Here is a 56,277-nt window from a genome sequence, read left to right as displayed (position 1 = left end):
GCCGTGAAGGCGCTCGAAGCCGTGCGCGAGGCCGGCGGCGAAGTCGTGCTGGTGTTCACCATGGTGGACCGCGACGAAGGCGCAGCCGAGACCTTTGCCAAGGCCGGCGTGGCGTTTCGCTCGCTTTACAAGGCCGGCGAATTTCTGAAGGGTTGATCCTTCATCGGCTCCGTTCGCGCACAATGCGCGCAAGGATGCAGTGAAAGGTCACCTTTTGCTTCGCTTCATCGCCCTCGCTGCTTTGCTCCTCATTGTCACGCTTGCGCCCGACATGGCGCATGCAGCCGAGGGCGGCCTCGATGGCACCAGGCTGTCGCTGCTGTGGGCATTACCGTTTGCCGGCATCCTGCTGTGCATCGCCACCGGACCGGTGCTCTATCATCACCTGTGGGAGCACCATTACGGCAAGTTCGCCGCGTTCTGGGCCACGTTGGTGATCGTGCCGCTGTTCTTCGTGACTGATGCAACGACCGTGGTGCACACGCTCTCCCACACCGTGCTGCTCGAATATCTGCCGTTCATTCTGCTACTGCTGGCGCTGTTCACCGTGGCCGGCGGAATCTATGTCGAGGGCAACCTGCATGACAGCGTGTTCACCAATACGGCGCTGCTGGGCTTCGGCACGCTGATCGCCAGCGTCGTCGGCACCACCGGCGCGTCGATGATCCTGATCCGGCCGCTGATCCGCGCCAATGACGATCGTCGCACTAACGTCCACGTGGTAGTGTTCTTCATCTTCCTCGTCTCGAATATCGGCGGCTCGCTCTCACCACTCGGCGACCCCCCACTCTTCCTAGGCTTCCTCCGCGGCGTCGATTTCTTCTGGACCACGGTGCACATTTTTCCGGAAACGCTGTTCGCGGCCGGCATCGTGCTGGCGATCTTCATGGTGCTCGATGTCTGGCTGCATCATCGCGAAGGCAACTTTCCCAGGAAGAAAGACCCGACGCCGGATTCGCCGTTGCATTTGCACGGCAAGATCAACCTGCTGCTACTGGTCGTGATCATCGGCGCTATCCTGATGAGCGCGAGCTGGAAGCCCGGCATCACTTTCACCGTGCTCGGCACGCCGCTCGCATTGCAGGATTTGCTGCGCGACGTGATCTTCGTGCTGGTGACATTTGCGTCGCTGTGGCTGACAAAAACCGAGCACCGCAAGGCGAACGATTTCAAATGGGGGCCGATCGAGGAAGTCGCGCTGTTGTTCGCCGGCATTTTCATTTGCATCGTGCCTGTCATGGCCATGCTGCAGGCTGGCGCCAATGGCCCTTTTGCGCCGCTGGTGGCGTTGGTCAGCCATGCCGACGGTACGCCGAACAATGCCGCCTATTTCTGGCTCACCGGCATCCTGTCGTCGTTCCTCGACAATGCGCCAACCTATCTGGTGTTCTTCGAACTCACCGGCGGTGACGCCAAGACATTGATGGCATCGGGCGCGGCGACGCTGGCGGCGATTTCAGCAGGTGCAGTGTTCATGGGCGCCAACACCTATATCGGCAACGCCCCAAATTTCATGGTCTATGCCATCGCCCGCGACGCGGGCATAAAAATGCCAAGCTTCTTCGGTTACATCCTGTGGTCGGGTGCGGTGCTGATCCCGGTCTTCCTGGTGATGACATGGGTGTTTTTCATCTAGCGCGCCGCGCTGGTTACCATTCATTTACCATGACGCCCTAACATGACACCGCACCGGAGCGTTTTCGCTCGGGCACTGACATGCGGTCGCGGAGCTGGCGTTGCGTCACAATCGAACATCCTCGCGTGTCGTGCGTCCCCTGGTGCTGCTGACGGCGATGAGCCTCGTCGGACTGACCCCGCAGACGGCATCTGCGCAGAATTTCTTCGACTTCCTGTTCGGCGGCAACCAGCCGCAGAAACAGCAGCAGCGCCGCGGCGCGCCCGCGCCGGAGAGCAATTTCTTCTCCGATCCGTTCGGCCTCAACACGCCGGCCGAAGCGCCGCCACAGCAGCGCAGCGCATCTATCGGGGGCTCCGGTCCCGCCTTCTGCGTGCGCACCTGCGACGGCAAATATTTTCCGCTCGGTCGCGGCATGAGCCCAGCTCAGATGTGCCAGGCATTCTGCCCCGCAGCGACCACCAAGGTCCTGTTCGGCAGCAGCATCGAAAGCGCCTCGTCGAGCACCGGTGAGCGTTACAACGATCTGGAAAATGCCTTCGCCTATCGCAAGGCGTTGAAAGCCGACTGCACCTGCAACGGCCGCGATCCCTCCGGCCTCGCGCCGGTCGATCTCACGCTGGACACTTCTTTGCGTCCCGGCGATGTCATCGCCACCACCAACGGCCTCGTCGCTTTCTCGGGCGTCCGTACCGGCAACACCCAGACCGCGGAATTCACGCCGGTGGCGAATTATCCCGGCCTGACCTCGGATGTCCGTGCCCGGCTCGGCGAGATGAAGGTGGCACCGGTCTCTGCAGAAATGATCACCGACGAAGCGCCCATGTCCGAAGCCGCGCGTGATGCAGCGCCGGCTGCTGCCACGACCGTCGTGCCGAAGAGCGCGCCAACTGCCCGCGCCAAGCGCGCCGAGCTTCAATAGATCATCGCCCGACGATGACGCCGATCACGTTCGGCGCCGAGAGATACTTCTCCTCGATCTCGGCACGCGCCGCCGCGCGATTCTCCGGCGTCAGCAATCCGCGCTTCTCGGCGAGGATCATCCAGCAATAGCCCCACCAGTCGGTCAGCATGCCGTGGTCATCGACAAGGTCGTAGCCCTGCTCGGCCGCAAATATCCGCGCATGCGCCTCGTCGAGCTGGTCGAGCCAGGCGTGATCTTCCAGCGAGAACAGGTCATCGCTGATGTCGTCCGTCGTATAGCCCCAGACCGAGAGGCAAACAGTGTTGAACTCGCGATCGATCTGATCGTCATCGATCGGATGCCGGCGCGCCATCAAATGCAGCCGCGACAGCGACCGCGCAAAGTCGGCTATGCGGGTGAGAGCAAACTGATCGAAGGCAATGGTGGACATCTAGTCCTCGCGAGCTTGAACAGACCATAGATATTGTAGGCGAAGGCAACGAATCACCTCGGAATATCAATAGCTTACTAATTTGTTCTTAATTTGTTCCAGTTTTTATAAATCCGGTTCTCGCGTGCCTGCCCAAATCCCGGGCAGTTCCATGGCAAAAGCTCGCCACCCCCCCCCGGGTTCCGGGAGCAGCCAAATGCGCGTATGATTTTGGTCAGTGACACAGCTCAGGATGGCCGGTTTGTCAGATCTATCAGTTCCAGCAAAATTCCAGCCCGAGAATACGGCTGTCGATGAACTGGCGCTTGCCGACATCAAGAGCGCTATTCTCGTCAAGTTGAGGCTGGCAATCGGCAAGGAAGCCGCATTCGCCACCAAGCACGACTGGTACAAGGCTGCCGCCCTGACGCTGCGCGACCGCATGGTGCATCGCTGGCTGAGCTCGGACAAAGAGAGCTACGACGCCGGCCGCAAGCGGGTCTATTACCTCTCGCTGGAATTCCTGATCGGCCGCCTGTTCACCGATGCGCTGAACAATATGGGCCTGCTGCCGCTGTTCGAAGCCGCGCTCGGCGATCTTGGTGTCGGCCTCGACGAACTCCGCAAATGCGAGCCCGATGCAGCGCTCGGCAATGGCGGCCTCGGCCGCCTCGCCGCTTGCTTCATGGAGAGCATGGCAACGCTCGGCATTCCAGCTTTTGGCTACGGCATCCGCTACAACTTCGGCCTGTTCCGTCAGGTCATCTCGCACGGCGTGCAGCAGGAATATCCCGACGAGTGGCTCGGCTTTGGCAATCCGTGGGAACTACCGCGGCGGGAAGTCACGTATAACGTCTATTTCGGTGGCAGCATCGAGACCGTCGAGGACGGCAAGGGCCGCAAGCAGGTGATCTGGCACCCCGGCGAGACCGTCGAGGCCGTTGCCTATGACACGCCCATCGTCGGCTGGCGCGGCCAACATGTGAACGCGCTGCGGCTGTGGTCGGCGCGCGCGCCGGATCCGCTGCGGCTCGACGTCTTCAACACCGGCGACTATGTCAGCGCCAGCGCCGAGCAGGCGCGCGCCGAAGCGATCTGCAAATTCCTATATCCGAACGACGAGAGCGCCGCCGGCCGCGAATTGCGTCTGCGCCAGGAATACTTCTTCGTCTCCGCCTCGCTGCAGGATCTGGTCAAGCGTCACCTCCATTCCGATGGCAATCTGCGTGGCCTCGCCAACAAGGCGGCCGTGCAGATGAACGACACGCATCCGAGCCTGGCCATTGCCGAGCTGATGCGCATCCTGGTCGATCAGCACAATATGCGCTGGGATGCCGCCTGGCAGATCACCAACGCGACCTTGTCCTACACCAACCACACGCTGCTGCCCGAAGCGCTGGAGACCTGGCCGGTCGAACTGTTCCAGCGGCTGCTACCGCGGCATCTCGAAATCATCTATCGCATCAACGAAGCGCATCTCGACCGCGCCGATGCGACGCGCCCCGGCGACACCGCCTATCGCGCTTCGGTCTCGATCATCGACGAGACCTCCGGCCGCCGCGTGCGCATGGGCAATCTAGCTTTCATCGGCTCGCACCGCATCAACGGCGTCTCGGCGATGCATTCGGAGCTGATGAAGGAGACCGTGTTCCACGATCTCAACCAGCTCTATCCCGGTCGCATCACCAACAAGACCAACGGCATTACTTTCCGCCGCTGGCTGATGCTGGCCAATCCGAAGCTCACCGACCTGTTGCGCGCCACCTGCGGCGAAGCCGTGCTCGACGATCCCACCCGGCTGATCAAGCTCGAGGCTTTTGCCGGCGACGCCGCGTTCCAGCAGGAATTCCGCAAGGTCAAGCATCACAACAAACTCGCGCTCGCGCGTGTGATTGGCGAGAAACTCGGCGTGCAGGCCGATCCGTCGGCGCTGTTCGACGTGCAGATCAAGCGCATCCACGAATACAAGCGACAATTGCTCAACCTCATTGAAACAGTCGCGCTGTATCAGGCGATCAAGGACGAGCCGGGCAAGGACTGGGTGCCGCGCGTCAAGATTTTCGCCGGCAAGGCGGCAGCGAGCTATCGTTATGCCAAGCTGATCATTCGCCTGATCAACGATGTGGCCGAAGTCGTGAACAACGATACCACGATCGGCGGCAAGCTGAAGGTTGCGTTCCTGCCTGACTACAATGTCAGCCTGGCGGAAGTCATCATTCCCGCGGCCGATCTGTCCGAACAGATCTCCACCGCCGGCATGGAAGCCTCCGGCACCGGCAACATGAAGCTCTCGCTGAACGGCGCGCTGACCATCGGCACGCTGGACGGCGCCAATATCGAAATCCGCGACAATGTCGGCCCGGAGAACATCGCAATCTTCGGTATGACCGCCGCCGAAGTCGTCGAGCGCCGTGCCAAGGGCCTTGACGCCTCCGATGTGATCAACAAGTCGCCCAATCTCGGCCGCGCGATCCAGGCCATCGAGACCGGCGCGTTCTCGCCGGATGATCCCGGCCGCTACGCCTCGGTCGGCCACGCGCTGCGCCACCTCGATCACTATGTAGTCTCGGCCGACTTCGACTCTTATTACGAAGCCCAGCGCGGCATCGACACGCGGTGGAGGGCCGGCTCAGCCTGGAGCCGGGCCGCGATTCTCAACACCGCGCGGATGGGCTGGTTCTCGTCGGACCGCACCATCCGCGAATATGCCGATGATATCTGGGGCGTGCCGATTGCTGGCGATCTGCCGGGCACACCGAGTCTGCAGGCGCGAAAGGCAACGTAAGCGCGACGGTGCTCACGCGCGATACGCAACGAGCACCGCGCCGCAGGCGATCAGAGCCACGCCAAGCCAGTTCGGCAGCGACAATTTCTCGCCGAGAAACAGCACGGCGAACACCGCCACGAACACGACGCTGAGCTTGTCGATAGGCGCTACCTGCGCGGCATTGCCAAGCTTGAGCGCGCGGAAATAGCAGATCCACGATGCTCCGGTCGCGAAACCAGACAGCACCAGAAACACCCACGTCTTCGCTGATACATTGGACGGCGACTGCCAGTTGCCGGTGACATAGACCATCATGCCCGCGGCCAGCAGGATAACGATGGTGCGGATGAAAGTGGCAAAATCGGAATTGACGTTCTCGATGCCGATCTTGGCGAAGATCGCCGTGAGCGCCGCAAAGGCCGCGGACAGCAGCGCCCAGAACGGCCAGGAGAGCATGACGTTTTTCATTTGAAGTGTCCTTGCCTGTCAGCCGTCATTGCGAGGAGCCCTTGCGACGAAGCAATCCAGTCTTCGCGTTCTAGCTGGTCGTGCATCGCATGCCGACTAACGGTTTCGTCATGGCCGGGCTTGTCCCGGCCATCCACGTCTTTTTGTGTGGCCAAGACGTGGATGCCCGGCACATCTCGCTTCGCGCTGGCTCGGCATGATGGCTGATAGGATCCGCGTGACATGAAAAAGGCGGCCTTGCGGCCGCCCTTTCGCACTCAATCTTAAAGCAGCAACTTACTCCGCGGCCAGCTTCACATCCGGCGCAGCGGCGCGGACATCCGCGTCAACCTGGGCTTCGAACTTGGCGAAGTTCTTCTGGAACATGCCGACCAGTTTTCGCGCAGTCGCGTCGAATTCGGCCTTGTCCTTCCAGGTGTTTACCGGATTGAGGATTTCCGACGGCACGCCATCCAGCGCGGTCGGGACTGCGAAACCGAAATACTTGTCGGTGCGGAATTCCACGTTGCGCAGCGAGCCGTTCAGCGCCGCAGTCAGCAGCGCGCGGGTCACCTTGATCGGCATGCGCGAACCGACGCCATACTTGCCACCGGTCCAGCCGGTATTGACCAGCCAGCAGTCGACATTGTGCTTGGCGATCAGGTCACGCAGCATGTTGCCATAGACCGAGGGATCGAGCGGCAGGAAGGGCGAGCCGAAGCAGGTCGAGAATTCCGGCTCCGGATCGTTGCCGAGGCCGCGCTCGGTGCCGGCGACCTTGGCGGTGTAGCCGGACAAGAAGTGATACATCGCCTGCGCTGGAGTCAGCTTGGCGATCGGCGGCAGCACGCCGAACGCGTCGGCGGCGAGCATCACCACATTCTTCGGCTGCGGCGCGCGGCCGGTGCGCGAGGCATTCGGGATGAAGTCGAGCGGATAGGCGGAACGGGTGTTCTCGGTCTTCGAGCCATCGTCGAAATCCGGCAGGCGAGTATTGGCGTCGAGCACGACGTTTTCCAGCACCGCACCGAAGCGCTTGCTCGCCGCATAGATCGCGGGCTCGGCTTCTTCCGAGAGTTTGATGGTCTTGGCGTAGCAGCCGCCTTCGAAATTGAAGATACCGTCCTTGCCCCAGCCATGCTCGTCGTCGCCGATCAGCGTGCGCTTCGGATCGGCCGAGAGCGTGGTCTTGCCGGTGCCAGACAGGCCGAAGAAGATCGCGCTGTCGCCGTCGGGGCCGACATTGGCCGAGCAATGCATCGGCAGCACGCCCTTGGCGGGCAGATAGTAATTCAGCGTGGTGAAGACCGACTTCTTCATTTCGCCGGCATAATAAGACCCGCCGATCAGGACGATCTTGCGGGCGAAATCGATGGCCACGACGTTTTCCGAGCGGCAGCCGTGACGTTTGGGATCGGCCTTGAAGCTCGGCAGGTCGATGATGGTGAGTTCAGGCACGAAGTCCTTCAACGCAGCGGCTTCCGGACGGATCAGCAGCGTGCGGATGAACAGGGAGTGCCATGCGAGTTCGGTGAACACGCGGGTCTTGATCTGGAAACTCGGATCGGCGCCGCCATAAAGGTCCTGCGCGAACAGGGTCATGCCTTCGGCGTGCTTCTTGAAATCGATATAGAGCGCTTCGAACTGCTCCGGCGTGATCGCCTGATTGCCAGCCCACCACATTTGTTCGGTGGAAGCGTCCTTGACGGTGAACTTGTCCTTCGGGCTGCGGCCGGTGAATTCACCCGTGTCAGCACAGAGCGCGCCATCGGACGACAATTCGGCTTCGCCGTTACGTAGCGAATATTCGTAAAGCTGCGGCGCGCCGAGATTCCAGTTCACCGCTTTGAGATTTTTCAGTCCGAATTTGTCGGCGCCATAGGCACCGTTGCGTACGCCCGTCTCTTGCACGGAATATTCCTCCTTGAGTCCGCATATCCGACCTGTGCAACTGTCTTCAATCGCACGTCAGCAGCGGTAGCCGTCATTATAACCACCGAGGCCGTAACCCGGCGATCTAATAGTGACGAAGATGTGAAATGCCAAGCTGCTGTCCGCATATTTGGTTTATTCCAGCACGGCACTTGATACCGCTCAATTCTTCAAAGCGCGGGCCTGCTCTGCGAGTTCCTTCAGGACTTGCCGCAATGCACCCGGAGTGACAATCCGCCGCGGAAAGTCCAGCCGGATCACCGTCGCGCCGTTCTGCAGGTCCATGCCATCCGGATCGCATCCGGTGCACCGCCAATCGCCTGCGTCCGCGTGGAGAAGCTTCGTTGCATAGAGATTGAGCGCGTCGAGATGATCGGCGTTCATATGAGCAACAGCGCCCTCCTCGGCCTCGAGCATGCCTTCGGCATCGGTGAGATCGGTCAGAAATTGCTCCGGCTTCAGGTCGTTGATACGGCCAAAGCCGGCCACTAGATGGGCACTCTTCGGCTTGATCCGGAAGAACGAAAAATCCTTAAAATCCACAAAGACTTGCGCGGATGGATGGACGCTGAGATAGCGCCGGCGCAGCAGCGATTTTTCGCTGTCGCTGGCCTCCTGCGCGATACCTCCGAGCATGAAGCGTGAGCCCTCCAGGGGGTCCCCCGGCGCTCGCTCGTCCAGCATCAGCGAGACACGGGCATCGGCCAGAATATTGCGGGTATGAAGCGCCAGCCTGGAAATCAGGAGAATCGGCGACCCGTCCGGGTGGCTGGCGACATTGGCCAGCGCACAATAAGGATCGCCGGAACCGACGGTCAGGGTAGCCAGCGCCCCCTGCCGACTGCGCCGCAACAGCGACCGGGTGACGCGCGAGGGGTCAAAATCAGGGGTCGGCTGCATGGTTAAATCCCGTATTTCATTGCAAAAAAGTGGCTATTTCTTCTTCCCCGGGAGGTCTATACATCTACGGAACCCACGCGTCATTCAAGCGTTCAGGGAACTCGGCCACACTTCAGCCCAGCTTGCATTGCTCGTTGACTGTGTTCTTAAGGCCACCTCATACGGCGGATTGTTGAATTCTGCCGGATAGCCCATCCCGCTTCGGAAAGCAGGCTCATGCCAACTATCGCACTGGTCGACGACGACCGTAACATTCTCACATCCGTATCGATCGCGCTGGAAGCCGAGGGCTACCGCATCATGACCTATACGGATGGTGCTTCCGCACTCGATGGCTTCCGCACGAGCCAGCCGGACCTCGCAATCCTCGATATCAAGATGCCCCGCATGGACGGCATGGAGACACTGCGCCGTCTGCGCCAGAAGTCCGATCTGCCGGTGATCTTCCTGACGTCGAAGGACGAGGAGATCGACGAGCTGTTCGGCCTGAAAATGGGCGCCGACGATTTCATCCGCAAACCGTTTTCGCAGCGTCTGCTGGTCGAGCGTGTCAAGGCCGTGCTGCGCCGCGCCGCGCCGAAGGACCCGACTGCCGCTCCGAAGGAGACTGATGCCAAGGCGCTCGATCGCGGTTTGCTGCGGATGGATCCGGAACGTCACACCTGCACCTGGAAGAACGAGCCGGTCACGCTGACCGTCACCGAATTCCTGATCCTGCAGGCGCTGGCGACGCGCCCGGGTGTGGTGAAGAGCCGCAACGCGCTGATGGATGCGGCCTATGACGATCAGGTCTATGTCGACGATCGCACCATCGACAGCCACATCAAGCGGCTGCGCAAGAAGTTCAAGGTCGTCGACGACGACTTCGAAATGATCGAGACGCTGTACGGCGTCGGTTATCGCTTCAAGGAAACCTGATCTGTAGAAGGTTCCCGCGGCACGGTTGGGGCCTGACGGCTCAGCCGTGCTGCGCTAGAATGCGCATCCGCACACGCAAAAATGCGCGCCGCGTGGCGCATCGCAGATATCGACAACAACCGGGCAGTTTTGGCATTGCTGGATCGTACGCAGCCTGATGAAAGCCTGGACGCCGACGGCACGTCGCCGAATGCGACAGGCGGCGACGCCGATCGCACCCGTCGCGGCTGGCAGCGCCCGCTCGACTGGCTGCGCCGTGCCCGGCAGTTCTTCGTTGCGCTGACCTTTTCGAGCCTGACGCGCCGCATCGTCTCGCTCAACCTCGCCGGCCTCTGCGCGCTGGTCGCCAGCATTCTCTATCTCTCGCAGTTTCGCGCCGGCCTGATCGACGCGCGCGCGCAGAGCCTGCTGGTACAGGCCGAAATCATCGCCAGCGCCATTGCCGCTTCGGCCACGGTCGAAACCAATACGATCACGATCGACCCCGACCGCTTGCTCGATCTCAAGCCCGGCGAAACCTACGGCGTGCCGGACGAACTCTCCGGCCTCGATTTCCCGATCAATCCTGAACGCGTCGCGCCGGTGCTGCGGCGGCTGATTTCGCCGACCAAGACGCGTGCGCGCATTTACGACCGCGACGGCGTGCTCATCCTCGACAGCCGCAGCCTTTATGGCCGCGGCGATGTGCTTCGTTTCGAACTGCCCCCGCCGACGACCGAAAAGCCCGGCTTTGCCGAACGCACAATGATCGCGGTCCGAACCTGGCTCAATCGCGGCGACCTTCCGCTGTATCGCGAACTTGGTCCGGAAAACGGCAACGGCTATCAGGAAGTGCAACAGTCGCTCGACGGTCTGAAGAGCAGCATGGTGCGCATCAACGAACGGGGCGAAGTCATCGTCTCGGTCGCCGTACCAGTGCAGCGCTTCCGCGCCGTCCATGGTTCGCTGATGCTGTCGACCCAGGGCGACGACATCGATCAGATGGTGACCGCCGAACGTCTGGCGATTCTGAAAGTCTTTGCGGTCGCGGCCGTGGTGATGATCGTGCTGTCGCTGCTGCTGGCATCGACCATCGCAGGTCCGGTGCGACGTCTTGCCGACAGCGCCGAGCGCGTTCGCCGCCGCATCCGCACCCGTGTCGAGATCCCGGATTTCACACGCCGCCGCGACGAGATCGGCCATCTCTCCGGAGCGCTGCGCGACATGACCGATGCGCTTTATAACCGCATCGAGGCGATCGAGATGTTCGCGGCCGACGTCTCCCACGAGCTCAAGAATCCTTTGACCTCGCTGCGCTCCGCCGTGGAAACACTCCCGCTGGCAAAGAACGACAACAGCCGCGGCCGCCTGCTCGCCGTGATCGAACACGACGTGCGCCGGCTTGACCGGTTGATCTCGGATATTTCCGACGCCAGCCGTCTCGACGCCGAACTGCAGCGCAACGACACTGCGCCCGTCGATGTCCGACGGTTGCTGACCACACTGACCTCGGTCGCCAACGAAACCAAGCTCGGTCATGACGTCGGCGTTGAAGTCCGCTTCGAAGGCGCTGCCAGTGATGCGTTTTCGGTGCCCGGCCACGACTCCCGCCTCGGTCAGGTCATCACCAATCTCGTCACCAATGCGCAGTCATTCTCGACGCCCGGTGGCAAGGTGCGGATCGTCTGCCGTCGCCTGAAAGGCAAGATCGAGATCGTGGTCGATGACGACGGCCCCGGCATCGGACTGGATGCACTCGAACGGATCTTCGAACGCTTTTACACCGACCGCCCACATCAGGGCTTTGGTCAGAATTCCGGTCTGGGCCTGTCGATTTCCAAGCAGATCGTCGAAGCTCATAGCGGTACGATCTGGGCGGAGAACCGCATCGGCCCGGCCAATGCCGACGGCGAGATCCCGGTGCTCGGTGCACGCTTCGTGGTACGGTTGCCGGCCACATGAGCGCGGATGGCAAAAGCATCCATGCCTCCGCCGTACTGGTCGATGACCGCGCCGTCCTGATCCGGGGGCCGTCCGGCTCCGGGAAATCGCGGCTGGTCTTCGACCTGATCCTCGCCGCTCAGAGCGGACAGCTTCCCGAGGCCATGCTGGTCGGCGACGACCGGGTACATCTGGATGTCAGAGATGGAAAACTGTGGGTACGGCCGGCGCCCGAACTGGTCGGGCTGCTTGAGATCAGAGGGCTCGGAATCCGGCGGCTGGACTGCGCCACCGGTGCCATTGTCGGGCTGGTGGTCGATCTCGACGCCACCGACGCCGCGCGCCTGCCAGAGCCGGAAGCGCTCAGAATCACACTGGAGGGCGTCGAATTGCCCCGAATCCCGGTCAGCGCGGGTTTTTCACCACTACCATTGGTCGTAGCCGCACTTACGACAATCGATGGTTTAGCCGCAGTGCGACCTTTGGACGATTGCTCGAAGGGAATTGGTAACCATATTAGTCCCACTATCGCCACCGAATAGACCCGCGCTACTTCCCGCCGCAACCGTGCAATTTAAGGGAGATTCGCGAAGAGCCCTCTTGCATAGGGGCTCTGGATGGTCAAAGTGGCCCTTTCGTGCGGTGCACCAAAAGCACCCACGAGGAGTTTCCGATGATTGGTCTAGTACTTGTGACCCATGGGCGCCTTGCCGACGAGTTTAAGGCGGCGCTTGAGCACGTAATGGGTCCGCAAAAACAAATTGAAGCCGTGACGATCGGCGCCGAAGACGATTCCGATTTGTGTCGCAGCGACATTATCGAAGCGGTCAATCGCGTCGACAGTGGCGATGGCGTTGCCATCCTCACTGATATGTTCGGCGGCACGCCATCGAATCTGGCGATCTCCTGCATGAGCCGGCCGAAGGTCGAGGTTCTTGCCGGTATCAATCTGCCCATGCTGGTGAAGCTCGCAAAGGTGCGCGAAGAGCGCACGCTGCCCGATGCGATCGCCATGGCGCAGGAAGCCGGCCGCAAATACGTCACCATCGCCAGCCGCGTTCTCGCCGGCAAATGAGCGACAGCCCAGACGATACGACGGTGTCCGGCAGCGTCTCCCGCGAGATTCCGATTACCAACAAGCGTGGCCTTCATGCGCGCGCCTCTGCCAAATTCGTGCAGATGGTCGAACGCTTCAATGCCGACGTCACGGTGACGCGCAACGGCGAGACCGTTGGCGGTACATCCATCATGGGCCTGATGATGTTGTCCGCCGGACCCGGGACCAGCATCATGGTCACTGCCAAAGGCGCCGAAGCTCAAGCGGCGCTGGATGCGATCACCGAGCTTGTGACCAACAAGTTCGGCGAAGAGTAGCGGTTCGCCGAAAGCTGCTTCGTCAGCGAACGGCTATTTCATTGCTCCAGGCGCCACCACATAGACATTCCACCGCGTGGTCGTGCCGACATTGCCCTTGAAGAAGCGTCGCGTCGACATCACGATGCGTTCGGCATTCGGGAGATTGTCCTTCATCCACGCTTCGCAGCGATCGAATTTCCAGTCACCGACCATGCAGATTCCGATGAAGCCGTTACGCTTCGCTTCGGCCATCGACGTCACGCCTGACGGCCACGGCTCGTAAGGCGTCAGCGGCAGCGGATGATCGGGGCTGTAGAACGTCATCTGCTCGGCGACATCGACGAAGCCCACGACCTCGCTCCAGCGCGTGTGGAAGCGCTTGTGCCAGACTTCGGTGAGTTCGCGCGCGAGTTGCGAGTAGGAGATGTGAGCGAAATTGCCGTTGGCATCGCGCGGCAGTGACGCGATGGCGATCTGCGGTGCGGCGGCGAGCGTGACCAGCGACAGCACCAGCCAGATCGCGGCGAGCCGTACCAGCGCGACCCGCGGCATCTTCAGCGCCGGGATCGCAATGACCGCCAGCGGCACCAGGAAGAACAGCGAGATGCCCCAATCGGTCTTGATGTAGATGTCGAACAACAACGCACCGATGGGCGGGCCGACGGCGACAATGGCCTGGATCAGCCAGATATTCAGGGCTTGGTCCCTGCGGACACCGGGATTGGTGGTCAGTGACCACGGCCGCTTGACGAATGCGCGGGGGTCGCGCGCCACCGACGCCCACCAGCGCGGGCTCCAAGCCAGCACCGCAGCGGCCAGACCCAGCGGCAACAGCAGCAGCGCGACGTTATGGCCGATATAGCCCCATGCCAGCTGCAAACTCTCCCAGCGTGACGAGATCGCATAGGTATTGCCGGCGTAACGAAACGGCGCGTATTCCACCTGCCGCACCCAGTCGAGATGCGGAATCATCGCCGCCGCCATCGTCGCGATGGCGATCCATGGTGCCGGCGAGCGCAGGAACAGCATCCGCTGCGGATGGATCAGCGCGGCCAGACCGATGGCGCCGATCATCGTCACCACCCAGTATTTGGTCATCAGCGCCAGCGCAGCGGCGAGGCCAAGCAATACACCGGAGCGAATCGAGCGCTTCTCGAAAGCGTGCAAATAGGCCAGCACCACCAGCGGTAAAGTTACCAGCTGCAGCAGGTCCGGATTGTATTTGAAGCCCTTGAAATTGAAGATCGGATAGATCGCGACCATCAGCAGCACGAAAAAGGCACGGCGGCGATCGACCACGCGCAGCGCGATCGCCCAGCAAAGGATCATGCCGATGCCGACCGTGACCATGGCGAGCAGATAGGTCGCCCAGTCCACCGGCGGGAAAAATTTGAACCAGACGCCCGAGATCCAGCCCGACAGCGGCGGATGCTTGCCGTAGCCCATCAGGAACTTCTGCCCCCAGGCATAGCCCTCGGAGACGTCGAAATGGATGTCCTGCGCCGCCTTTACCTGGGTCAGGATCGCGGTCCACAGCACCACATGGGCGATCGTGAAGCCGAGCACCAGCAGGACGCTCAATTGCGGATCACACGCCCAGGCAACGAGCCGCGCAGCGCCGCGGCGGCCGATCGACAGCAAGCCCCGGCGTTTGGCGGGGGTAGAGGAAGCGATTGTACTCATGGGCCCCTGCCTAGCGTGTTTCGGGCCGGAGTAAAATCAGGATGCCGTGACGGAAACAGGGCCGGGAATCAGGCCGAAACCCGCATTAAGGTTGCCGCATCGGGGCCTGAATGCTATCCCGCGCGCATGACAACCTCCCCGATTTCGAACGTTCGCAACTTCTCCATCGTCGCCCATATCGACCATGGCAAATCGACGCTGGCCGATCGCCTGATCCAGATCACCGGCGGGTTGCAGGCGCGCGAGATGAAGGAGCAGGTGCTCGATTCGATGGATATCGAGCGCGAGCGCGGCATCACCATCAAGGCGCAGACCGTCCGCCTGCATTACAAGGCCAAGGACGGCAAGGATTACATCTTCAACCTGATGGACACGCCCGGCCACGTCGACTTCGCCTACGAGGTCTCGCGGTCGCTGGCGGCCTGCGAAGGCGCACTGCTGGTGGTCGACGCCTCGCAGGGCGTGGAAGCGCAGACGCTCGCCAACGTCTATCACGCACTCGACGCCAATCTCGAAATTGTGCCGATCCTCAACAAGGTCGATCTGCCCGCGGCAGAACCCGAGCAGGTGAAGAAGCAGATCGAGGACGTCATCGGCATCGACGCCTCGGACGCGTTGATGATCTCGGCAAAAACAGGTCTGGGCGTGCCTGACGTGCTGGAAGCCATCGTGCACCGGCTGCCCCCACCGAAGGGCGACCGCGACGCCACGCTGAAGGCGCTGCTGGTCGATAGCTGGTACGACGTCTATCTCGGCGTCGTCGTCCTCATCCGCGTCGTCGACGGCGTCATGAAGAAGGGCCAGCGCGTCCGCATGATGGGCACCAACGCCGCCTATGATGTCGAGCGCGTCGGCTACTTCACGCCGAAGATGGTCAATGTGGACGAACTCGGTCCCGGCGAGATCGGCTTCATTACGGCCGCCATCAAGGAAGTCGCGGACACCCGCGTCGGCGACACCATCACTGACGACCGCAAGCCGGTCACCGAGATGCTGCCGGGCTTCAAGCCCGCGATCCCCGTGGTGTTCTGCGGGTTGTTCCCGGTCGATGCCGACGACTTCGAAACGTTGCGCGCCGCCATGGGCAAGCTGCGGCTGAACGACGCGTCGTTCTCGTTCGAAATGGAAACCTCGGCTGCACTGGGCTTCGGCTTCCGCTGCGGCTTCCTCGGCCTGCTGCATCTGGAAATCATCCAGGAGCGCCTGAGCCGCGAATTCGATCTCAACCTGATCGCGACCGCACCGTCAGTGATCTACAAGATGCATCTCACCGACGGTGAGGAGATCGAGATCCACAATCCGATCGACATGCCGGACGTGGTGAAGATCGCCGAGATCCAGGAGCCGTGGATCGAAGCCACGATCCTGACGCCCGACGAATATCTCGGCAGCGTGCTGAAGCTCTGCCAGGAACGCCGCGGCAATCAGAAAGAACTCACTTACGTCGGCGCCCGCGCGATGGTGAAATACGAGCTGCCGCTCAACGAAGTGGTGTTCGATTTCTACGATCGCCTGAAATCGATCTCGAAGGGCTACGCCTCGTTCGACTATCATCTGACCGACTACAAGGCCGCCGATCTCGTCAAGATGCAGATCCTGGTCAATGCCGAGCCGGTCGATGCGCTGTCGATGCTCGTGCATCGCACCCGCGCCGAAGGCCGCGGCCGCGCCATGGTCGAGAAGATGAAAGAGCTGATTCCGCCGCACATGTTCGTCATTCCGATCCAGGCGGCGATCGGCGGCAAGGTGATTGCCCGCGAAACCGTCCGCGCGCTACGCAAGGACGTGACCGCGAAGTGCTATGGCGGCGATATCAGCCGCAAGCGCAAACTTCTGGAGAAGCAGAAGGAAGGCAAGAAGAAGATGCGGCAGTTCGGCAAGGTCGACATCCCTCAGGAAGCATTTATTGCGGCGCTGAAGGTCGATAGCTGAGATACAACTGCCAGCCGTTCTGACCAGAGGTACCGCATATGACTGCGATACGGGATGCGAACAGAACGGCGAAGCGACCTCTCCAAGGCTTTTCAGATCCAGCTGTCAAAGCAGCATTCGATCAGCATCCGCCGGCGATCAAGGCCCGGCTTATGGCCCTCCGGCAACTGATCTTCGAGACTGCCGCGGAAATCGATGGCGTCGGTCCGCTCGAAGAGACACTGAAGTGGAATCAGCCGAGTTATCTCACGGCGGCAACCGGAAGCGGCAGCACCATACGGATCGACCGGATCAAGGACACCAACCGGTACGCGATCTACTTCAACTGCAATACCAATCTGGTTGAAACGTTTCGCTCGCTGTATTCCGAAGGCCTGAACTACGGCGGTAACCGAAGCATCATCCTCAGCCTCGACGACGCCCCTCCCGAAGTCGCTCTGCGCCATTGCGTCGGACTGGCACTCACCTATCACCGAAGCAAACGCAAGCCGCGCTCATAGGCACCGCGAGAAGCATTGAGCGGATTCTGCCACGACGCTTGCCGTTTCGCGGCTTTTCGGCGCTTCCGCTTGCAGCTGGAAATGAACGGATCCGCCAATTGCGACGCCCCATTCCCGATGAGTGGAAATTGCATTCCGGAGACCAGTCCCAACAATCTCGCACGCCGCTATGACACGGCGCGCGGATGGTTCGTCGATGCATTGTCCATTGCTGCGGCCGCACTGGCCGTATTCCACTACAATCCGGACGGTGTGATCGCCACGATCGTCGTCTTCATCGGGGCCTACGCCGTCGCGCATTATCTCGGGGACGTGATCTGGCTAACCAGCCTGACCTGGCTCTTGTGGCTCACGATGCTGATCTATGCCTGCACCTTCTTCTATACTTTCAGCCACCTCCCGCTGCTCACCGCTTTGCTCCTGACCATGTTCCTTCCAGGAATTGCGCAAGCCTATGTGATTTGGGATTTGTGGCCCGCGACAAGCCATCCGCTACCCCTGTTCTGTGTGGCCTGGCTCATCCTGCTGGCGATCTGCATTTTTGAACCAACGACGTTCAGCCGGCTGAGCTCCTTCGTCAAAGCAAGACGCCGCCGGAACTAGCCGCCGGTCTAATTTTCCGCCCGCCGCAATGCGGCAGGTTTCTGCGACCAAACATCCCCACGACCGCTATTGCCTCCCCGCTCGCCTCCCCTCATGCTGCCCCCCACGACGCCGAAAACGGCGCGTATAAAAATTTGGGGAGGATTGAATGATCGCGCACCGCACGGTTGCGGCTACGACGTTTGCTGTTTCGCTGCTTTTCGGCGCTTCCGCACTGGCCCAGCAGGCCAATACGCTTCCGCTCAAGATCGGCGTGCTCGCCGACTTCGCCTCGGTCTATGCCGACATCGGCGGCCAGGGCAATGTCGAGGCCGCCAAGATCGCCATCGAGGAATTCGGCGGCAAGATGTTCGACAAGCCAATCGAGCTGGTCACCGCAGATGCGCTGAACAAGGCCGACGTCGCCGCCACCATCTCGCGCAAATGGTATGAGGCCGAGAATGTCGACATGATCATCGACATGCCGACATCGGCCACTGCGCTGGCCGGCATGGAAATGTCCAAGCAGTTCGAAAAGATCATGATCGTCACCGACGCCGCGTCGTCGGACATCACCGGCAAGTCGTGCTCGCCCTATACCGCGCACTGGACCTACGACACCTATGGCAACGCTCACACCGTCGGCAGCGCCATCGTCAAGCAGGGCGGCGATTCCTGGTACTTCATCACGGCGGACTATCTGTTCGGCCATTCCATCGAACGTGACACCGGCGACGTGGTGCGCGCCGCGGGCGGCAAGGTGGTCGGCAGCTCCAAGCATCCGCTCAACACGGCGGACTTCTCGTCCTTCCTGCTACAGGCACAATCGTCCAAGGCCAAGATCATCGGCATGGCCAATGGCGGCGGCGATACCATCAACACCATCAAGCAGGCGTCCGAATTCGGAATCGTCGCCGGCGGCCAGAAGCTCGCGGGCATCGTGATGTTCATCTCCGACATCCACTCGCTCGGCCTGAAGATGGCGCAGGGTCTGATCATCACCGAGGCCTATTACTGGGACTTCAACGATCGCACCCGCGCCTTCGGCAAGAAGTTCTTCGACAAGATGAAGCGCATGCCCACCATGAACCAGGCCGCGACCTATAGCGCCACGCTGCATTATCTCAAATCGGTGCAGGCGGCAGGCACACGTGCCACCAAGCCGGTGCTGGCGAAGATGCGCGAGATGCCGGTGCGCGACGCCTTCACCGATAACGGCGTCCTGCGCGAGGATGGCCGCATGGTGCACAGCATGTTCCTGCTCGAGGTCAAGAAGCCGGAAGAATCCAAGGCGCCATGGGATTACTACAAGGTGCTCGCGGAGGTCCCCGGCGATCAGGTGTTCCGTCCGATGAAGGACGGCGGCTGCCAGTATGTGAAGAAGGACTGAGGGTCTTTCGCGTCAGCAACAACGACCGTCGCCCGGCCTGGCGCGCAATTGCAAGCCTGACCGGGCGGCACGTTAGTTTTCATCGCATTTAAACGATGGCACTCGTTGCCGGCTTCGCCGCTGGGGTCCTTAGCCAAAACAGCGCCAGGAACGCGAGCGACGTCAGCCCGCCTGTGAGCGCCAGCGCGACGCGCGGGCCACCGTGATCCAGCACAAGGCCGAACAGCAGCGGCGCTGCACCCTGCAGGATGCGCGCCGGCGCGGCCAGCCAGCCGGTTCGCATGCCGTATCCGACGGCGCCAAACATCGCCAGCGGAAGCGTTCCGCGCGCGATCGTGAACAGGCCATTGCCGGCACCGTGCAGAAGAGCGAATGGCAGCGCGACGGGCGCTCCGAACAGGATCAGCAATCCGGCGCCAACCGGATGCAGGCCCGCGGCCAGGCGTGCGGATATCATCGCCGACGCATGTCGTAGCAGACCGAATTCTCCGATCCGGGCCGCGACTTGCGCAGGCCCCATCAGGGCTCCGGCGAGCACGGCCTGCGCCGGGGTGGCCCCGAGCGCTTCCAGCAGGCGCGGCATGTGCGCGGCAAAGGCGGTGGTGACAAACCAGGTCGCACCGAAGACGCCCGCCAGAACGATCATCGCCCATGGAATGCCTGATGTGGGGACGGCAGGCTCATCCAGATGCGCATGCGGCGGCGCCTTCGGAACGAGAAAGCGGTTGAGCGGCAGACCGATGACGACGTGCAACGCGGCCCATGCGAAGCAGGCGCCGCGCCAGCCGAAGGCATCGATCATCGCGGCACTGAGCGGCCAGCCGATGGTGCTCGCAAAACCGGCGAACAGGGTGATGCCGGTGATCGCACTGCGGGCCTGTCGTCCCCACAATCCCGCAACCGTCGCAAACGCAGCCTCATACAGGCCGAAACCCATGCCGGCGCCGATGACCAGCCAGGCCAGGGCCAGCGTGATCGGTCCCGTTGCAACCGCAAGCAAGGCCAGCCCCGCCGCAAACATCAGATTGGTGGCGACAAGCACGTCCCGGCCACCGCTGCGGTCGATCATGCGGCCGGCGAGCGGCCCGAGCAAACCCGACACCAGCAGCGCCACGGAGAACATGGCGAAGAACCACGTCCTGGACAGATGCAGGTCGTCGCAAATGGGAGCCGCGAACACGGCCGGAACATAGTAGCTGGAAGCCCATGCCAGTGTCTGCGTCGTACCGAGCGCGGATACGACTTGCCAACGAACGACTGCCACCTCAGGTCACAGCTCCCCGCTCGTACCAGTCCCGTGTCGCCTTCACGATGTGAACCACAGAGAGCATCACCGGCACCTCGATCAGAACGCCGACGACCGTTGCCAGTGCCGCGCCCGATTGAAAACCGAACAGTGCGATCGCCGCCGCCACGGCGAGCTCGAAGAAATTCGATGCGCCGATCAGGGCGGAAGGACCGGCCACGCACCAGGCGACGCCGAGGCGGCGGTTGAGCCAGTAGGCGAGACCGGCATTGAAATAGACCTGGATCAGGATCGGGACGGCGAGCAGTGCAATGACCATCGGCTGCCGTGTGATCTGCTCGCCTTGCAGGCCGAACAACAGCACCAGGGTCAGCAGGAGCGCGACGAGCGATACCGGGCCGAGTAGCGACAGCGCCTGCGATAGCGCCGCCTCGCCTCCCCTCGCCAGCAATGCGCGCCGCCAGAACTGCGCGATCGCCACAGGCACGATGATGTAGAGCAGGACGGACAACAGCAACGTGCCCCAAGGCACGATGATGGATGACAGTCCGAGCAGAAGGCCGACGATCGGAGCGAAGGCAACCACCATGATGGTGTCATTGAGCGCGACCTGTCCAAGTGTGAAGTTCGGCTCGCCATCGACCAGATTCGACCAGACAAACACCATCGCCGTACAAGGCGCCGCGGCAAGCAGAATCAGACCGGCCGTATAGCTATCGATCTGGTCCGCGGGCAGATAAGGCCTGAACAGATGGCCAATGAACAGCCAGGCAAGCAGCGCCATCGAGAACGGCTTCACCAGCCAGTTGATTCCGACGGTCGCGGCAATGCCGCGCCAGTGTGCGCCAACGTGACCGAGCGCTCCGAGGTCCACCTTGAGCAGCATGGGAATGATCATCAGCCAGACGAGAACAGCCACCGGCAGATTGACCTGTGCAATCTCCGCCGAGCCCAGCGCATGGAAAACGGCCGGCATCCATCGCCCCAGCAGAATCCCGACGACAATGCAGAGACCGACCCAGATCGTGAGATAGCGCTCGAACAAGCCCATGGCTGGAGCGGAAACCGGCCTGCCGATGGCCTCACTGGTCATGACGTTGTCCTGCGATCCGCTGGCCGCTCGCATCCACGACCCGGTCGCCATCCTCTTTCGAGAACGCTCCAAGCTGTGGAGTGGGCATGATGTCCAGAACCGCTTCAGATGGCCGGCAGAGCCTCACACCGAGCGCCGAGACCACGATCGGGCGGTTCATCAGAACCGGATGGGCTTCGATGGCGTCGAGCAACTGTTCGTCGGTCAGACTGGCGTCGGAGAGGCCCAGCTCGGCATAGGGCGTTCCCTTCTCGCGCAGGATTTCGCGCACCGATATGCCGGCGCGCGCGAGCAACTGAACGAGCAGAACCCGCGACGGCGGTGTCTTCAGATACTCGATGATATGCGGCTCGATGCCGGCATTGCGGATCATGGCCAGCGTGTTGCGCGAGGTGCCGCAATCCGGGTTGTGATAGATGATGACGTCGACGCTATCAGGCACGTGACAGCTCCTTGCCATCCAACGTGCATGCGGACGCCGTGGCCGGCATACAGATGTCGGGATGACCCGCGCAGCAATCCCGCATCAGGAACTGGATGAGGCCCGACAGGGCGTCGTAGTCAGCCGTGTAGACAATCGAGCGGGCCTCCCGCTTCGCGCTGGCAAGGCCAGCCTGGGTCAGCTCCTTCAGATGGAAGGACACGTTCGAGGCCGACACGCCTGCAGCCTCCGCGACGGCGCCGGCCGGCATCCCGGCGGGACCGGCCTGCACGAGCAGGCGCACGATGCGAAGCCGTGTCTCCTGGGACAGGGCTGCGAAAGCCGACAGGGCTTGACGTTCTTCCATATTTCAATAATCCTAAAAATATCGAATCATGGAGTAACATCGATGCTGGACCTTGCCAAGCCGGAAATTCCGCCTTCGCCGCAGATCGCCGCCGACGACATCAGCATCGGGGCGCTCCTCGCCGCCTGCGACGCGGCACCGGCATTGCCCTTGGTGTTCACCTATAGCGGTCACAGCATTCAGGCGGGCTACCACATCACCGAAGTCAAGGCGGGCGCCTTTTCCGCACTTGATTGCGGCGGCAATCCCGAAGCGTGGTCGGAGATCTTCGTACAGTTGTGGGACATCGTCGAAGATGACCGGACCCATATGACGGCGGCTAAATTCGCCGCCATCATCCGGAAAGTCTCCGACCATGTCGCTCTCGATGCCAATGCGCGGCTGACCTTCGAAGTGAGCGATGGCGTCGCGCCGATGCAACTACACTGCGCGGATACCCCGCGCATACAGGGCGACGTTCTCACGGTGACGCTTGCCCCGCGTCCGGCGAGTTGCAAGCCACGCGACCGCTGGCTGGAGGCGCAGAAGGAAGCCAGTGCATGCTGCGCGCCGGTATCGTCCAAAAGCACGTGCTGCCGGTAGACGCCGCGGTTCAGACCGGAGACCTGTTACTGGACTCTCAACGAGAGCGCGCGGTAGAGCCCACAATCATTATCCTTTGCCACCTGCAGTCGTTGCGCTGCGTCGATCCGCGAGGCGACCAGTCTCTTTTGGCAAAGCTCCTGGCGAGGAGCCGGGATGCGCAGACGCCTGGGCTTGCGACAGCAACCATGCGCGGAATGCCTGCAGCAAAGGATTTTCGGCTTTCTCCTCCGGACAGGCGAAATAGTACGAGCCGACGCTTTTTAGCGTCAGGCTCGACAACACCTTCAATTTGCCCGACCTGAGTTGATCGGAGATCAGGAATTCCGGAAGCAGGGCGACGCCAAGACCGGAGCTCGCCGCGCTGATCAAAGTGGACTGGATATCGAAACGCGGCCCGCGGATCACATTCGTGCCGCCGAGCTCCGCAGCGTCGAACCAGCGACGCCATGCATCGGCGCGTGTGACGAGATGCAGAAGCCGCAGCTCGGCGACCTCGCTCGGCGGCAATTCGCCGCGCCTGCCGATCAGCGTCGGCGATCCGACCGGCAGAAGAATTTCGTCGAACAGATGGTCTGCCTGCGTGCCGGGCCAGTCCGGCTGGCCGAAGTAGAGGGCACCATCGAGCGCGGTCTCGCTGAAGAAGAAGCGCGTGTTGCGCGCACTCACATTGACGGCGACGCCGGGATGGCGCGCATAGAAGTCCGGCAGGCGCGGAATGAGCCACTGGGCGCCGACAGTGGGCAGCGCCGCGACGTCCAGAACCATGCCGTCGGCCTCATAGCCCATGATCTCGAGCGCATCGCGCTCGATCCGCTCGATCGTCTGCGCCACGCGGGTGCTGTAGGCCGCCCCTGCCCGCGTCAACGTGATGCGTTTCTTGATCCGATGAAACAGTTTCACGCCGAGCTGCGTCTCCAGCTGCGCAATCTGGCGCGACACCGCACTTTCGGTCAGCGCGAGTTCGCTGGCGGCACGGGTGACGCTGAGGTGTTTGGCAGCCGCGCTGAACGCCATCAGCGCGCCGAGGCTCGGTATTCTGCGGCGCATAGTTCATTCCAAAAACGCAAGATGTCCGCAGATTAAATTGTTTGCACGCCTAAGCACAAGGCAACAATCTCCCCGCGGATGACAAAAGTCATGGCGGGCGGCGACCTCTGGCGAGGTCACGCCCCGGCAACGGTCTCAAGACATGCAGACTGCAGCGCGGTGCCCCGCACAGGTGCTTCGGTCATCAACTTCAAGGAGCACATCAGTGGCAGTCAACAAATTGCATGACGAATTCCACACGCTCGACATGGAGAGCGGCTGGCAATTGCCCGAGGGCTACGATCCCGCGTCGGGCGCGCTGGAGAAGATCCTGTCCGGATCGCTCGATACCGCGAACAAACGCGGCAGCCGGACGCGATTGCTGAAATTCCCTCCGGGTCTCTTCACCACGCAGCAGATCGTTCACGACCACTGGGAAGAAGTCTTTCTCGTCTCCGGCGACCTGATCGTTGGCAACGACGAGAACGGGCAAGGCGGCACGCCGTTCGCCGGCTACACCTACGCCGTCAGGCCGCCAGGCGCGTGGCATGGTCCGTTCAAATCCGAGGGCGGCTGCCTGCTTCTCGAAATGCACTACTACGATCCCGCCTGAGAGCCCAGAGACGATGACGGCAGCCTCTTAGAGGGGCCGCCGATCCGAGCCGATGCTCACTGAAATCCCCGCAAGAGGTCTTGATAGAATGAGTAATGCGAAGCTTCCCGTCATCATCGCCGGTGCAGGGCCGGTCGGCATGGTGGCTGCCGCAGATCTGGTGCGACAGAACATTCCGGTTCTGGTGCTCGAGAAGAACGACGCGCTGAGCAGCGAGTCGCGCGCATCGACGTTCCATCCGCCCACGCTGGACATGCTCGACGATCTCGGTTTCGCCAGCACGTTGATTGCACAGGGGCTGAAGGCACCGACAGTGCAGTACAGCTCGTCCGAGGACGGTGTGCTCGGAACATTCGATTTCGCGGCGATCTCCGATCTGGTGCGGCATCCGTTCCGCCTGCAAGCCGAGCAATTCAAGCTCACGCGCATCATTCTGGATGCCCTGTCCGGCAATCCATTGTTCTCGATCGCGTTCGGCAGCGAGGTCAAATCGGTCGAGCAGAGCAGCGATACCGTCAAGGTGGTGGTCACGGCCAACGGCCACGACACCACGCATGAATGCGCCTGGCTGATCGGCGCCGATGGCGCGAACAGCATCGTTCGCCGCAGCCAGGACATGGAATTCGAGGGCTTCACCTGGCCCGAGCGTTTCCTCGTGATGACGACACCGGTCGATTTCACCGCGCTTCGGCCGGGCGTCTCATCGGTCAGCTATGTCGCCGATCCCGAACGCTGGTACTTCCTTCTGCGTATCCTCGGCGCATGGCGCGTGATGATGCCGGTGGCCGCGGAAACATCCGATGAGGAAGCACTGTCCGAAGCCTATGTGACGGCGTCGATCCGGCGGATCGTTCCCGCAGAGCTGGAGGCCCGCATCCTCCACACGACGCTCTATCGTGTGCACCAGCGCGTCGCCGCGAACTTCCAGAAAGGCCGCACATTCCTGGCCGGTGACGCCGCCCATATCAACAACCCGCTCGGCGGCATGGGCATGAATGGCGGCATTCATGATGCATTGAACCTGACCGCGAAGCTGGGTCCGGTCATCAACGGCACGGCTGATGAGAGCATTCTTGCCGATTACGATCTGCAGCGCCGGACGGTCACGATGCAGGCCATTCAGGGCGACACCATCCGCAACAAGAAGAACCTCGAAGCGAAAGACGAAGCCGATCGTGCGCGTTTCCGCGACGACATTCGCGCAGCAGCCGCCGATCCGGAAAAGGCACGAGCGCTATTGCGCCGGATCGCGATGCTCGACTCGCTTGAGCGGGCAGGTGCGTTGCATGTGGCTGAGCACCGCCCGGGGTGATCAGCAACTCTCTCTGAGACGATGTCGACGGCAACCGGTCACTCGGCTGGATAAGAACCGCGGCAGTGGAAGCGCCAGTAAGCCTGGAGGAGCCAACACCATGGTTCCCAAGATGTCATGCAGGAGTTTCAGAATGCCAAGCAAGGATTTACGGATGAAGTGGACGACGTTTCTTTTGGCGGCGCTGGTAGCGCCTGTCGCCTTGGGCGTGCCCGGCGCGGCAGCGGCCGGCTTTCCGGAAAAAATGATCACAATCGTGGTCCCTTATCCGGCTGGAAGCACGGCGGACGCGATTCCACGACTAGTGGCTCCGCTGATGTCGAAGTCGCTCGGCGTCACCGTGATCATCGAGAACCGCGGCGGCGCCAACGGCTCGATCGGAGCGGCTCGCGTCGCCGCTTCGCCGGCGGATGGCTATACGATTCTGCTCGCGACAACCGGCATGATGGCGATCAATCCGTGGATCTATGAAAAGCCCGCCTATAATTCCGAAAAGGATTTCGCGCCCATCACCAATGGCGCTTCGACGCCGAACATCCTGGTCGTCAATCCGTCGGTCAAGGCGAACTCGCTGAAGGAACTGGTGGCGCTGGCCAAGGCCGAGCCGGGCAAGCTGACATTTGCGTCAGCCGGTATCGGCAGCACGAGCCATCTGTGCGGCGAGACGCTGAAGGTGCTCGAAGGCATCGATGCCGTCCACATCCCGTATCAGGGCGCAGCTCCGGCACTTCAGGATGTCATCGGTGGTCAGGTGTCCATGATGTGCGATAATCTGTCGAACACGGTCCAGCAGGTACAAAGCGGAGCGCTGAGGCCCATCGTCGTGACCGCGCCTGAACCAAGCAAACAGCTGCCCAATGTGCCGACGTCACCGCAGGCAGGCTATCCCGATCTCCTCGCGGGCAACTGGTACGGCTTTGTCGCTCCATCGGCGACCCCCAAGGACGTGATTGAGAAGCTCAACACATCGATCGTGGAGGCGTTGCGAGATTCAACTGTTTCGGCTCGCCTGGAAGGCCTTGGTTTGACCGTGATCGCGGACAAGCCCGATCAGTTCGGAGCTGTTATCGCCAAGGATTCTGCGCGGATGGAAAATATCGTGAAGCGCTCGAAAGCGAAGATTTCCAACTAGGGATTTTTCGGCATCCCTCCGAGCTTAAACTGGTATTGACTTTAGTCCTAGATTGAGTTACCTCGCTTTCAGCCTGCTCGATTGCTGCGTGCTCATGACACACAGCGTCGATCAGACTGCAGCGGCGACCCGGTCATCCGGGCAGCTGCTGGTGGAGCGCCGGGAGGCGCAGCGTTCGCTCGGCGGGCTTCGCACCCCCACCGATGTCGTAACGCGCGCGTCTTCCCTGCGGGACTCGCAATCCCGCCGGTGCTGACGTGCGGGCCGGCCCTCGCAAGGCCAGCCTCAAGGGGTTTCGCAAACCCCTGGCGCCTCCCGGCGCTCCATTCTCGCAATGGGAAACGGGATGAAGGGTCGTCCGCGCCCTCGCTGAAGCGGAGATCGGCGCGTGCCTTATGCGACCTGCGCGCGGACGGACAGTTCCGCATCCGGCGCAGCAATGGCCTGAGCGCGCAGCAGCTCGATGATCTCCTCGTTCGGTCGCGCGCGGCTGAACAGGAAGCCCTGCCCTTCATGGCAGCCTTCACTGCGCAGGCAGGCGAGTTCAGATTCGGTCTCGACGCCTTCCGCCGTGATGGTGACACCGAGGCCCATGCCGAGGCTGATGATCGAACGCACGATGGCCTGCGCGTCGCGATTGGAGCCGAGATCGCGCACGAAGGACTGGTCGATCTTGATCTTGTCGAACGGAAAGCTTCTGAGATAGCTCAGCGACGAATAGCCGGTTCCGAAATCGTCCATCGAGATGCGCACGCCGAGCGCGCGCAGCGCGTGCAGGGTCGCCAGCACCTGATTGCTCTTTTCCAGCAGCAGCGTCTCGGTGATCTCCAGTTCAAGCCGCCGCGGCGGCAGTCCCGAATGCTTCAGCGCATCCATCACCACCGAGAGCAGATTGCCAACGCGGAACTGCAGCGGCGACAGATTGACTGCGACGCGCACTTCATCGGGCCAGCGCGCAGCCTCATTGCAGGCCCGGCGCAGTATCTGCGTGCCGAGCGCATTGATCAGGCCGGTGTCTTCCGCAACGGGGATGAAATCCGCCGGCGAGATCATGCCGCGCTCCGCATGCGGCCAGCGCACCAGCGCCTCGCAGCCTGTGATGCGGCCGGTCTTGAGATCGATCAGCGGCTGATAGAATGGCCGGAGCTGATCGTCCTGTATGGCGGAGCGCAGATCGATCTCGATCTTGCGGCGCGCCTGCGCGCGAGCGTCCATGCCGGACTCGAAGAAGCTGAATGTGCCGCGCGAGTCGTTCTTGGCGCGCGACAGCGCCATGTCGGCGTTCTTGAGCAATCGCTCGGATTCGTCGCCGTCGCTCGGCGCCATCGCGATGCCAATGCTGGCGCCGATGACCACCGAATGACCGTCGAGCAGATAGGTCTCACCGACGGCGTCGAGCAGCCGGCGCGCCAGCAGCACGACATCCTCGGGACGGTTGATGCCGGTCTGGATGATGGCGAATTCGTCCGAGTTCAGCCGCGCCAGCGCGTCTTCCTCGCGCAATGACGACCGCAACCGCCGCGCCACGCCGCGCAGCAGCTTGTCGCCGATACCATGGCCGAGCGTGTCGTTGACGCCCTTGAAGTTGTCGAGGCCGAGAAACAGCACCGCGACCTTCTCGCCGGTGCGCCGGGTATGTGCGAGGACCTCGTCGAGACGCTGGCGCAGCAGGTTGCGATTTGGCAGGCCGGTGAGGCCATCATGATGCGACATGAAAGCCAGCCGCATCTCGGCACGCTTGCGCTCCGTGATATCCATCAGCGCCAGCATCACGGCTGGCTCCTCGTTGTAGACGAGGTGCCGCGAATAGATCGCCAGATCGATCAGCGAGCCGTCGGCCTTGACGTGTTTCCAGGTTCGCGCGGCCTGCTCGTCATTGGCATGATCGCCGACCCAGGGCGGGGCGGCCTCGAAGGCCTGCAACTGGCGGATGGTGAGTTTCTCGAACTCGGGACGCGTGTAACCGTAATGTTCGATCGCCGCGTCATTGACGCTGAGGATGCGTTCGTCATCGAGTGCGCAGACGATCATCGGCACCGGATTGCTTTCGAACAGCAGGCGGAACGACGCCTCGCGCTGTTTCAGCTCGGTGATGTCGACTCGCAGACCGATGACACCGCCGTCTTCGGTGAGCCGCTCTTCGATCAGGACGACGCGGCCGTCGGCCAGAACCTGTTCGTGGCGCTCGCCGGGATGGAACAGTTTGGCGACGCGTTCCGCGATCCATTCGTCCTCGCGACCGATGGCTTCAGGATAGTCGCCGCGCTCGACACCGACGCGGATCGTGTCCTGCAGACGCGCACCCGGCACGAACTGATCCGAGCTGCGGTTGTAGATTTCCGCGTACTTCTTGTTCCAGAGGATGTAGCGCCCGTCGGAATCGAGAAACACGATGCCTTGCGGCAGGATGTCGATCGCCTCGCGCAGACGCTCGTGGGATTTGCGGGCTTCCGCGATCGCCGCCTCGGCCTGGGCACGCTGTCGCACGATCTCGCGGATGGGACCGCTGACAAGACCCTTTTTCGGCGCCAGTTTCGGCGCAGCCGCGATCGCCCGGCTCGGCCGGGTGATCCGAGACGCCAGTCCGGCTTTCGCTTTCTTTTTCGCTTCAGGCCGGAACTTCGGCATCAATGATCCACTCGCAACGCGCGTGTGACAATATGTGCAAGAAGTGTCTGAAAAAACGGTATCAATGCCCGTTCACAGCAACCGATTACCGTCTGAACTGCGCGCCTGTACACATCCCATGCCTTCACAACAGGCAAAAACCGTGGGCGTATGGTTACCCGTGTCTGGGCGTTACCGGGTCACGCGCGATCATCCCCGCCAAGTGAGAGACGCAAGCGGCTCGAAACGCTGATAAAACGACTGAGCCGGTGGCAACAGGAGGACCGGCAAACCCAAACGCAAAAAAAAGCGCCAGCGTCAGACGTGGTTACCCACGCGTTAAAATCATGCGTGCCGCAGGTCACTCACCTCATCGACAGCTTCAGCTATAGTCGCAGCATGAGCCTTCGCCTGATTCTCAGCCTCATATTCCTGCCCGCCGTCATTGCTTCAACGCCGCTGGCGTTGGCGCAAACCAAAGGCAGCGTCGATCTGAAACCGCTGCCGCCGCTGGCCAATCCGAACGACCCGGCCATCGGCGCCAAAGAACTATTCGGCCGCAAGGTGCTGCCGACGAAATCGCCGGTGCGCGTGGTCGGCTTCTACGCCAAGGGCTGCATCGCAGGCGCCGAAGCGCTGCCGATCAACGGGCCGACCTGGCAGGTGATGCGGCTATCGCGCAATCGCAACTGGGCGCATCCGCAACTGGTCGAGCTGCTGGAGCGGCTATCGGTCAAGGCTAACAAGAACGCCGGCTGGCCAGGCATCCTGGTCGGTGATATGTCGCAGCCGCGCGGCGGCCCGATGATCACAGGCCATGCCAGCCATCAGGTCGGGCTTGATGCCGATATCTGGCTGACGCCGATGCCGAACCGCCAGCTCTCGCGCAACGAGCGCGAGGAAATGTCGGCGGTGATGATGGTGCGGCACGACCGGCTCGACATCGATCCGACCACCTGGACGCCGTCCCATCTGCCGGTGATCCGCGCCGCGGCGGTGGAGCCCAGCGTGGAGCGCATCTTCGTCAACGCCGCCATCAAGAAGGCGCTGTGCCGCGAGGCCAAAGGCGACCGCAGCTGGCTGTCGAAGGTGCGGCCGATGTACGGCCATGATTATCACTTCCATGTCCGCATCAAATGCCCGGTCGGCAGTGCCGAATGCGAATCCCAGCCACCGCCGACTGATTCCGAGGGCTGCAGCGCCGGCGATCTGGCTTACTGGTTCAGCGATGCCGTGCTGCATCCAAAACCGCCGCCGGTTCCGCCCAAACCGAAGCCACCGATGACGCTCGCAGAAATGCCGGCTGCGTGCCGACAGGTTCTGACGGCACCGTGATCGGCCGATTGGCTATCGCATTGTCGTGAAACCGGGTTAGAACACGCCATCGTTGTGCCGTAAGCCGACGATCAACAACGGGCGCCCCTCCCGAACTCCCTCCATATCAGCCGCGGCTGTCAGCTGCCCGGCCCAATCGGCGAGATCCAACATGCGCATCAGTGCACGCAACCAGATCAAGGGTACTGTCCTCGAAGTCACCAAGGGCGCGACCACGTCACATGTCCGCGTCGACATCGGCGGCGGCCAGGTCGTGACCTCGTCGATCACCAACGAAGCCGTTGACGATCTGGCGCTCAAGGCCGGCGGCAAATGCATCGTCGTGGTGAAAGCCTCCGACGTCATGATCGCGGTGGATTGATCATGCGTGCGCGTCTGATTGTCGCGCTCACACTGCTCGGTTCGGCGCCTGCGCTATTTGGCTCGGCGCCAGCCTGGGCGGCCGAGCCCAGCGGCTGTGACAAGTTCAAGTGGTCGATCGACAAGGAACGCGCCGCACTGACGGCGCAAGATCGCCTCAAGATTACCTCTGGTGCCGACCTCGCAATTCCCGCCGCAGCGATCCTTGATTTGAAGACACCCGCTGAGGCGAAGCTGCCGACGTCTCCAGAGCGAAAGCCGAAAGACGGCACATTTGCAGGCTTTGCGCGCTTCCAGAAGGCGCCGAAGGCTGGCACATACACCGTCAGCCTGTCGGCGGCGGCGTGGGTCGACGTGGTGCAGGATGGCGAGATCCTGAAGCCGATGGAGTTCAGCGGCGCGACCGACTGCGTCGGCATCCGTAAGACCATGAAGTACGATCTCGCGGCAGGTCCGTTCGTGATCCAGGTCAGCGGCGTGACTGAAAACACCATCAGCCTGGCCGTGCTGCCGTCCGAGTGACGGCAGCCTTAGAGGCCTCCGCGCCCAAGGGCCTTTACCCCCTTGGCCAGCCTGATATTATTCCCCAGCGATATCCCCTGCGGACCGTAAGTCCTCGGGATTGCCGGAACGGCGCTTCCGCCTGTCGCATGTCCCACCCAACCAACGCCTGAGTTGCGCGCACTTTGCGCTGCGCTCACGCATGGAGCGCCACATGAACCGTTTTGCCGGACTTTTCGCTGCGTTCTCGATCCTGCTCGGATCGACCTTCACGCCTGCCCATGCGCAGGACAAAACCCTCACCGTGTTCGCCGCAGCGTCGATGAAGAACGCGCTCGACGAGCTCGATGCCGCCTATACGGCCAAGACCGGCGTGAAGATCACCGCCAGCTATGCGGCAAGCTCGGCGCTCGCCAAGCAGATCGAACAGGGCGCGCCGGCCGATGTCTTCGTGTCCGCCGACACCGACTGGATGGACTACGCCATCGGCAAAAAGAACATCAACGTCGCCACGCGCACCGACCTGCTCGGCAACAGCATCGTGCTGATCGCCGCAAAGGACGCCAAGCTCGACAACGTCACCATCGGTCAAGGCTTCGATCTCGCCAAGCTCGCCGGCGACGGCAAGATCGCCACCGGCGATGTGAAGTCGGTCCCGGTCGGCAAATACGCAAAGGCCGCGCTTGAGAAGCTCGGCAGCTGGACCGCCGCCGAGTCGAAATTCGCCATGGCCGAGAGCGTGCGCGCTGCGCTGACGCTGGTCTCACGCGGTGAAGCTCCGCTTGGCATCGTCTATGCGACCGATGCCAAGATCGATCCGGGCGTGAAGATCATTGGCACCTTCCCGTCGGACTCGCATCCTGCGATCATCTATCCGATAGCTGCGACCACCACCGCCAAGAGCGAAGCCGCCAACTACCTGACCTTCCTGAGGTCATCGGCCGCAAAGACGGTTCTCGAGAAGTACGGCTTCACTTTCCTGGTCAAGCCGACGTCCTGACACGTGTCCAACATCTCCCCTGAAGAATGGACGGCGATCCTGCTTTCAGTCAGGGTCGCCGTGATCGCGACATTGATCTCGACGCCGATTGGAATCGGCGTCGCCTGGCTACTCGCTCGGCGTGACTTCTGGGGCAAGCCGATCATCGACGCCATAATCTATCTGCCGCTGGTGCTCCCGCCCGTCGTCACCGGCTATCTGCTGCTGTTGCTGCTCGGCAAGCGCGGCCTTCTCGGCGCGTGGCTGGCCGAACATCTCGGCATCGTCTTCGCCTTTCGCTGGACGGGTGCCGCGCTTGCATGCGGCGTGATGTCGTTCCCTCTGCTTGTGCGGCCGATCCGGCTCTCGATTGAAGCGGTTGACCGGCGGCTCGAACAGGCGTCGAGCACGCTCGGCGCATCGCCCTGGAAGGTGTTTGCGACCGTGACCTTGCCGCTGGCGCTGCCCGGCGTCCTGGCCGGCATGGTGCTCGGCTTTGCCAAGGCCATCGGCGAATTCGGCGCCACCATTACTTTCGTCTCAAACATTCCCGGCGAGACCCAGACGATTTCCTCCGCGATCTACTCGTTGATCCAGACGCCCGACGGTGACGCGGCAGCCTCACGTCTGGTGATGATCTCCATCGGCATCGCTGTGCTGGCGCTTATCGCTTCGGAATGGTTCGCGCGCCGCGCGACGCAACGGCTGCACGGAAACTGATCGTGCTGCGCGTTGATGTGTTCAAACAACTCGGCGAATTTTCGGTCGACGTCGCCTTCACCAGCGAAGGCCGCGTGACGGGCCTGTTCGGCTCCTCAGGTGCGGGCAAGACCTCGCTGGTCAGCATGATTGCCGGCCTCGTGCAGCCGGATCGCGGCATCATCGCCGTGGATAGTGACGTGCTCTATGACGGCAGCGCGCGCATCCACGTCCCGCCGCATCGGCGCCGCATCGGCTACGTGTTTCAGGATGCGCGACTGTTTCCGCATCTGAGCGTCGCGCAGAACCTCGATTACGGTCGCCGGATGAACCGTCTGACACGCGACCCCGCTGAGGAAACACGCATTACAGAGATGCTTGATATCGGACACCTGCTCGATCGTCGTCCCGGCGGCCTCTCGGGCGGTGAGCGCCAGCGCGTCGCGCTGGGACGTGCGCTACTATCGCAACCGCGGCTGCTACTGCTCGACGAACCGATGGGTGCGCTCGACGAGGAGCGGAAGGCGGAGATCCTGCCCTACCTCAAGCGGCTGCGCGATGCAGGCGATGTGCCGATGGTCTTCGTCAGTCACGATGCCGACGAGATGCGGCAACTGGCGACGCAGGTCGTGATGCTGAAGCGCGGCCGTGTCGCGGCCTTCGGTGGCACAGAGATCCTGCCGCGTATCATCCCGGCAGCCTGAGCCAATCAGGCGCCGGACAGCGTGGTCCAGCCTCGCTTCAGTTTCGCCTTGAAGGCTTGCCTGCGTGTCAACTTCGGCGGCGCGGGATCTTCATCTTCGGGCAGACGCAGACCGACCACGTTGACACGCCCGCCGCCAAGGCTGCGCGCGACGAGATCGATACTGTCGATCGGCAAGGCAGCCCCAACGGTCGGCGCATGATCGAGATGGATATCGAAATAATCGGCCAGCGTCAGCGATGCCTGAGCTGGATCAACGGCGATGCCGTAAATCGCCGCAAGATCGCCGAGAGTGATTTCGCCAGACACCATGAAATCACCAAGCAGATGCGGGTCTGGCGCCGTGCTCGGCGGCATGTCGACAAAGAAGCGATCCAGCGCCTCGGCCTTTTCCGGCGGCGCCAGCAGATAGATGTAATCGCCGGCCGTAACGGGCTCGGCCTCCGCCGGCGTCAGGATGCGCTCATCGCGAATGACCAGCGTCGGCTTCGACCATGACGGAATGAGGTTGCGTTTCAGGTAGAGGCTCTTCGGGCGCACGGCATAGCCGACCAGTTGCTGTTCGAGCTGACCTGGCAAATCGAGTTCGATACGGCGCGGCCCCCTGTCGGTGCGCGGCAGAGCGACATGCAGCTTCCGGGCGGCAAAGGCCAGCGTCCATCCCTGAAACAACAGCGAGATGATCACGACCACGAAAGCGACGTCGAAATAAAGCGACGCCTTGGGCAGACCAACCAGCATCGGGATCGAGGCAAGGAAGATTGCGACGGCACCGCGCAGGCCGACCCACGAAACGAACATCTTTTCGCGCCAGTTGAAGCGGAAGGGCTGCAAACACAGGAAGACCGCGACCGGGCGCGCCACGAACATCAGAACCAGGGCAACGCCGACCGCCGGAACGATGCTGCCCACCAGCCGCTCCGGCGACACCAGAAGACCGAGCATGACGAACATCACGATCTGCGCCAGCCACGTCGCAGCGTCGAGGAACGTCACCACGGAATTATGCGCCCGCGTCGGACGATTGCCGATGATGATGCCGGCAAGATAGACCGCCAGAAAGCCTGAGGCGTGAGCGATCTGAGCCAGCCCGAAGATCACCAAAGCCGCGGTGCAGACGAAGGGCGCATGCAGCCCCTGCGGCAACGCCACGCGATTCATGGCCAGGACAACCAGCCGGCCACCGACGACGCCGATCAGGGTGCCCAGCACGGCTTCCTGAACAAATTCCATTGCCACGTGACCGGCAGAGGCGTCGCCCAGCGACAGAAGCTTGACCAGCGTCAGGGTCAGAAAGACGGCGAACGGATCGTTCGTTCCGGACTCAACTTCGAGTGTCGCACCAACCCTCGGCCTAAGGCGCAGGCCTTGCGCATGGACCAGCAGAAAGACAGCCGCCGCGTCGGTGGAAGCCACCACCGCGCCGGTCAGCAGCGCCTGGGTCCAGTTCAGGTCGAGGGCATATTTGGCGACCGGTGCCGTGATCAACGCCGTCAACAACACGCCAATCGTGGCCAGCACCATCGACGGGGCCAGCACCGCGCGAATGGCCTGAAATCGTGTCTTCAACCCACCGTCGAACAGGATCAGCGCGAGTGCAACCGAGCCCACCACATAGGTTGTATGGACGTCGTCAAACCGCAGTCCGCCAGGGCCCGCTTCGCCGGCCACCATGCCGATAAACAGGAAGAACAGCAGCAATGGCGCGCCGAAGCGAAGCGCAAGCAGGCTGGACAGGATGCCGGCCATAACCAGAACTGCGCCGAGAAGGATGGCAATGCTGACGGAATCAAGTGACGCCATGAGGCTCCGAGGCCGGAAATACTTGTAAATCCATGCTTATCGTCGTCATCCCGAGACGCCAAACGTTTTCTGCGTGATACCTATTTGCAGGTATATTTCTCGGGAATTGCCTAAGGCAGAAGCTCCGCTCGATGGCGTCGACGTGGTGCTTGTGTGAATCTCTGCCCATCCGAATCAAATGCGCCGTCCAGCGATGATTCCACACCACACGATACATTCACGACAACGAGAGCCGCGCGATGCTTGACCTGACCGACACCCACGAATTCGTGCTGGCAACCGCACGATCGTTCGGCGCCGAGGTAACCTCGCCGTGGTTCTATCTGCAGCTCGGACTGATGATGGCCGGTGGTGGCATTGCCTTCGCCATCGGGGCCGCAATCCGCTCGCGGGTCGATATGACCTCGCTGGCGATGGGCTGGCCGGCGCCGCTGCGCATGTTCATGCGCATTCTTGTCGGCAGCGCAGCCACCGCGGCCTTTGCGATCCTGATGACCCTCGATCGAGTGATCATGCTGAGCGTGACATGGCCGAGCCGCAGCTATTTGCTGTCGGTGGCCGCGAAGCTTGCACTCGCGTGGCTAGTGATCCGGCTTGTCACCAGCGTGATCCGTAACGAATTCCTGGTCCGGCTGGTGTCGATCTCGGCCTGGTTCGTGGCGGCCCTCAGCATTGTCGGCCAGTTGCAGCCGACCATCACCATGCTGGATGCGAACGGGATCGACCTCGGAGGCCTCCGGCTGACCCCGCTACTCTTGATCAAGCTCGGCGTCTTGCTCGCGGTAGCGCTATGGCTCTCGAACATCGCCAGCAATTTTCTCGAAGGCCGGATCAGGCAATCCCATGACCTCACGCCCTCGATCCAGGTCCTGCTGATCAAGCTGGTGCGCCTGCTCTTGATGGTGTTCGCCGTCGCTCTCGTCATGGGTGCGGTCGGCATCAACCTTTCGGCGCTCGCCGTGTTCTCCGGTGCAGTCGGTGTCGGTATCGGTTTCGGCCTGCAGAAAATCGTCGCCAATTTCATCAGCGGCGTGATCCTGCTGGCGGACAAATCGGTGAAGCCCGGCGACCTCGTCACCATCGGCGACAGCTCTGGCCGCATCAGTGCGATGAATACGCGTTACATCTCGGTCGCCGCGGGCGACGGCCGCGAGTTCCTGATCCCCAACGAGGACCTCATTACCCAGAAGGTGGTGAACTGGACCTATACGGACAAGGACACGCTGGTGAAGGTCAATTTCAGCGCCAATTACGATGCGGATCCGCGCGTCGTCTGCAAGCTGGCTATCGACGTCGCAACGGCATCGCCACGGGCCAATACGGCCAAGACGCCGAACTGCATCCTCACCGAATTTGCCGAAGCCGGCATGAAATTCTCACTGACCTTCTGGATCGACTCGCCCGACGGCATGGATGCCGTGAAGAGCGAGGTGATGCTGGGACTGTGGGATGCCTTCAAGCGTGAGGGCATCCGCGTGCCCTATCCGGTCCGCGAGCTGAAGATCCGTGGCGGTGCACTACCGGTCGAAACCATTGTCGAAGTCGCATCCGGTCCGGAATAGTTCCGATGAAGCTACAGGCCGATCTGGTTCCAGCGACGCTGCTGCGGCGCTACAAGCGCTTCCTTGCCGATGTCGAGCTCGCCGATGGCAGCATGATCACCGCCCATGTCGCCAATCCCGGCGCGATGCTCGGCCTGCAGGCGCCGGGCGCGCGGGTCTGGCTGTCGAAGTCGCCGAGCAAGACCCGCAAGCTGCCTTTTTCATGGGAGCTGATCGAAGCCGATTTCGGCAATGGCCCGGAACTGGTCGGCGTCAATACAATGCACCCCAATGCCATTGTCGCGGAGGCCCTCGCCGCCAACGCGATCCCCGAACTCGCCGGCTACGACATCATCCGCCGCGAGGTGAAATATGGTGCGGCATCGCGGGTGGATTTCCTGCTGGAACACCCGTCACGGCCGCCCTGCTATGTCGAGGTCAAGAACGTCCACATGATGCGCCAGCCCGGATTGGCCGAGTTCCCGGATTCCGTCACCGCGCGCGGCGCCCGTCATCTCGACGAACTGGCCGCCATGGTCGCTGCGGGTGCACGGGCCATGATGCTGTTCGTGGTCCAGATCGGCTCGTCCACGGCTTTTGCACTGGCGCGGGATATCGACCCGGCCTATGGCCGCGCCTTCGACAAGGCCCGCGCCGCAGGCGTCGAAGCCATCGCCTATACCTGCCAGATCGACCACGGCAGCATCGTTCTGGCCGGCCGAGTGCCGATTCAGCCATGAATATGGCCGGCTTGGGAACCGAGCGATGAGATCCCGGAGGGGCTGCTTTGGCTTGCGCTGACCGCCCCAGCCATTAAATTGGGGCCTCAAATAACACATTCCCGTCGCATCCTGCCTGGCAAGATCACCTGATGAGCTACGTCGAAGCCTCCGAAACCTCCCAGCGCAAAACCGGTCAGATCAAGCTGCATGGTCCCGCCGCTTTTGCTGGCATGCGCAAGGCCGGCGCGCTGGTGTCGCAGTGCCTGGACGAGCTGACCGATCTGGTGAAGCCGGGCGTGCTGACCTCGGCGATCGACGACTTCGTCCGCGAATTCGCCTTCAGCCATGGCGCCTTCCCGGCCACGCTGATGTATCGCGGCTATCGCTATTCGACCTGCACGTCGATCAATCATGTGGTCTGCCATGGCATGCCCGGCGACCGTGCGCTGAAGGAAGGCGACATTGTCAATGTCGACGTCACCTTCATCGTCGAGGGCTGGTATGGCGATTCCAGTCGCATGTATGGCGTCGGCGAACTCGCCCGCAAGGCGGAGCGTCTGGTCGAGGTTACCTATGAATCGCTGATGCGCGGCATCGCCGTGGTCAAGCCCGGCAATACCACCGGCGACATCGGCCATGCGATCCAGAGCTTCGTCGAACCGCAGCAGATGAGCGTGGTGCGCGACTTCTGCGGCCATGGCCTCGGCCGCATGTTCCATGACGAGCCGAATATCATCCATGTCGGCCGCCCTGGCGAAGGCGTGACCTTGCGCCCCGGCATGTTCTTCACCATCGAGCCGATGATCAATCTCGGTAAGCCGCATGTGAAGGTTCTGTCCGACGGCTGGACCGCCGTGACCCGCGACCGGTCGCTGTCGGCGCAGTTCGAGCACACCGTCGGCGTGACGGCGACCGGCGTCGAGATTTTCACGCTGTCCAAGCGGCATAACGAACAGCCGCCCGTGCCCGCCGCCTAAACTTCAAATCGCCACACGACATCGAACACTTTCTGGTTGCAAATGCAGCCAGGCACGGCATGCTCGCGGATAATGTCCATGCGAGCGTTTGCGCCACATGCCCGTCAGCCCCATCGATCCGACTGCGCCGCCGGGTCTTGCCGAAGCGCCGCATTATCATGGCCATCGGGAGCGACTGCGGGAACGCTTTCGCAGTGTCGGTGCCGATGCGCTGAGCGACTACGAGCTGTTGGAAATGGTGCTGTTCCGTGCGCTGCCGCGCAGGGATGTGAAGCCGCTGGCGAAATCGCTGATCACGAAATTCGGCTCCTTCGCTGAGACGGTGCATGCCCCGGACACGCGGCTGCGCGAGGTCGACGGCCTCGGTGAAGCCGCCATCACCGAGATCAAGCTGATCGCCGCTGCCACCAGCCGCGTCGCCAAGGGGCAATTGAAGCAGCGCACCGTGCTGTCGTCATGGGCCACGGTGATCGACTATTGCCGAATGGCCATGGCCTTTGCTGATAAGGAGCAATTTCGCATCCTGTTCCTCGACAAGCGCAACCAGTTGATCTCGGACGAGGTGCAGCAGATCGGCACCGTCGATCACACACCGGTCTATCCGCGTGAGGTGGTGAAGCGTGCCCTCGAACTATCCGCGACAGCGATCATCATGGTCCACAACCATCCTACAGGCGCCATTTCGATCACGCACGGTCACGCTCTATCACATTGATAGATAAAGATTTTTTTGCTTGTCGCGCCCCCGGATATCATGGCATATTGGGGTCGGTTTAAGGGGGATCATCACCCCTTTTACCCCCAGTCGCCGACCCCCGCTGACCATCTGGCGACCCCACCAAAACAGCCTATGGGAGTGCACAATGCCAAGCCTTACAGATGGCGAAATCCGCCGGACTTTGAAGCAAGTGGAACAAACCGAGAAACAAGTGACTCTCGTTGATGGTGAAGGGCATGGCACGGGCCGTCTCGTTCTCACCATCAAGCCAATGCCGACCAGAGTGACAGCGGACTGGATGGCGCAGCAGTGGCGCGACAAGAAGCGCCTTAAGAAAAAGCTCGGATCCTATCCGGCAATGTCGCTCGCCCAAGCCCGCGAGGTCTTCAAGCGCGATTTCGCCACCCCCATCCAGAAGGGGCGCAGCATTAAGATCGCCGGAGACACGCGGCCCGGAACCGTGGGCGACCTTTTCGAGGCATATGCGAAGCACCTGAAGGACTCTGAAAAATCGTCGTGGAAAGAAGCCGAAAAAGGTCTGAACAAGATTGCCGACATGCTCGGCCGTCACCGGCCCGCTCGTGACATCGAACCCGATGAAGTGTCAGAGGTGATCCGCCCGATTTTCGAGCGGGGCAAAAAGTCAATGGCCGATCATGTCCGCAGCTACATCCGCTCGGCCTATAGCTGGGGGCTGAAATCCGAACATGATTATCGCTCCCACTCACCTCGGCGCTTTCATTTGATCATGAACCCCGCTGCTGGCATCCCAACAGAACCTAAGGTCGTGGGCACCCGTTGGCTCGACGAGGATGAGTTCCTTCGCCTCTATCGCTGGCTGGAGTGCCCGGACACGCCGATCCATCCTCCTTATGCCCGTGCTGTTCGTCTTCTGATGCTGACCGGCCAGCGCGTTGAGGAGATCGCCCGTCTCCACGTTGATCAATGGGATGCCCGCGAGAAAATCATCGACTGGTCGAAAACCAAGAATGGAAAGTCTCATGCGATCCCGGTTCCTGACATCGCTGTCGAGTTAATCGAGTCGATCAAGCCCAACGAGCATGGCTGGTTCTTTCCGTCGGCGATGGATCCAGAGAAGCCTGTCAGCCATGGAACGCTTTATGCCTTCATGTGGCGCCAGCGTGAACGGGAGGTCATCCCTGTCGTCACGAACCGCGATCTTCGCCGGACATGGAAGACTCTAGCCGGGAAGGCAGGAGTGACAAAGGAAATCCGCGATCGCCTTCAGAACCACACGCTTCAAGATGTAAGTTCCAAGAGCTACGATCGTTGGCACTACATGCCCGAGAAGCGAGCCGCGATGAAAAAATGGAACACTTTCGTCACTAAAATTCTGACGAAAAAGGGCCTGAAACGTGCGGCATGATCTGATCACCCGCCTACGCCAATCAACAGTAGGCAGGGCCTTTGTGCTCTGCCTACTGTCACCGACGCCACCCTATTCGCCACCTTGTACAGTTGTCCCGAATGGTTCGCCAAATCAGGCCAGTCGAAACAGATCGGCCAGCTACGATCCGCTGGAGAGACCTCGGGCGATCAGGCGCTATGGTCCGGCATCGAATGCCATTACCAATCAATTGTAACAATATTCATTTATAAACAGATACTTATACTGATTTTCTTAACAAACTCTAGAACTACGATCGTCACCACGATGGCGTGAATTAACCTGGCTCGATCGCAAAATTCTTGGCACGGAATTCCGTTACGCGTTCAATTCGATTTATCAGGTAGCTCCGATAGTTGGCCAAGATACCGTCGGGATCAGACACATGGTCATCCAAGAGCAGTTCCGTCTCCTGAAGCGCGTGGCGCAGCGTGAAACCACCAGTAGCAACATCCATCAGCCGGTCGGTCAAGTCGCGCTCCACGACAAGCTTCAGGTCATCCGACAGGGCCGACCGGCCGCCGAAATAGATCAATCGCCGGCCGAAAATCCGGAGCCGTTCATCATCAAATTCTCGAATGATGGCTGCGGCATCCCCCCAACCCACGTCATGGAAATTTGCCATGCGGGTCTCGTCATCCGGGCCGGGAAAGCCGTCGTAGATCCGCCCTTCCACGTGGGTGGATGGTGAACGGGGCGCTCGCGTCGCCACGAAGCTCGAGATGATCCGGTAACGAAGTGCTGTATTTTCCTTGATGCTTCGAGCACGACCCTCCAGGTCATCGATGTCGGCTCCGTTGAGCATTGCCTCCGACGCATCATAAAAAGCTGTTAGCGTGGGTGCAGCATTGATTCTAAGTCTGCGGACAGGGCTTGGTTTTGCCGACAAATAGCTCTGCAACGCCTCATCCGGCATCGCGGTAAGCTCTTCGGGGGACGCGTCCAAACGCAAGCAGAACCGGCCGTTGGGCTGATCCGGATCGGGGCCGAGGCAGACGACCGGCGTGTGATAGGCCTCGTTGCCAAAGAACTCCGTGAGGAAAAAACCGTCCTCAGAGTCGACGAAATCGCCGACTGTCGCCTTCTTCGAAAAGCGCACGAAGCGCTGCCAGAGTTCGGACGAGCGTTCATGGACGCACCGGCAAAGACCGAGCGTTGCAATCACGTCAGCCATCGCGTCGTGGGCGTGAGTGTGAGCTACACCATTTGCCGACGCAAGCTGTTCCAGACGGAAAGTCGGACGCCCTTCCGGCCCAAAGGGAACGGACAGGCTAGCTGGCGAGAGCGCCGCGGCCGCCATGACGAGGCCCAGAACGTCCGCGCGGCAATTACCGTGGTTGGTCGTGAGGTAAGCTGGATGAAGCGTCTGAAAAAGAGCGTGCCTGAGCATCTCCTCGTCGAACCGGATGGAGTTATAGCCGACGAAAATCGAGGGAGACCAGGACAGGAGTTTTTGTCGGATAAGCAGGACCATCTGATAGTGCGACGGCAAGCCCGCATCAGTAAGCCGTTCAATGGGCAGCCCGTTTGTCAGAAGGGCGCTCGGATGGGGAACGACATGCGGTAGAAGACGTGAGCGCACCTCGAACCGATCGACCTCGTTGAGATCGTTGTCGGTCCTAATTGCCGCGAAATGCACGATCTGATCGAAACCGTGCCTGAGCCCCGTTGTCTCCGTGTCGAAGAATACGAAGCCCATTCACATCCCCTCGCCTAGAAATGACCCGCTAGGCGGAACCGCATAGCGGATGCACTGACCCGGAACTTTTTCGCAAGCGCTTCGATCCCGGCATCATCCTCCATATCCAATCCACTGGCGTCGAGAGCAATTGCAAGGAGTTCTCGCGGCATAAGGAGTTCGGAGGCAAAGGCATTGGCCTCGACCTCCAGCGGGTCAATGCCCTGGGACGAGACGTCATCGCGCATCAAGACCCGAAACCCCTTGTCCACATGCACGGCCTTCTGGATATCCGAAGCATGCAACACATGATGTCCGAGCTCATGCGCGGCCGTAAACCGTTGCCGGTTCGGGTGATGCAAGGCGTTCACGCCGATGATACCAACACCGTCCTTTATGAAGGCCATGCCGGAGAGATCATCCTCCAGTGGCGCGTATTGAAGCATGACATTTCTGGCTTTGATAATGCGCTCAATGGGAACCGGTGCTCCCTTTACTCCGAACTCTCGCAAAATCGTGCGCGCAGCTTCCCGCGCCATTTCAGGGTTTGCGGTCACGACCCCGTCCTTCCGGACCCATGGCGCGCAAGTGCATCCGCAATCAGATCATTGATTTGAGCCTTGCCGCGAGCGGTCACGGTTTCGTCTGACAAGATCATCTGCAAGTCCTCCCGGGGCTGTGGTTTCGGCGCGGTGGGCAGCAAATCGGCAGGCTTCGAAAATTCCAGCGCCGACGCGAGACTGTAAACGTGATGCAGCAACACGTTCTGCCGGCCACTCTCAATGTTTGCCACTGACGCACGCGACATGCCCACCCTTGCCGCCAGCTCGGTTTGGGTGAGTTCAAGTGTCTTTCGTCTCGCGGCGACAAGCCGCCCGAACGCTACATAGATCGACTCGTCTGACATGATCAATGTTTGCTCTCCGCACCGCGCGATGTCAACGTCGCAAACATATTGTGCTTAATGATATCATTTACAATGTGCTTATTGACAACATTCCGGTGTCGTGAAATTAGTTAAGCGTCGGTGAATGTCGAATTCGGCCGGCGGCTAACAGAAAGGAATTCGGAATGTCAAAACGCATCCATGTCGTTCCCCACGATTCCGGTTGGGCGACGCGTCGAGAAGGGGCGTCCCGCGTGGGATCGACCCACGGCACCCAAGCGCAGGCTACCGAGGCGGCGCGCAATACTGCGATCCGCGAACGTGGCGAGGTAGTGATCCACCGTCCCGATGGCCGCATCCGGGATGCGAACTCCTACGGCAACGACCCCTTCCCCCCGAAGGGATGATTCCAGCGGCCGCGCCCACCCGGGCGCGGCTCTTCCCATTTCGCATTCAACCCACCAGGCAGGCAACGCGAGGACGATCAAGATGCAGAAGCTGACGGCAGTGCAGAACGAGGATTTCAACCAACCCAAGGGCATCCAGCGCGCACGCCGGCTTCCCGATCCTGCGCTCGGAGCCCTGTGGAATTCGATCATTCTAGATGAGCGCTTGAAGGCCCAGCTTCTCTCTCAGGCGATGCTGAACTTCACGATGCGAGGCAAGGTCGACCGTAGTGTCATTCCGTTGCACGGCGTGATTCTGCTTGTCGGACCGCCCGGGACTGGCAAGACCTCCCTTGCTCGCGGGTTGGCGCATCGTACCGCCGAGACATTTCCGGGCGGCGGGTTCCGCCTGCTCGAAGTCGAGCCGCACGCGCTTACCAGTTCGGCAATGGGCAAGACCCAGCGTGCGGTATCGGAGCTGTTCTCACAGTCGATCGCCGAAGCCGCCGCCGCGGGACCGACGATTGTGCTTCTCGATGAAGTCGAGACGCTTGCCGCCGACCGGTCGAAAATGAGCCTGGAGGCCAATCCGATCGATATCCACCGCGCAACCGATGCCGTGCTCGTTCAGCTCGATGCGCTGGCCGAGCGGCATCCGAACCTGTTGTTCCTTGCCACAAGCAACTTTCCCCAGGCGGTCGATGCGGCCTTCACGTCGCGCTGTGACCTAGTCGTCCATGTGCCCCTGCCGGATCGTGAAGCATGCGGGCTTATCCTGAAGGATTGCCTGACTGGTCTCGGCAAGACCTATTCGGCTATCGCAAAGCTGCCGACAGCCGCGGGTTTCGACCGCTGCGCAGCCGAATGCGTCGGGCTCGACGGACGCGCCATCCGCAAGATGGTGGCCAACGCTTTGGCAAGCAGCCCGCAAACGGCCATGAATCCGGAACGCGTGACTATCGAAGATCTGTTTGCCGCGGCGCGCGCCGCCAAGGCGGGCCGTATGTCGGGAGGCAAGGCGTCATGAGCACCGTAGCCAGCCGGACATTCAAGAGCACGCCCGAGCGTGACGCCTCACGGACCTGGACGGCGATCGTTGATCTGTTGACCCTGGGAAAGACCGGTGATGCACGGACGGAGCTTCTTGCCGTCACCGGTGTCGCCGCCAGTGTTATCGCGGATCAGGCGCCCAAGGATGCCGCCATCACAGTTACCTGCGATGGTCCGCGCACGCGAATCTATTGCCTCTATGACGATGACGCCATCGAGGGTTCCGACGCCAACGAAGATGCCCTTGGCTTTGACCCGCTGAAAGGGGACTGGCGGGTTTCGCTGCCTTGCCTTGCGGACGATCTTGCCTGGGTTCAGGGCGCGCTGAAGAAATGCAGCACCCGCATCACGGCGCGCGACCTCGATGCGGCTGTCTCGAGCGCCGACGAGGCGGCGACCGCGAAATCACAGACCCTTGTGTTCGATCCGAAAGGGTTTCTGGGCTCATGACCAACGTCGCCGTCAATACCTATACCCACTCTGTCACCTATGTGGCGGACAACATCCTCAAAAGCTTGAAGGATATCATCCGTCTTGTGGGCCTTGATCCGTCCGAGTTCGTCGGCGACTGGAAGTTGCACATGCGCGGTGTCCAGACCTGGCTGAACACAGGCGACCTCGAAACAGTAAAGCTGGAAATCTACAATCCGAAGACCGACGCACTGATTTTCCGTTGGGACATCGACATCGCCTATGGCTGGTCCGGCGGCGACGGTAGTTTCTGGACGGACACCGAGCAGCTCAAATACGCCATCAGAAAGGCGGGGCTGGTTCCGAGCGAGGCGCGGTATCGACTGCTTCTGCAAAGCAAGCCCGGCCGTCCCGACGTGGCCGGTTGGAGCAAGGCGAGCGGCCGCTCGACGGAGGGCATGGTTCGCCAAAGCCTCGGGACGACGGTCGAGCACAGTGGCCTCGGCGCCAGCACATCTTATCTGAGGAGAGCCTGATGCTCACGATCGACGAAGCGTTTCGCAAATTCAAGAGCCGTCTCGAGCTGAATGATCGGGAGCAGGCAAACGCCTCGGCGCGCCAGAAAGAGGTCCGGGATTATCTGGACACCAAGTTCAAGATCGACCGGAGCTTCCTGACCGGATCCTATGCCCGCTGGACCAAGACGAAGCCGTTGAAGGATATCGACATCTTTTTCGTCCTGAAATCCTCGGAGGATCACTACCGCTCGAAGGCGCCGTCGGTGGTGTTGGCCGACTTTCACAATGCCTTGGTCGAAAAATATGGTGACAAGGCCAAGAAGCAGAACCGCTCGATCAACGTCGATTTCGGCGTGAAGGCCGACGCTGACGACAATACCGACTATCGCGTCATCAGCGTCGATGTCGTCCCGGCTTTCGACAAGGATGAGGATTTCGAGATTCCCGACAACGAACTCGGCAAGTGGATCGGGACCAACCCTCAAACCCATGCCGCAGAGGCCACCGCCGCGCATCAGGCCTATTCCAGTGAATGGAAGGGTCTCGTGCGGATGTTGAAATACTGGAACAACAACCCCAAGCACGGCGAGAAGCCGGTGAAGCCCTCGTTCCTCATCGAAGTCATGGCAATGCAATGCCTTTATGGCGGCTGGGGTGGCAGCTTTGACCGCGAGATCCAGGGGTTCTTTGCGACGCTCGCCGCCCGGATTTTCGACGAGTGGCCCGACCCCGCCGGTCTCGGCCCGCCGATCAGCAACGGCATGGACACCGCGCGCAAGACGCGGGCGTGCGATCTTCTTCGTGCGGCGGAGCGCGAAGCAACTCTTGCAATCGACCATGCGCGCCGCGGCCGGAACGGCGAAGCGTTGCGCGCATGGCGTGAATTGTTTGGCCCGAAATTTCCGCTGTCCTGATCGCAGGCACGAGAATCACACTGAGGTTTACCGATGTCGGAATGGTCTTTGTCCCAACTTCTCTCCTCGTTGCATGAAGATATTCAGCAGCGTCTCGCAATCGTCCGGAAGTCGTTCAACCATCCAGGGACGAAGGGCGATGCCAGCGAGAATGTCTGGATCAGCATGTTGGAGACGTATTTGCCGAAGCGCTATCAGGCTGCGAAGGCGCATGTGGTCGATAGCTTGGGCAACTTCAGCCAGCAGATCGATGTGGTGATTTTCGATCGCCAATACTCGCCGTTTATCTTCACCTACGAAAACGAGACGATCATCCCTGCCGAAAGCGTCTATGCCGTTTTTGAGGCAAAGCAGACGGCGGACGCTAGCTTGGTCGCATACGCGCAGGAAAAGGTTGCGAGCGTCAGGCGCCTTCATCGCACGAGCCTCCCAATTCCATACGCCCAAGGCGTCTATCCGGCGAAACCCTTGATCCCGATTTTGGGCGGCCTCCTGACCTTTGAAAGCGAATGGAGTCCCGCTCTCGGGGCCTCATTTGAGAAGGCTCTGGCAGCCAATATAGGCGACGGTCGGCTCGATATCGGCTGCGTCGCGTCCCATGGCCACTTCTCGTTCGACCAAACGGCCGCGAGCTACAGCTTCGTCAACGAAAACAAACCGGCGACAGCATTCCTGTTCAAGCTGATATCTCAACTGCAATTCAGCGGAACCGTGCCGATGATCGACGTGGAAGCCTATGGACAATGGTTGACGAAATAGAAGGGCGACAGCCCGAAGACCATCCCTCCACGAACGAAGAACATGTATTCACTCGATTGAAACGGAAAAGCAATGCGGATTACGTCTCTTACTTTTTTGGCGTTCTATCTGAACGCAGCAATGGATTGCGGGCGATACGACGACCTGACGATTGCCGAAGCAAAATCGAAAATTGAAAACGGAAATATATTCGACTTTCTTCGGCAGCGACTGGGGAATGACATCGACCTGAGCATCCTGACGAAGGAAGACGAGGCGGAGCTTCTCGCTGAATGGCAGGATTTGCTGGCGGCCGTGAATGCACGTCGAAAGATGGGCATTGAAATGCGCGGCTTGCCCCTCCTTATCGCCTATCTTTTGGAAGGTATCCAGCGCCGCCTTCCTCGCTAGGGTCGATACAATACGCAAGGCGGATACAAGACGCGCACCAGAGCGGTAACAGCAATGGATTTGTGAGAGTCGTGCTCAGGCGATTACGCTGTCTGCGCACGTATGTAGACGAGCCCCGTCGGGTACACCATGCGAGCTTATCATCATCGCCTGAGCGTAACATGGTTTTCCGTGGGGTGTCGGCTGCCTTCACCTGACCCCATACCGAATTTGTCGATTTTTATCGGTGCGGTAGGTAGCGATCAGCTAAAACCTGTGACATCGCCACATCGAGTTCAAACTGGAAAAGACTTGGATTGTTCGGCCAATTATCCGGCTTTTTGCTTCGTGCAACTTCGTAACCGGCCGGGTCGAGCCAGATGAGAGCTGCCCCTTCATCCAGCGGCAACACAACCAATCGCGCCTGCCGAAAATCAGCCGCTGAGCGTGCCAAATCTACCTTGATTGCGATTGTTGCACTTGCCTGACGTGGCGCTCGCGGCACCAGTCTGGCTTCAACCCAAGTGCGGATATTCCGAGGATCCAAAAGATCGTTGGCGTTCTCGCCATCTGGCCGACTTTCGTAGTAGGTCTTCGCCTCCAACTCAGCCTGTGGCCGATCGATGGCGTCGCCGCGTGCAAGCAAAAATGCTGCGACGGGGTCTAGCGTACCCCAACCTATCAGCTCCTTCAGCCAAAACGCGATCCAAGGCAACCCGCTTAGGGGCCAATCGGCGATTTCCAGTGCTCGTATGGGCTGTCCGTCGTCAGTTGTGTCCAGTAGTAAGCCGATGACGCTGCCAAGGCCCCACGTCCCTCGATAAATGAAGTTGTTCGCCACAAACCCATACCAGTTCGTGACCTCGCCGGCCCGAGGCTGCTGCGCAAGTGTTGACTTGGCTAACCACCAGCGAAGGAGTTTGGGCCAATCGTCGAAATTCTTCTTCCTGCCAAGCTTGGTATCGATCGCGAACACCGGAATCTCAGACAGGAGCGACAGGACATCACGGATGAATTCCAGTTGTTGTTCGGAGGTCCAACCTGCGTATTCATGGCCCTCCACTAGCTTGGCACGAATGGCCACCGCACGCTCGATCAAGGATTTCGCGGATCGCGGCGTCAGACTTGTCTTATATAGTCGTCGTCGTTGAACTGGATCGGGATACTGCGTTTTTATGGCTTTGCCGCGCGCTAACCAAACGGCAGCTAGTCGCGCCTCGCCATGAGAGGCTGCAAAGGCATAGGTTCGGCGCCATATTCGTGCCAACTCCGCTTCCAGTTGAGCAGCGTCAAGATCTACCCCTCTCAACTCCTCAACTTCCTGAATCGCCGCTATGAGAAAAGCGTCGAGAGAGTCGAGATAAGCATGGCTGGACGGAGCATCCTCCCCCGGTTCAGATACGATGGTTTGTTCCAGCCAATCAGAAAATTCAGCTTCGGTTCCGCCGCCGGTCAAATTCATCCATTCGCGCTCCAACTCACGCAGCAAATGAGCAAGCGGACTGGAAGCATGATCGTCAGGGATCAGATCGCCAAGAGCAGCGGTCGCCTCCTCCAGCTTATTGACGAGACTTTCGTAACCGTTCCATTGCCTGCTATAACTGGGAACCATTCGCCCATATTTTCTTTCGTAGGTTCGCTCGGGCAATATCACGAGTGCGCTACCCTCCGTTGCTACACCAGGGCGTCCCGCGCGGCCGATCAGATTGCTGAACTCCTGCAACGTCATCTCAGTATTGCTCCTGAAGACGCTCGGTATCAGCAGGAAGTTGACCGGGATGTTGACGCCTTCCGACAGAGTCGACGTTGCAATGATGACCCGCACATAGCCCCGGTCAATGACCGTCTTGAGGCGACGGGCCAGCAGGCCAGGCATCTTGCCGTGATGCACTACAATGCCTCGGGCCAACAGACGGTATTCTACCGAATCTGCCGTGAAGTAGTCGATCGCGGTTGCCAGGCAGCGCGCCCAGATTTGATTTCCTTCATCGACTGACCAATAATCAGGCAGCGCGATGTCCTGCCATGCATCCATGAGATCGGCGCATGTTGCCGCAAAAGTGTCGACGTTCTGTGTTAGCGAAATCAAGACCGCAGGCGTCGAACCGTCTGGGCGCTTCGCCGCAAGATTGAGGGCCGCCCAAAGCGTTGGCGCCCTCATGCGCACCTCCGGCCCAGCCTCAGCATCCAAGCCGCCCGGCACTGACGGAAAGGGTTCGCGCACAAAGGGCGAGTCGTCGCGCTGCTCATCGTCAAACTTGAGCGAATGTCCGTCCATCAAACTGTATCTTATCGCGAACTGCCCGTTGGAACTGACTTCGAGCCGGCCAAGCATTTGCCGCGTACTACGGTATGCCGAACTTGTTGGCACCGCATCGGGCGTGTTCGATATCCACCTCGCCAGAGCGGGGGCGGCCCGTGCAGCCACGGCCGAGAGCGCGACGATTCGAAACTCATGATCTTCACGCGCGCGCAAGAGGCGGGAACCGAGTTGTTCCAGCCTAAACGATCGTGATGTTCCATCACTCAGCCCGGTCAGCCTTGTCTCGTCCTGCTCCACCATATGGGCCTCATCGATAATGATGGTACGAACCCGGTCGAGAAACAGGACCCCCAGATAGCGCAGCAGCGCATCCGCCTTTTCGAACGTGCAGATAACGACTGTCGGTTGATCAGTTTGAACCCACGCATCAGTTGGGCCCCAATCAACACCGCCATACAGACCTGTAACAACAACGGGTTCCACCGCGATTCCGCGAAGATCCTCGGCTAAACGGCCTTCCACCTCGGCCGCCAGTGCGCGTGATGGCACGAGATAAAGAACCAGATTCCCAGCTGCGACTCCGCCCGGTGCGTCGGCGAACAAGCCCTGTACTGCCCCCAAGGTCGCAACTGTGGTCTTTCCAGAACCGGTGGGCGTGCATAACACGAACGACGTATTATCCTGCAATTTGGCGATACCCGCCGCCTGCGCCGGCCAAACCAGTGCGCGCCTGTTAACAAACGCCGAACGCGCAAACTGGGTAAGAGCATCACCCGCCGATCCGCTGGAGGCAACGCGCAAGCGCTCGATCTGTGGCCATAGACAAGTTTCTATGAATCGTCGCGCGCTCGCGGCGGTCAGTTTGGCAAGGAGGTAAGAGTAAGAATCGCGACTATGCAGAAACCCTAAAGCAAGTGCTTCAAGTTTGACCACCGCGCGTTCAACCGGGACGTCCCCTCCAGTTCGCAGAAATGCGCAGATCGTTCCGATACACATGACAACGTGCTGAACGGACGCCACTTCCAAATCGCCGGGATCGAGACGGCCATTGTCACGCAATGTTCGATAATCGTTCCAAAAAGTGAGTACGGCCTGAAACGCCGCTGGGAAATCTGCGCGGACAAACTGCCTGAGGAGTTCCGAGAGCGGTTCACCCTCAGGAAGCCTTCGAAGGTGGCCCAGCGCCATCGCCGGATAGTCGGCCAACTGATAGGCAGCTGCAGCCAGCAGATGAAGTGGAGTACCGGGCGGACGCAACTGTGATTGCGACAACCACTCGATGATCTCCGCCGATCGCTTCACCGAGGCTCGCCAGGGCGACCCAATATCCACGCCTCGCTCTAACCAGCCACTCTCCAGAAGCAGCATGGCCTCATCAAGGTAGCTAGTGACGTCACCAGGTGCAAAGCTCGCCAGACCTTCGCGCCCCATATCCCGCCGAAGCCTCTGACTATAAAGCTTGGCTTGGCGTGGAGTCAGCGCCTGCCCCGCGAGGGCTTCGCGAATGTCTCGCGCCATGGCGACCGTAGCAGCGTTCGTCATCTCAGCCCCCCCTATACAAAATGTCGACAACGGCGTCTAAATTTTCGAACTGAAACTCCATCGCCTCAAGATTGCGCTGCAAGGTATAGGAAGGATGCGGTGCTGCGGGAGGAAGCCATGCAATTCGATCGACCGGCTGCTTTGGCGAATGGCCTACGGCATAGGCAAGACCATCGTGGCGTGTGGCGGTTTGAAAGCCTTTCCAATAAAACTGGAGGAGTGCCTGCTGCCAAGCTTTGGCGTCCGGCGTGTCATATTCCGTCAGGAGATTAATTAGTTCCCGGACGCCGCTCGGCCTGTTTCCTCCGGCAACCAGCTTTTCATGCGCATCTTTCATGATACCGGTGTTGCTGACAGTCAGACATTTTGCTTCGAGTGTCAGGATGTCTGTAATGACACCATTATCGTCCATACGAAACGCCAAGCCATCGTCACCCGTGCGGCCCGGACGCTTCTCCTCATCAGCGTCAGGATCGTGGGCGACCCCGGCGAAGAGACGTTCGTTAATAAGATCAAGGTGTTGAAACTCTTGATCGTGAAAACGAAACAAGAGCGCTGGAATTTTCCAGTCTGAGTATCCGATCGCACCAAAATGCTCGACTGCTAATGCGCCGAGCGTCTCGCCGAGATAGCCTTGGAGCGATATGCGATTGAGCATTGCCGGATAATTCGCGGCCGGATCATGGGCTGGGTCATTAAACGGCGAAAGATCATCCTGGAAACCAGTCCGGATTCTTCGACGGGCGTCATCCAACGCCTCTTGGACGTATGCGATAAGATCGTCACGTAGTGGTCCAAGAGACGCATGGACTTCCCGCCACACACGCAATCTGTAGCGTTGGTGAGGTTGAGGAATGCCTTGATCGATCAGCCAAGCATTTAATGGAACTGGAGCCAGACGGCGAAATCTAATCAATTTTCTGGGCCACCCCTATCGTCGCCCCGGGAGGCCCATTCCAAATTCATATCCACTTTGCGTTCCCCAGCCACATTATTTGAACAGTTCTGCAATATCCGTCATTGGTCGAAACAACTTCATCGGCTGATCGGGGAACGGCAAAAAACTCTCCCGCTCATAGAAGCGGCGGGCATTTTCATCCTTGGCGTCAACGATCACCGCGAAGGATGCGATCTCGCTTCTGACAGCTCGAAACAGGGCGTCGGCCAGAAGAAAACGGCCATAGCCATTGCCCTGATGATGTCGATCAACCGCCAACCGCCCCAGCAGTGTCGCCGGAATGAGCGGGTAGCGCGGGAGTTTTCGGACGGTCTGGGCAGGCCATTCGCCGACATTCACCGCCGTCGAGGACAGCGTGTAATAGCCGGCGATGGCGCCATCCGGCAGCACAAGCACAAACGGCGCCGCCATGTTCTTACGGGCGTCCTGTCCCGCTTGCGCCCTGAAATATCGATCGAGCGGCTCCACGCCGCTCTCGAACGACGCCCGATCATGCTGCGGGCCGAGTACCTCGACCCGCAACGATTCGTCAGCAAGTCGCCCCACCCGTCAGACGCCAGTGGCCCGGCGATACCGCTGCACCGTATCGCGCAGGCGGTCATTGACCGGCTGCGGGTTGATCAGGGCGTCCACGAATGCCTGGCTGTCCCGGACGGTCAGATCGAGGCGCTGATGCTCCTCGATAGCCCGGCGCGCGGCTTCCTGCACGCTGGTCAGCACGAAATCCGTCACCGTCCGGCCCTGAAGCGCAGCGGCATGTTCTATAAGACTCTTCTGGTCAGCCGTGACACGCGTTTCCAGACGCTCACCACGGACACGACCGCGAGATGTGTTCAAAGCAGGTGTGGCCATCATCGTTCTCCTGCGGACAATGTACGGCCAGTGGCCGGACTTTTCAAGGCTTGAATTTGGAATCGTGGCCGCGACGGGATGGTGTCCCCGCCCCCCCCAAAGCCGCGTTCTGGACTTTCCTGAAAGTCCGGGCATTGTTGAGCGCAACAGTATCAGCCACGAATGTCGTAGATGTTAGATAGATTTTCCAGATGGATTGAGAAACGACGCGCCAGTCGCCAGCGAATGCAGACTGATGCTCGCATTCTGATTCAAGAAGATGAGCGTGAAGCCTACTACGCGGCACAACGTCTTGCCGCCCGCAGCCGAGCCGAGGGCAATCTTGCGGAATTTTGGCATTGGGCAAGGGTCGCATCCGAGGTTGCGCGCGTCTCCCCCGTTTCTGAAATGAATCTTGAGATCGTCAAGGCTATCGCGGACGAAGAACAAAACCGCGTCCGGTAACAATCGGAGAATCGTAGGGAATGGCGCGGTTGCCGCCTACAGGCCTCCGCCAACGAAAGAATCATCGTCGCATGTTAAAAGTCATCGCTCAGGACTTCATCAAGTTGGAGGCCGTCGAGATTGTTTTGCCGCTCTATCGGGAACTGGTCGAGAAAACCCGTCAAGAAGAACTCTGCATAGCCTATGATTTGTTCGTGGATCAGAAAGATCCCGGCCACTTCATCTTCATCGAGGAATGGCCGGATCGGGCGGCGCTCGATGCCCATTGTGCCACCGAGCATTTCACCCGGCTGGTTCCGTTGATCAACGCGCATCAGCGGCAAGATGCGACTTTCATCCTGATGGAGAAATTTCCAACCTGATCGACAGGCGTCTGGCGCGAGAGCGGGCGTATTCCCTGATTTCCGGTTCGGCGTATTTCCGGTTTTGCCAAAACACTGTCTCGATGGGGGGAAGGTCTTCCCCCTGGCCGGCGCCAAGGTCGCCGGCACACCCCTTTCAGCGGGGAGACCCCGCAACGCCCCCTGAGAGTAAGAGCTTGGCCGGTTTGGCCGTGACGGGTTGAGGACTGGAGAAGAGGTCTCCGGCGCCTGTCGCGGAGCAGCCCCGATGGCCAGCTATAACCGAAGCGCCCGTACCGGCGCTGATCGCACCAACCTTTACGACGATATCACCAACAAGATCATCGGCGAACTGGAAGAAGGCCGCGTGCCCTGGGTCCAGCCCTGGGGAACCGCAGCGGCGAAGGCGCCGCTCGCCATGCCGAAGAACGCCGCCACCGGGCGCGGCTATTCCGGCATCAACGTCCTGATCCTTTGGGGTGCCGTCATCCAGCACGGTTTCCCCGGCCAGAGCTGGCTGACGTTTCGCCAGGCCCTGTCGCTCGGCGGTAATGTCCGCAAGGGCGAACACGGCACCACCGTCGTCTATGCCGACCGCTTCGTTCCCGACGACGAAAAGAAACGCGCCCGCGAAACCGGTGAGGATGCCCACACAATCCCATTCCTGAAGCGCTTCACCGTCTTCAATGCGGCGCAATGCGAGGGCCTGCCCGAGGATGTCAACATCGTCGCACCGCCACCGCTGCCCGGCCTGGTCGAGCCGAAGGTCGAAGCACTCATCAAGGCGACCGGCATCGACTTCCGCATCGGCGGCAATCGCGCCTACTACGTTCCCGCCCATGACTACATCCAGGTCCCGCCTCCGCAGGCCTATTTCGAGCCCATCAACTGGCACCGGACAGCGCTGCACGAAATCGGCCACGCCAGCGGAGCGCCCCACCGGCTGAACCGGAATCTCTCCGGCTCCTTCGGCTCGAAGCTCTATTCGGTCGAGGAAATCACGGCCGAACTGATCTCAGCTTTCTGCTGCGCTTCACTCGGCATTGTGCCGACCGTACGCCACGCCGACTACATCGGCTCCTGGATCGACTGCCTCCGCGAGGACAACCGGGCTATCGTCCGTGCCGCCAGTCACGCCAGCAAGGCGGCCGACTGGATTTTGTCCTTCCTGCCCGGTCAGGAGCAGACCTCACCCATTACCGATTTTGACGATGAGCGGGAGGCGGCATAATGACCGTGCTTTCCGCAACCAGCTCTCCCTCCCCATCGGCTGAGAACGATCCCATCCGCAACGATCATCGCCGTGATCGCCGATACCTGGCCATGGGTGAACGTTACGCCGAAGCAGCCGTCCGCCTGTCCCGGTGTGGCAGTATCGGCGGCGTGCGCGAGCCGTTCTTGATGCTTGTCGCTCATGCGCTGGAACTCTCGCTCAAGGCAGTGTTGAGCCATCAGGGGCAC

The 56,277-nt window shown here is 60.8% G+C and carries 58 protein-coding genes (2 of these 58 running past the window's edge); 39 read left to right on the top strand and 19 right to left on the bottom strand.

The annotated features are described in order from the left end of the window. The 3 genes from pyrE to AB8B02_RS28150 form a co-directional block, all read left to right on the top strand. A protein-coding gene (gene pyrE, locus AB8B02_RS28160) for an orotate phosphoribosyltransferase (protein WP_439065775.1) crosses the window boundary here: on the top strand, window positions 1–156 show its final stretch. It extends 408 nt beyond the left edge of the window; 156 of the gene's 564 nt are visible here — the last part of the coding sequence; the start codon falls outside the window, past its left edge; its stop codon occupies window positions 154–156. Between the two features lie 115 nt (window positions 157–271). After that, window positions 272–1,636, top strand: a complete 1,365-nt coding sequence (locus AB8B02_RS28155) for a sodium:proton antiporter (protein ID WP_439065958.1) — start codon at window positions 272–274, stop codon at window positions 1,634–1,636. Between the two features lie 100 nt (window positions 1,637–1,736). Further along, window positions 1,737–2,558 (top strand): DUF2865 domain-containing protein, encoded by an 822-nt coding sequence (locus AB8B02_RS28150; protein ID WP_439065774.1) that lies wholly within the window; start codon window positions 1,737–1,739, stop codon window positions 2,556–2,558. 1 nt (window position 2,559) lies between these two features. Here AB8B02_RS28150 and AB8B02_RS28145 read toward each other — a convergent pair whose 3' ends face one another. Continuing rightward, the gene (locus AB8B02_RS28145; protein WP_089262853.1) at window positions 2,560–2,991 is read right to left on the bottom strand and encodes a hypothetical protein; all 432 of its coding nucleotides are present in this window, start codon (window positions 2,989–2,991) and stop codon (window positions 2,560–2,562) included. A 232-nt stretch (window positions 2,992–3,223) separates the two neighbouring features. On the opposite strand from AB8B02_RS28145, the gene AB8B02_RS28140 reads away from it, so the two are divergent. Then, complete coding sequence (locus tag AB8B02_RS28140; protein ID WP_439065773.1) at window positions 3,224–5,755, top strand: glycogen/starch/alpha-glucan phosphorylase; 2,532 nt, start codon at window positions 3,224–3,226, stop codon at window positions 5,753–5,755. Between the two features lie 12 nt (window positions 5,756–5,767). Here the strand turns inward: AB8B02_RS28140 and AB8B02_RS28135 are convergent, their stop codons facing one another. The 3 genes from AB8B02_RS28135 to AB8B02_RS28125 form a co-directional block, all read right to left on the bottom strand. Beyond that, window positions 5,768–6,205 (bottom strand): EamA family transporter, encoded by a 438-nt coding sequence (locus tag AB8B02_RS28135; RefSeq protein WP_439065772.1) that lies wholly within the window; start codon window positions 6,203–6,205, stop codon window positions 5,768–5,770. Between the two features lie 276 nt (window positions 6,206–6,481). Beyond that, window positions 6,482–8,095, bottom strand: coding sequence for a phosphoenolpyruvate carboxykinase (locus tag AB8B02_RS28130; RefSeq protein ID WP_093759852.1), 1,614 nt, complete (start codon window positions 8,093–8,095; stop codon window positions 6,482–6,484). Between the two features lie 183 nt (window positions 8,096–8,278). Further along, window positions 8,279–9,016: a HugZ family protein gene (locus AB8B02_RS28125; RefSeq protein ID WP_439065771.1), complete on the bottom strand. Its 738-nt coding sequence runs from the start codon at window positions 9,014–9,016 to the stop codon at window positions 8,279–8,281. A 216-nt stretch (window positions 9,017–9,232) separates the two neighbouring features. On the opposite strand from AB8B02_RS28125, the gene AB8B02_RS28120 reads away from it, so the two are divergent. The 5 genes from AB8B02_RS28120 (at window position 9,233) to AB8B02_RS28100 (ending at window position 13,228) form a co-directional block, all read left to right on the top strand. Then, window positions 9,233–9,934: a response regulator transcription factor gene (locus tag AB8B02_RS28120; protein ID WP_068733897.1), complete on the top strand. Its 702-nt coding sequence runs from the start codon at window positions 9,233–9,235 to the stop codon at window positions 9,932–9,934. A gap of 135 nt (window positions 9,935–10,069) precedes the next feature. Continuing rightward, window positions 10,070–11,875 carry a stimulus-sensing domain-containing protein gene (locus AB8B02_RS28115; protein WP_439065957.1) on the top strand — a complete coding sequence of 602 codons (1,806 nt, stop codon included), beginning with the start codon at window positions 10,070–10,072 and terminating at the stop codon, window positions 11,873–11,875. Between the two features lie 17 nt (window positions 11,876–11,892). Further along, window positions 11,893–12,396, top strand: a complete 504-nt coding sequence (locus AB8B02_RS28110) for an HPr kinase/phosphorylase (RefSeq protein WP_439065956.1) — start codon at window positions 11,893–11,895, stop codon at window positions 12,394–12,396. Between the two features lie 131 nt (window positions 12,397–12,527). Then, on the top strand, window positions 12,528–12,929 hold the full coding sequence (locus AB8B02_RS28105) for a PTS sugar transporter subunit IIA (RefSeq protein WP_068733893.1): 402 nt from the start codon (window positions 12,528–12,530) through the stop codon (window positions 12,927–12,929). Further along, complete coding sequence (locus tag AB8B02_RS28100; RefSeq protein WP_089262865.1) at window positions 12,926–13,228, top strand: HPr family phosphocarrier protein; 303 nt, start codon at window positions 12,926–12,928, stop codon at window positions 13,226–13,228. The genes AB8B02_RS28105 and AB8B02_RS28100 overlap by 4 nt, the downstream gene beginning before the upstream one ends. Before the next feature lie 33 nt (window positions 13,229–13,261). Here the strand turns inward: AB8B02_RS28100 and AB8B02_RS28095 are convergent, their stop codons facing one another. Beyond that, window positions 13,262–14,893 carry a glycosyltransferase family 39 protein gene (locus tag AB8B02_RS28095; protein ID WP_439065770.1) on the bottom strand — a complete coding sequence of 544 codons (1,632 nt, stop codon included), beginning with the start codon at window positions 14,891–14,893 and terminating at the stop codon, window positions 13,262–13,264. Between the two features lie 126 nt (window positions 14,894–15,019). Here AB8B02_RS28095 and lepA point away from each other — a divergent pair, with 126 nt between their 5' ends. The 4 genes from lepA to AB8B02_RS28075 all read left to right on the top strand — a co-directional run bounded on the left by lepA (window position 15,020) and on the right by AB8B02_RS28075 (window position 19,297). Then, window positions 15,020–16,825 (top strand): translation elongation factor 4, encoded by a 1,806-nt coding sequence (lepA, locus tag AB8B02_RS28090; protein ID WP_089262869.1) that lies wholly within the window; start codon window positions 15,020–15,022, stop codon window positions 16,823–16,825. A gap of 152 nt (window positions 16,826–16,977) precedes the next feature. Then, on the top strand, window positions 16,978–17,325 hold the full coding sequence (locus AB8B02_RS28085) for a DUF1801 domain-containing protein (protein WP_439065769.1): 348 nt from the start codon (window positions 16,978–16,980) through the stop codon (window positions 17,323–17,325). Between the two features lie 69 nt (window positions 17,326–17,394). Then, window positions 17,395–17,928 (top strand): hypothetical protein, encoded by a 534-nt coding sequence (locus AB8B02_RS28080; protein WP_439065768.1) that lies wholly within the window; start codon window positions 17,395–17,397, stop codon window positions 17,926–17,928. A 148-nt stretch (window positions 17,929–18,076) separates the two neighbouring features. After that, window positions 18,077–19,297 carry an ABC transporter substrate-binding protein gene (locus tag AB8B02_RS28075; RefSeq protein ID WP_439065767.1) on the top strand — a complete coding sequence of 407 codons (1,221 nt, stop codon included), beginning with the start codon at window positions 18,077–18,079 and terminating at the stop codon, window positions 19,295–19,297. A gap of 88 nt (window positions 19,298–19,385) precedes the next feature. On the opposite strand, the gene AB8B02_RS28070 is transcribed toward AB8B02_RS28075, so the two are convergent. The 4 genes from AB8B02_RS28070 to AB8B02_RS28055 are packed head-to-tail and all read right to left on the bottom strand — an operon-like array spanning window position 19,386 to window position 22,424. Continuing rightward, a complete protein-coding gene (locus AB8B02_RS28070) occupies window positions 19,386–20,561 on the bottom strand; it encodes an MFS transporter (RefSeq protein WP_439065766.1) in 1,176 nt (391 codons plus the stop codon). Window position 20,562: 1 nt separating this feature from the next. Continuing rightward, window positions 20,563–21,594: an ACR3 family arsenite efflux transporter gene (arsB, locus tag AB8B02_RS28065; protein WP_439065955.1), complete on the bottom strand. Its 1,032-nt coding sequence runs from the start codon at window positions 21,592–21,594 to the stop codon at window positions 20,563–20,565. A gap of 31 nt (window positions 21,595–21,625) precedes the next feature. Beyond that, entirely contained in the window at window positions 21,626–22,078 is a 453-nt protein-coding gene (gene arsC / locus AB8B02_RS28060; protein ID WP_309947948.1) for an arsenate reductase (glutaredoxin), read from the bottom strand. Then, on the bottom strand, window positions 22,071–22,424 hold the full coding sequence (locus AB8B02_RS28055) for an ArsR/SmtB family transcription factor (protein ID WP_309947950.1): 354 nt from the start codon (window positions 22,422–22,424) through the stop codon (window positions 22,071–22,073). The genes arsC and AB8B02_RS28055 overlap by 8 nt, the downstream gene beginning before the upstream one ends. Window positions 22,425–22,466: 42 nt before the next feature. On the opposite strand from AB8B02_RS28055, the gene AB8B02_RS28050 reads away from it, so the two are divergent. Next, complete coding sequence (locus tag AB8B02_RS28050) at window positions 22,467–23,006, top strand: DUF6428 family protein (RefSeq protein ID WP_309947952.1); 540 nt, start codon at window positions 22,467–22,469, stop codon at window positions 23,004–23,006. Window positions 23,007–23,075: 69 nt separating this feature from the next. On the opposite strand, the gene AB8B02_RS28045 is transcribed toward AB8B02_RS28050, so the two are convergent. Further along, window positions 23,076–24,056 carry a LysR substrate-binding domain-containing protein gene (locus AB8B02_RS28045; protein ID WP_309947954.1) on the bottom strand — a complete coding sequence of 327 codons (981 nt, stop codon included), beginning with the start codon at window positions 24,054–24,056 and terminating at the stop codon, window positions 23,076–23,078. A gap of 205 nt (window positions 24,057–24,261) precedes the next feature. Here AB8B02_RS28045 and AB8B02_RS28040 point away from each other — a divergent pair, with 205 nt between their 5' ends. The 3 genes from AB8B02_RS28040 (at window position 24,262) to AB8B02_RS28030 (ending at window position 27,092) form a co-directional block, all read left to right on the top strand. Further along, window positions 24,262–24,648: a cupin gene (locus AB8B02_RS28040; RefSeq protein WP_068733870.1), complete on the top strand. Its 387-nt coding sequence runs from the start codon at window positions 24,262–24,264 to the stop codon at window positions 24,646–24,648. 88 nt (window positions 24,649–24,736) lie between these two features. Further along, the gene (locus AB8B02_RS28035; protein WP_309947956.1) at window positions 24,737–25,960 is read left to right on the top strand and encodes an FAD-dependent oxidoreductase; all 1,224 of its coding nucleotides are present in this window, start codon (window positions 24,737–24,739) and stop codon (window positions 25,958–25,960) included. A gap of 154 nt (window positions 25,961–26,114) precedes the next feature. Further along, a complete protein-coding gene (locus AB8B02_RS28030) occupies window positions 26,115–27,092 on the top strand; it encodes a Bug family tripartite tricarboxylate transporter substrate binding protein (RefSeq protein WP_176454493.1) in 978 nt (325 codons plus the stop codon). Window positions 27,093–27,485: 393 nt separating this feature from the next. Here the strand turns inward: AB8B02_RS28030 and AB8B02_RS28025 are convergent, their stop codons facing one another. Then, window positions 27,486–29,720 (bottom strand): putative bifunctional diguanylate cyclase/phosphodiesterase, encoded by a 2,235-nt coding sequence (locus AB8B02_RS28025; protein WP_439065765.1) that lies wholly within the window; start codon window positions 29,718–29,720, stop codon window positions 27,486–27,488. A 378-nt stretch (window positions 29,721–30,098) separates the two neighbouring features. Between AB8B02_RS28025 and mepA the strand changes: the two genes are divergently transcribed. The 6 genes from mepA (at window position 30,099) to modC (ending at window position 34,277) form a co-directional block, all read left to right on the top strand. Beyond that, window positions 30,099–31,034, top strand: a complete 936-nt coding sequence (gene mepA / locus AB8B02_RS28020) for a penicillin-insensitive murein endopeptidase (RefSeq protein WP_093760098.1) — start codon at window positions 30,099–30,101, stop codon at window positions 31,032–31,034. Window positions 31,035–31,185: 151 nt separating this feature from the next. Further along, window positions 31,186–31,395 (top strand): TOBE domain-containing protein, encoded by a 210-nt coding sequence (locus tag AB8B02_RS28015; protein ID WP_089262895.1) that lies wholly within the window; start codon window positions 31,186–31,188, stop codon window positions 31,393–31,395. Between the two features lie 2 nt (window positions 31,396–31,397). After that, entirely contained in the window at window positions 31,398–31,916 is a 519-nt protein-coding gene (locus AB8B02_RS28010) for a hypothetical protein (RefSeq protein WP_439065764.1), read from the top strand. A gap of 193 nt (window positions 31,917–32,109) precedes the next feature. After that, the gene (gene modA / locus AB8B02_RS28005; protein WP_439065763.1) at window positions 32,110–32,895 is read left to right on the top strand and encodes a molybdate ABC transporter substrate-binding protein; all 786 of its coding nucleotides are present in this window, start codon (window positions 32,110–32,112) and stop codon (window positions 32,893–32,895) included. A 3-nt stretch (window positions 32,896–32,898) separates the two neighbouring features. Further along, on the top strand, window positions 32,899–33,594 hold the full coding sequence (gene modB / locus AB8B02_RS28000) for a molybdate ABC transporter permease subunit (RefSeq protein WP_439065762.1): 696 nt from the start codon (window positions 32,899–32,901) through the stop codon (window positions 33,592–33,594). A 2-nt stretch (window positions 33,595–33,596) separates the two neighbouring features. Further along, on the top strand, window positions 33,597–34,277 hold the full coding sequence (gene modC / locus AB8B02_RS27995) for a molybdenum ABC transporter ATP-binding protein (protein ID WP_068733910.1): 681 nt from the start codon (window positions 33,597–33,599) through the stop codon (window positions 34,275–34,277). Between the two features lie 5 nt (window positions 34,278–34,282). Here modC and AB8B02_RS27990 read toward each other — a convergent pair whose 3' ends face one another. Then, window positions 34,283–36,079 carry a potassium/proton antiporter gene (locus AB8B02_RS27990; protein ID WP_439065761.1) on the bottom strand — a complete coding sequence of 599 codons (1,797 nt, stop codon included), beginning with the start codon at window positions 36,077–36,079 and terminating at the stop codon, window positions 34,283–34,285. Window positions 36,080–36,318: 239 nt separating this feature from the next. On the opposite strand from AB8B02_RS27990, the gene AB8B02_RS27985 reads away from it, so the two are divergent. The 5 genes from AB8B02_RS27985 to AB8B02_RS27965 all read left to right on the top strand — a co-directional run bounded on the left by AB8B02_RS27985 (window position 36,319) and on the right by AB8B02_RS27965 (window position 41,424). Next, window positions 36,319–37,641: a mechanosensitive ion channel family protein gene (locus AB8B02_RS27985; protein ID WP_175368541.1), complete on the top strand. Its 1,323-nt coding sequence runs from the start codon at window positions 36,319–36,321 to the stop codon at window positions 37,639–37,641. 5 nt (window positions 37,642–37,646) lie between these two features. Beyond that, entirely contained in the window at window positions 37,647–38,360 is a 714-nt protein-coding gene (gene sfsA / locus AB8B02_RS27980; protein WP_439065760.1) for a DNA/RNA nuclease SfsA, read from the top strand. A gap of 131 nt (window positions 38,361–38,491) precedes the next feature. Continuing rightward, complete coding sequence (gene map / locus AB8B02_RS27975; protein WP_320446474.1) at window positions 38,492–39,319, top strand: type I methionyl aminopeptidase; 828 nt, start codon at window positions 38,492–38,494, stop codon at window positions 39,317–39,319. Window positions 39,320–39,416: 97 nt separating this feature from the next. Beyond that, window positions 39,417–40,034, top strand: a complete 618-nt coding sequence (locus AB8B02_RS27970; protein ID WP_439065759.1) for a JAB domain-containing protein — start codon at window positions 39,417–39,419, stop codon at window positions 40,032–40,034. Window positions 40,035–40,182: 148 nt separating this feature from the next. Next, a complete protein-coding gene (locus tag AB8B02_RS27965) occupies window positions 40,183–41,424 on the top strand; it encodes a tyrosine-type recombinase/integrase (protein ID WP_439065758.1) in 1,242 nt (413 codons plus the stop codon). A gap of 298 nt (window positions 41,425–41,722) precedes the next feature. Here AB8B02_RS27965 and AB8B02_RS27960 read toward each other — a convergent pair whose 3' ends face one another. From AB8B02_RS27960 to AB8B02_RS27950, 3 genes are read right to left on the bottom strand one after another with little or no spacing between them, the layout of a single operon-like run. Further along, entirely contained in the window at window positions 41,723–43,144 is a 1,422-nt protein-coding gene (locus AB8B02_RS27960) for an exonuclease domain-containing protein (RefSeq protein ID WP_439065757.1), read from the bottom strand. A gap of 14 nt (window positions 43,145–43,158) precedes the next feature. Next, entirely contained in the window at window positions 43,159–43,680 is a 522-nt protein-coding gene (locus AB8B02_RS27955; RefSeq protein ID WP_394083266.1) for an ImmA/IrrE family metallo-endopeptidase, read from the bottom strand. Next, window positions 43,677–44,030, bottom strand: a complete 354-nt coding sequence (locus AB8B02_RS27950; protein WP_394083859.1) for a helix-turn-helix domain-containing protein — start codon at window positions 44,028–44,030, stop codon at window positions 43,677–43,679. Before AB8B02_RS27950 ends, AB8B02_RS27955 begins: the two co-directional genes overlap by 4 nt. Window positions 44,031–44,194: 164 nt before the next feature. On the opposite strand from AB8B02_RS27950, the gene AB8B02_RS27945 reads away from it, so the two are divergent. The 7 genes from AB8B02_RS27945 to AB8B02_RS27915 all read left to right on the top strand — a co-directional run bounded on the left by AB8B02_RS27945 (window position 44,195) and on the right by AB8B02_RS27915 (window position 48,437). Then, the gene (locus AB8B02_RS27945) at window positions 44,195–44,416 is read left to right on the top strand and encodes a DUF2188 domain-containing protein (protein ID WP_113240876.1); all 222 of its coding nucleotides are present in this window, start codon (window positions 44,195–44,197) and stop codon (window positions 44,414–44,416) included. 82 nt (window positions 44,417–44,498) lie between these two features. Next, a complete protein-coding gene (locus AB8B02_RS27940) occupies window positions 44,499–45,422 on the top strand; it encodes an AAA family ATPase (RefSeq protein WP_439065954.1) in 924 nt (307 codons plus the stop codon). After that, entirely contained in the window at window positions 45,419–45,895 is a 477-nt protein-coding gene (locus AB8B02_RS27935) for a hypothetical protein (protein ID WP_439065756.1), read from the top strand. Before AB8B02_RS27940 ends, AB8B02_RS27935 begins: the two co-directional genes overlap by 4 nt. Then, window positions 45,892–46,392, top strand: coding sequence for an HORMA domain containing protein (locus AB8B02_RS27930; protein WP_439065755.1), 501 nt, complete (start codon window positions 45,892–45,894; stop codon window positions 46,390–46,392). Before AB8B02_RS27935 ends, AB8B02_RS27930 begins: the two co-directional genes overlap by 4 nt. Further along, complete coding sequence (locus AB8B02_RS27925) at window positions 46,392–47,288, top strand: CBASS oligonucleotide cyclase (protein ID WP_439065754.1); 897 nt, start codon at window positions 46,392–46,394, stop codon at window positions 47,286–47,288. The genes AB8B02_RS27930 and AB8B02_RS27925 overlap by 1 nt, the downstream gene beginning before the upstream one ends. 33 nt (window positions 47,289–47,321) lie before the next feature. Beyond that, a complete protein-coding gene (gene nucC, locus AB8B02_RS27920) occupies window positions 47,322–48,047 on the top strand; it encodes a CBASS effector endonuclease NucC (RefSeq protein WP_394083256.1) in 726 nt (241 codons plus the stop codon). A 72-nt stretch (window positions 48,048–48,119) separates the two neighbouring features. Then, window positions 48,120–48,437: a hypothetical protein gene (locus tag AB8B02_RS27915; RefSeq protein ID WP_439065753.1), complete on the top strand. Its 318-nt coding sequence runs from the start codon at window positions 48,120–48,122 to the stop codon at window positions 48,435–48,437. Between the two features lie 220 nt (window positions 48,438–48,657). Here the strand turns inward: AB8B02_RS27915 and AB8B02_RS27910 are convergent, their stop codons facing one another. The 4 genes from AB8B02_RS27910 to AB8B02_RS27895 form a co-directional block, all read right to left on the bottom strand. Continuing rightward, the gene (locus tag AB8B02_RS27910; RefSeq protein ID WP_439065752.1) at window positions 48,658–52,221 is read right to left on the bottom strand and encodes a DEAD/DEAH box helicase; all 3,564 of its coding nucleotides are present in this window, start codon (window positions 52,219–52,221) and stop codon (window positions 48,658–48,660) included. 1 nt (window position 52,222) lies between these two features. Continuing rightward, the gene (locus AB8B02_RS27905; RefSeq protein ID WP_439065751.1) at window positions 52,223–52,975 is read right to left on the bottom strand and encodes a hypothetical protein; all 753 of its coding nucleotides are present in this window, start codon (window positions 52,973–52,975) and stop codon (window positions 52,223–52,225) included. A 237-nt stretch (window positions 52,976–53,212) separates the two neighbouring features. Then, the gene (locus AB8B02_RS27900; RefSeq protein WP_394083248.1) at window positions 53,213–53,647 is read right to left on the bottom strand and encodes a GNAT family N-acetyltransferase; all 435 of its coding nucleotides are present in this window, start codon (window positions 53,645–53,647) and stop codon (window positions 53,213–53,215) included. Between the two features lie 81 nt (window positions 53,648–53,728). Further along, window positions 53,729–54,031 (bottom strand): DUF1778 domain-containing protein, encoded by a 303-nt coding sequence (locus tag AB8B02_RS27895; protein WP_439065750.1) that lies wholly within the window; start codon window positions 54,029–54,031, stop codon window positions 53,729–53,731. A gap of 171 nt (window positions 54,032–54,202) precedes the next feature. Here AB8B02_RS27895 and AB8B02_RS27890 point away from each other — a divergent pair, with 171 nt between their 5' ends. The 4 genes from AB8B02_RS27890 to AB8B02_RS27875 form a co-directional block, all read left to right on the top strand. Beyond that, window positions 54,203–54,475 carry a hypothetical protein gene (locus AB8B02_RS27890; protein ID WP_439065749.1) on the top strand — a complete coding sequence of 91 codons (273 nt, stop codon included), beginning with the start codon at window positions 54,203–54,205 and terminating at the stop codon, window positions 54,473–54,475. Window positions 54,476–54,495: 20 nt separating this feature from the next. Further along, window positions 54,496–54,837, top strand: coding sequence for a putative quinol monooxygenase (locus tag AB8B02_RS27885; RefSeq protein ID WP_439065748.1), 342 nt, complete (start codon window positions 54,496–54,498; stop codon window positions 54,835–54,837). A gap of 247 nt (window positions 54,838–55,084) precedes the next feature. Further along, a complete protein-coding gene (locus tag AB8B02_RS27880; protein ID WP_439065747.1) occupies window positions 55,085–56,047 on the top strand; it encodes an ArdC family protein in 963 nt (320 codons plus the stop codon). Continuing rightward, window positions 56,047–56,277, top strand: partial view of a hypothetical protein gene (locus AB8B02_RS27875; RefSeq protein ID WP_439065746.1) — the start only. The gene runs 267 nt beyond the window's last position; only the first 231 of its 498 coding nucleotides appear in the window; its start codon is at window positions 56,047–56,049; the stop codon falls past the right edge of the window. Before AB8B02_RS27880 ends, AB8B02_RS27875 begins: the two co-directional genes overlap by 1 nt.

Origin of the sequence: Tardiphaga sp. 862_B3_N4_1, from assembly GCF_051811085.1 — a bacterium.
Lineage (GTDB): Bacteria > Pseudomonadota > Alphaproteobacteria > Rhizobiales > Xanthobacteraceae > Tardiphaga > Tardiphaga robiniae.
The sequence above is the reverse complement of the archived record's forward strand: the minus strand, read 5'-3'. Positions and strand labels throughout refer to the sequence as shown.

Excerpts from the sequence above, each read along its gene's own strand:
- AB8B02_RS27990 (WP_439065761.1), bottom strand. The coding sequence starts at position 36,079 with ATGGCGTCACTTGATTCCGTCAGCATTGCCATCCTTCTCGGCGCAGTT.
- AB8B02_RS27880 (WP_439065747.1), top strand. The coding sequence starts at position 55,085 with ATGGCCAGCTATAACCGAAGCGCCCGTACCGGCGCTGATCGCACCAAC.
- AB8B02_RS27985 (WP_175368541.1), top strand. The coding sequence starts at position 36,319 with ATGCTTGACCTGACCGACACCCACGAATTCGTGCTGGCAACCGCACGA.
- AB8B02_RS27885 (WP_439065748.1), top strand. The coding sequence starts at position 54,496 with ATGGCGCGGTTGCCGCCTACAGGCCTCCGCCAACGAAAGAATCATCGT.
- AB8B02_RS28100 (WP_089262865.1), top strand. The coding sequence starts at position 12,926 with ATGAGCGACAGCCCAGACGATACGACGGTGTCCGGCAGCGTCTCCCGC.
- AB8B02_RS28105 (WP_068733893.1), top strand. The coding sequence starts at position 12,528 with ATGATTGGTCTAGTACTTGTGACCCATGGGCGCCTTGCCGACGAGTTT.
- AB8B02_RS28135 (WP_439065772.1), bottom strand. The coding sequence starts at position 6,205 with ATGAAAAACGTCATGCTCTCCTGGCCGTTCTGGGCGCTGCTGTCCGCG.
- lepA (WP_089262869.1), top strand. The coding sequence starts at position 15,020 with ATGACAACCTCCCCGATTTCGAACGTTCGCAACTTCTCCATCGTCGCC.
- AB8B02_RS28035 (WP_309947956.1), top strand. The coding sequence starts at position 24,737 with ATGAGTAATGCGAAGCTTCCCGTCATCATCGCCGGTGCAGGGCCGGTC.
- AB8B02_RS27925 (WP_439065754.1), top strand. The coding sequence starts at position 46,392 with ATGCTCACGATCGACGAAGCGTTTCGCAAATTCAAGAGCCGTCTCGAG.
- AB8B02_RS27915 (WP_439065753.1), top strand. The coding sequence starts at position 48,120 with ATGCGGATTACGTCTCTTACTTTTTTGGCGTTCTATCTGAACGCAGCA.
- AB8B02_RS28145 (WP_089262853.1), bottom strand. The coding sequence starts at position 2,991 with ATGTCCACCATTGCCTTCGATCAGTTTGCTCTCACCCGCATAGCCGAC.
- AB8B02_RS27895 (WP_439065750.1), bottom strand. The coding sequence starts at position 54,031 with ATGGCCACACCTGCTTTGAACACATCTCGCGGTCGTGTCCGTGGTGAG.
- AB8B02_RS28055 (WP_309947950.1), bottom strand. The coding sequence starts at position 22,424 with ATGGAAGAACGTCAAGCCCTGTCGGCTTTCGCAGCCCTGTCCCAGGAG.
- AB8B02_RS28045 (WP_309947954.1), bottom strand. The coding sequence starts at position 24,056 with ATGCGCCGCAGAATACCGAGCCTCGGCGCGCTGATGGCGTTCAGCGCG.
- map (WP_320446474.1), top strand. The coding sequence starts at position 38,492 with ATGAGCTACGTCGAAGCCTCCGAAACCTCCCAGCGCAAAACCGGTCAG.
- AB8B02_RS27910 (WP_439065752.1), bottom strand. The coding sequence starts at position 52,221 with ATGACGAACGCTGCTACGGTCGCCATGGCGCGAGACATTCGCGAAGCC.
- AB8B02_RS28075 (WP_439065767.1), top strand. The coding sequence starts at position 18,077 with ATGATCGCGCACCGCACGGTTGCGGCTACGACGTTTGCTGTTTCGCTG.
- AB8B02_RS28155 (WP_439065958.1), top strand. The coding sequence starts at position 272 with ATGGCGCATGCAGCCGAGGGCGGCCTCGATGGCACCAGGCTGTCGCTG.
- AB8B02_RS27940 (WP_439065954.1), top strand. The coding sequence starts at position 44,499 with ATGCAGAAGCTGACGGCAGTGCAGAACGAGGATTTCAACCAACCCAAG.
- AB8B02_RS27930 (WP_439065755.1), top strand. The coding sequence starts at position 45,892 with ATGACCAACGTCGCCGTCAATACCTATACCCACTCTGTCACCTATGTG.
- AB8B02_RS28095 (WP_439065770.1), bottom strand. The coding sequence starts at position 14,893 with ATGAGTACAATCGCTTCCTCTACCCCCGCCAAACGCCGGGGCTTGCTG.
- AB8B02_RS27960 (WP_439065757.1), bottom strand. The coding sequence starts at position 43,144 with ATGGGCTTCGTATTCTTCGACACGGAGACAACGGGGCTCAGGCACGGT.
- arsB (WP_439065955.1), bottom strand. The coding sequence starts at position 21,594 with ATGGGCTTGTTCGAGCGCTATCTCACGATCTGGGTCGGTCTCTGCATT.
- AB8B02_RS28140 (WP_439065773.1), top strand. The coding sequence starts at position 3,224 with ATGGCCGGTTTGTCAGATCTATCAGTTCCAGCAAAATTCCAGCCCGAG.
- AB8B02_RS28125 (WP_439065771.1), bottom strand. The coding sequence starts at position 9,016 with ATGCAGCCGACCCCTGATTTTGACCCCTCGCGCGTCACCCGGTCGCTG.
- sfsA (WP_439065760.1), top strand. The coding sequence starts at position 37,647 with ATGAAGCTACAGGCCGATCTGGTTCCAGCGACGCTGCTGCGGCGCTAC.
- AB8B02_RS27945 (WP_113240876.1), top strand. The coding sequence starts at position 44,195 with ATGTCAAAACGCATCCATGTCGTTCCCCACGATTCCGGTTGGGCGACG.
- mepA (WP_093760098.1), top strand. The coding sequence starts at position 30,099 with ATGAGCCTTCGCCTGATTCTCAGCCTCATATTCCTGCCCGCCGTCATT.
- AB8B02_RS28010 (WP_439065764.1), top strand. The coding sequence starts at position 31,398 with ATGCGTGCGCGTCTGATTGTCGCGCTCACACTGCTCGGTTCGGCGCCT.
- AB8B02_RS27970 (WP_439065759.1), top strand. The coding sequence starts at position 39,417 with ATGCCCGTCAGCCCCATCGATCCGACTGCGCCGCCGGGTCTTGCCGAA.
- AB8B02_RS28085 (WP_439065769.1), top strand. The coding sequence starts at position 16,978 with ATGGCCCTCCGGCAACTGATCTTCGAGACTGCCGCGGAAATCGATGGC.
- AB8B02_RS28120 (WP_068733897.1), top strand. The coding sequence starts at position 9,233 with ATGCCAACTATCGCACTGGTCGACGACGACCGTAACATTCTCACATCC.
- AB8B02_RS28025 (WP_439065765.1), bottom strand. The coding sequence starts at position 29,720 with ATGCCGAAGTTCCGGCCTGAAGCGAAAAAGAAAGCGAAAGCCGGACTG.
- AB8B02_RS27950 (WP_394083859.1), bottom strand. The coding sequence starts at position 44,030 with ATGTCAGACGAGTCGATCTATGTAGCGTTCGGGCGGCTTGTCGCCGCG.
- AB8B02_RS28030 (WP_176454493.1), top strand. The coding sequence starts at position 26,115 with ATGAAGTGGACGACGTTTCTTTTGGCGGCGCTGGTAGCGCCTGTCGCC.
- modA (WP_439065763.1), top strand. The coding sequence starts at position 32,110 with ATGAACCGTTTTGCCGGACTTTTCGCTGCGTTCTCGATCCTGCTCGGA.
- AB8B02_RS27965 (WP_439065758.1), top strand. The coding sequence starts at position 40,183 with ATGCCAAGCCTTACAGATGGCGAAATCCGCCGGACTTTGAAGCAAGTG.
- AB8B02_RS28015 (WP_089262895.1), top strand. The coding sequence starts at position 31,186 with ATGCGCATCAGTGCACGCAACCAGATCAAGGGTACTGTCCTCGAAGTC.
- AB8B02_RS27890 (WP_439065749.1), top strand. The coding sequence starts at position 54,203 with ATGTTAGATAGATTTTCCAGATGGATTGAGAAACGACGCGCCAGTCGC.
- AB8B02_RS27935 (WP_439065756.1), top strand. The coding sequence starts at position 45,419 with ATGAGCACCGTAGCCAGCCGGACATTCAAGAGCACGCCCGAGCGTGAC.
- nucC (WP_394083256.1), top strand. The coding sequence starts at position 47,322 with ATGTCGGAATGGTCTTTGTCCCAACTTCTCTCCTCGTTGCATGAAGAT.
- AB8B02_RS28050 (WP_309947952.1), top strand. The coding sequence starts at position 22,467 with ATGCTGGACCTTGCCAAGCCGGAAATTCCGCCTTCGCCGCAGATCGCC.